Source organism: Amycolatopsis ruanii (assembly GCF_003385175.1).
GTDB classification, from domain to species: domain Bacteria; phylum Actinomycetota; class Actinomycetes; order Mycobacteriales; family Pseudonocardiaceae; genus Amycolatopsis_E; species Amycolatopsis_E thermalba.
On the sequence record NZ_PQHY01000054.1, the window covers coordinates 1 to 48,673 of the forward strand.

At 62.6% G+C, this 48,673-nt stretch carries 53 protein-coding genes, 1 tRNA gene and 2 pseudogenes; 26 read left to right on the forward strand and 30 right to left on the reverse strand.

Annotated elements, in window-relative coordinates; translation table 11 throughout:
- The 4 genes from D0D28_RS24825 to D0D28_RS36995 all read left to right on the forward strand — a co-directional run.
- Positions 1-372: integrase core domain-containing protein (locus D0D28_RS24825; protein ID WP_205413348.1), on the forward strand; the 372-nt coding region annotated here is incomplete at its 5' end.
- Between the two features lie 610 nt (positions 373-982).
- Positions 983-1,068 (forward strand) — tRNA-Ala (locus D0D28_RS35800).
- A gap of 157 nt (positions 1,069-1,225) precedes the next feature.
- A complete protein-coding gene (locus D0D28_RS36990; protein WP_240323334.1) occupies positions 1,226-1,492 on the forward strand; it encodes a hypothetical protein in 267 nt (88 codons plus the stop codon).
- 102 nt (positions 1,493-1,594) lie between these two features.
- The gene (locus tag D0D28_RS36995) at positions 1,595-1,870 is read left to right on the forward strand and encodes a hypothetical protein (RefSeq protein WP_240323335.1); all 276 of its coding nucleotides are present in this window, start codon (positions 1,595-1,597) and stop codon (positions 1,868-1,870) included.
- On the opposite strand, the pseudogene D0D28_RS37000 reads toward D0D28_RS36995, so the two are convergent.
- From D0D28_RS37000 to D0D28_RS24890, 15 genes and pseudogenes are all read right to left on the reverse strand, one after another.
- Positions 1,751-2,854: pseudogene (locus D0D28_RS37000) on the reverse strand (recombinase family protein); the annotation flags it as partial. The gene D0D28_RS36995 and the pseudogene D0D28_RS37000 sit on opposite strands and share 120 nt — an antisense overlap.
- Positions 2,851-4,410: a tyrosine-type recombinase/integrase gene (locus D0D28_RS24835; protein ID WP_116112825.1), complete on the reverse strand. Its 1,560-nt coding sequence runs from the start codon at positions 4,408-4,410 to the stop codon at positions 2,851-2,853. The gene D0D28_RS24835 and the pseudogene D0D28_RS37000, both read right to left, overlap by 4 nt.
- Complete coding sequence (locus D0D28_RS24840) at positions 4,391-4,630, reverse strand: helix-turn-helix domain-containing protein (protein ID WP_116112828.1); 240 nt, start codon at positions 4,628-4,630, stop codon at positions 4,391-4,393. Before D0D28_RS24840 ends, D0D28_RS24835 begins: the two co-directional genes overlap by 20 nt.
- Entirely contained in the window at positions 4,627-5,100 is a 474-nt protein-coding gene (locus tag D0D28_RS35805; protein ID WP_162831175.1) for a hypothetical protein, read from the reverse strand. Before D0D28_RS35805 ends, D0D28_RS24840 begins: the two co-directional genes overlap by 4 nt.
- 26 nt (positions 5,101-5,126) lie before the next feature.
- The gene (locus D0D28_RS24845) at positions 5,127-5,528 is read right to left on the reverse strand and encodes a helix-turn-helix domain-containing protein (protein ID WP_116112830.1); all 402 of its coding nucleotides are present in this window, start codon (positions 5,526-5,528) and stop codon (positions 5,127-5,129) included.
- A gap of 134 nt (positions 5,529-5,662) precedes the next feature.
- Positions 5,663-6,715: a hypothetical protein gene (locus tag D0D28_RS24850; protein ID WP_162831176.1), complete on the reverse strand. Its 1,053-nt coding sequence runs from the start codon at positions 6,713-6,715 to the stop codon at positions 5,663-5,665.
- 23 nt (positions 6,716-6,738) lie between these two features.
- Positions 6,739-7,572: a replication-relaxation family protein gene (locus D0D28_RS24855; protein ID WP_116112836.1), complete on the reverse strand. Its 834-nt coding sequence runs from the start codon at positions 7,570-7,572 to the stop codon at positions 6,739-6,741.
- A 199-nt stretch (positions 7,573-7,771) separates the two neighbouring features.
- The gene (locus D0D28_RS24860; protein ID WP_205413349.1) at positions 7,772-9,967 is read right to left on the reverse strand and encodes a type IV secretory system conjugative DNA transfer family protein; all 2,196 of its coding nucleotides are present in this window, start codon (positions 9,965-9,967) and stop codon (positions 7,772-7,774) included.
- Positions 9,960-10,193 carry a hypothetical protein gene (locus D0D28_RS35810; RefSeq protein WP_162831173.1) on the reverse strand — a complete coding sequence of 78 codons (234 nt, stop codon included), beginning with the start codon at positions 10,191-10,193 and terminating at the stop codon, positions 9,960-9,962. Before D0D28_RS35810 ends, D0D28_RS24860 begins: the two co-directional genes overlap by 8 nt.
- Positions 10,194-10,351: 158 nt before the next feature.
- Entirely contained in the window at positions 10,352-10,564 is a 213-nt protein-coding gene (locus D0D28_RS24865; RefSeq protein ID WP_162831177.1) for a hypothetical protein, read from the reverse strand.
- A gap of 7 nt (positions 10,565-10,571) precedes the next feature.
- The gene (locus D0D28_RS24870) at positions 10,572-11,171 is read right to left on the reverse strand and encodes an MT-A70 family methyltransferase (RefSeq protein ID WP_116112843.1); all 600 of its coding nucleotides are present in this window, start codon (positions 11,169-11,171) and stop codon (positions 10,572-10,574) included.
- 192 nt (positions 11,172-11,363) lie between these two features.
- Positions 11,364-12,071, reverse strand: a complete 708-nt coding sequence (locus D0D28_RS24875; protein ID WP_162831178.1) for a hypothetical protein — start codon at positions 12,069-12,071, stop codon at positions 11,364-11,366.
- On the reverse strand, positions 12,068-13,168 hold the full coding sequence (locus tag D0D28_RS24880; RefSeq protein WP_162831179.1) for a hypothetical protein: 1,101 nt from the start codon (positions 13,166-13,168) through the stop codon (positions 12,068-12,070). The genes D0D28_RS24875 and D0D28_RS24880 overlap by 4 nt, the downstream gene beginning before the upstream one ends.
- A complete protein-coding gene (locus tag D0D28_RS24885; RefSeq protein WP_116112852.1) occupies positions 13,165-13,965 on the reverse strand; it encodes a hypothetical protein in 801 nt (266 codons plus the stop codon). The genes D0D28_RS24880 and D0D28_RS24885 overlap by 4 nt, the downstream gene beginning before the upstream one ends.
- 67 nt (positions 13,966-14,032) lie before the next feature.
- Positions 14,033-14,341 carry a hypothetical protein gene (locus D0D28_RS24890; RefSeq protein WP_116112855.1) on the reverse strand — a complete coding sequence of 103 codons (309 nt, stop codon included), beginning with the start codon at positions 14,339-14,341 and terminating at the stop codon, positions 14,033-14,035.
- 65 nt (positions 14,342-14,406) lie between these two features.
- Between D0D28_RS24890 and D0D28_RS35815 the strand changes: the two genes are divergently transcribed.
- The 3 genes from D0D28_RS35815 to D0D28_RS24905 all read left to right on the forward strand — a co-directional run bounded on the left by D0D28_RS35815 (position 14,407) and on the right by D0D28_RS24905 (position 16,215).
- Positions 14,407-14,700, forward strand: a complete 294-nt coding sequence (locus D0D28_RS35815) for a hypothetical protein (RefSeq protein WP_162831180.1) — start codon at positions 14,407-14,409, stop codon at positions 14,698-14,700.
- Positions 14,701-14,794: 94 nt separating this feature from the next.
- Complete coding sequence (locus tag D0D28_RS24900; protein WP_116112860.1) at positions 14,795-15,577, forward strand: hypothetical protein; 783 nt, start codon at positions 14,795-14,797, stop codon at positions 15,575-15,577.
- Positions 15,578-15,732: 155 nt separating this feature from the next.
- Positions 15,733-16,215: a hypothetical protein gene (locus tag D0D28_RS24905; RefSeq protein ID WP_116112863.1), complete on the forward strand. Its 483-nt coding sequence runs from the start codon at positions 15,733-15,735 to the stop codon at positions 16,213-16,215.
- An 85-nt stretch (positions 16,216-16,300) separates the two neighbouring features.
- Here the strand turns inward: D0D28_RS24905 and D0D28_RS35820 are convergent, their stop codons facing one another.
- Both D0D28_RS35820 and D0D28_RS24910 read right to left on the reverse strand, forming a co-directional pair.
- A complete protein-coding gene (locus D0D28_RS35820; protein ID WP_162831181.1) occupies positions 16,301-16,480 on the reverse strand; it encodes a hypothetical protein in 180 nt (59 codons plus the stop codon).
- 163 nt (positions 16,481-16,643) lie between these two features.
- Positions 16,644-16,973 carry a hypothetical protein gene (locus D0D28_RS24910; RefSeq protein ID WP_116112865.1) on the reverse strand — a complete coding sequence of 110 codons (330 nt, stop codon included), beginning with the start codon at positions 16,971-16,973 and terminating at the stop codon, positions 16,644-16,646.
- A 63-nt stretch (positions 16,974-17,036) separates the two neighbouring features.
- Here D0D28_RS24910 and D0D28_RS37005 point away from each other — a divergent pair, with 63 nt between their 5' ends.
- The 5 genes from D0D28_RS37005 to D0D28_RS24935 all read left to right on the forward strand — a co-directional run bounded on the left by D0D28_RS37005 (position 17,037) and on the right by D0D28_RS24935 (position 20,852).
- Entirely contained in the window at positions 17,037-17,186 is a 150-nt protein-coding gene (locus D0D28_RS37005; RefSeq protein ID WP_275895915.1) for a helix-turn-helix domain-containing protein, read from the forward strand.
- Positions 17,187-17,419: 233 nt separating this feature from the next.
- Positions 17,420-18,091: a dTMP kinase gene (locus D0D28_RS24920; protein ID WP_162831182.1), complete on the forward strand. Its 672-nt coding sequence runs from the start codon at positions 17,420-17,422 to the stop codon at positions 18,089-18,091.
- 64 nt (positions 18,092-18,155) lie between these two features.
- On the forward strand, positions 18,156-19,148 hold the full coding sequence (locus D0D28_RS24925) for a Gfo/Idh/MocA family protein (RefSeq protein ID WP_116112873.1): 993 nt from the start codon (positions 18,156-18,158) through the stop codon (positions 19,146-19,148).
- Positions 19,145-20,398: a DegT/DnrJ/EryC1/StrS family aminotransferase gene (locus tag D0D28_RS24930; protein WP_116112876.1), complete on the forward strand. Its 1,254-nt coding sequence runs from the start codon at positions 19,145-19,147 to the stop codon at positions 20,396-20,398. Before D0D28_RS24925 ends, D0D28_RS24930 begins: the two co-directional genes overlap by 4 nt.
- Positions 20,399-20,402: 4 nt before the next feature.
- Positions 20,403-20,852 (forward strand): NUDIX domain-containing protein, encoded by a 450-nt coding sequence (locus D0D28_RS24935; RefSeq protein WP_116112878.1) that lies wholly within the window; start codon positions 20,403-20,405, stop codon positions 20,850-20,852.
- Positions 20,853-20,893: 41 nt separating this feature from the next.
- On the opposite strand, the gene D0D28_RS35825 is transcribed toward D0D28_RS24935, so the two are convergent.
- From D0D28_RS35825 to D0D28_RS24950, 4 genes are all read right to left on the reverse strand, one after another.
- Positions 20,894-21,415 (reverse strand): hypothetical protein, encoded by a 522-nt coding sequence (locus D0D28_RS35825; protein WP_162831183.1) that lies wholly within the window; start codon positions 21,413-21,415, stop codon positions 20,894-20,896.
- A gap of 291 nt (positions 21,416-21,706) precedes the next feature.
- Positions 21,707-21,961, reverse strand: coding sequence for a hypothetical protein (locus D0D28_RS24940; RefSeq protein ID WP_116112881.1), 255 nt, complete (start codon positions 21,959-21,961; stop codon positions 21,707-21,709).
- Positions 21,958-23,526 (reverse strand): GDSL-type esterase/lipase family protein, encoded by a 1,569-nt coding sequence (locus tag D0D28_RS24945; protein WP_162831184.1) that lies wholly within the window; start codon positions 23,524-23,526, stop codon positions 21,958-21,960. Before D0D28_RS24945 ends, D0D28_RS24940 begins: the two co-directional genes overlap by 4 nt.
- Positions 23,527-24,187: 661 nt before the next feature.
- On the reverse strand, positions 24,188-24,817 hold the full coding sequence (locus D0D28_RS24950; protein WP_116112886.1) for an ATP-binding protein: 630 nt from the start codon (positions 24,815-24,817) through the stop codon (positions 24,188-24,190).
- On the opposite strand from D0D28_RS24950, the gene D0D28_RS35830 reads away from it, so the two are divergent.
- A complete protein-coding gene (locus D0D28_RS35830) occupies positions 24,801-24,983 on the forward strand; it encodes a hypothetical protein (RefSeq protein WP_162831185.1) in 183 nt (60 codons plus the stop codon). The two genes, D0D28_RS24950 and D0D28_RS35830, sit on opposite strands and share 17 nt — an antisense overlap.
- Before the next feature lie 38 nt (positions 24,984-25,021).
- Here D0D28_RS35830 and D0D28_RS24955 read toward each other — a convergent pair whose 3' ends face one another.
- Positions 25,022-25,345 carry a recombinase family protein gene (locus D0D28_RS24955; protein WP_205413350.1) on the reverse strand — a complete coding sequence of 108 codons (324 nt, stop codon included), beginning with the start codon at positions 25,343-25,345 and terminating at the stop codon, positions 25,022-25,024.
- Positions 25,342-25,665 carry a recombinase family protein gene (locus D0D28_RS24960; protein ID WP_116112889.1) on the reverse strand — a complete coding sequence of 108 codons (324 nt, stop codon included), beginning with the start codon at positions 25,663-25,665 and terminating at the stop codon, positions 25,342-25,344. Before D0D28_RS24960 ends, D0D28_RS24955 begins: the two co-directional genes overlap by 4 nt.
- Positions 25,666-25,889: 224 nt before the next feature.
- On the opposite strand from D0D28_RS24960, the gene D0D28_RS24965 reads away from it, so the two are divergent.
- From D0D28_RS24965 to D0D28_RS35835, 3 genes are all read left to right on the forward strand, one after another.
- Positions 25,890-27,056, forward strand: a complete 1,167-nt coding sequence (locus D0D28_RS24965; RefSeq protein WP_116112892.1) for a helix-turn-helix domain-containing protein — start codon at positions 25,890-25,892, stop codon at positions 27,054-27,056.
- Between the two features lie 13 nt (positions 27,057-27,069).
- On the forward strand, positions 27,070-27,804 hold the full coding sequence (locus D0D28_RS24970; protein ID WP_116112895.1) for a 5-formyltetrahydrofolate cyclo-ligase: 735 nt from the start codon (positions 27,070-27,072) through the stop codon (positions 27,802-27,804).
- Positions 27,805-27,966: 162 nt separating this feature from the next.
- Entirely contained in the window at positions 27,967-28,824 is an 858-nt protein-coding gene (locus D0D28_RS35835) for a hypothetical protein (RefSeq protein WP_162831186.1), read from the forward strand.
- 20 nt (positions 28,825-28,844) lie between these two features.
- Here D0D28_RS35835 and D0D28_RS24975 read toward each other — a convergent pair whose 3' ends face one another.
- The 3 genes from D0D28_RS24975 to D0D28_RS24980 all read right to left on the reverse strand — a co-directional run bounded on the left by D0D28_RS24975 (position 28,845) and on the right by D0D28_RS24980 (position 30,696).
- Positions 28,845-29,324 (reverse strand): hypothetical protein, encoded by a 480-nt coding sequence (locus tag D0D28_RS24975; protein ID WP_346009497.1) that lies wholly within the window; start codon positions 29,322-29,324, stop codon positions 28,845-28,847.
- 110 nt (positions 29,325-29,434) lie between these two features.
- The gene (locus D0D28_RS37010) at positions 29,435-29,782 is read right to left on the reverse strand and encodes a hypothetical protein (protein WP_240323337.1); all 348 of its coding nucleotides are present in this window, start codon (positions 29,780-29,782) and stop codon (positions 29,435-29,437) included.
- Complete coding sequence (locus D0D28_RS24980) at positions 29,779-30,696, reverse strand: recombinase family protein (protein ID WP_240323338.1); 918 nt, start codon at positions 30,694-30,696, stop codon at positions 29,779-29,781. Before D0D28_RS24980 ends, D0D28_RS37010 begins: the two co-directional genes overlap by 4 nt.
- Positions 30,697-31,034: 338 nt before the next feature.
- Between D0D28_RS24980 and D0D28_RS24985 the strand changes: the two genes are divergently transcribed.
- The 7 genes from D0D28_RS24985 (at position 31,035) to brxL (ending at position 44,181) form a co-directional block, all read left to right on the forward strand.
- Entirely contained in the window at positions 31,035-31,238 is a 204-nt protein-coding gene (locus D0D28_RS24985; RefSeq protein ID WP_116112899.1) for a helix-turn-helix domain-containing protein, read from the forward strand.
- 66 nt (positions 31,239-31,304) lie between these two features.
- Positions 31,305-31,934, forward strand: a complete 630-nt coding sequence (locus D0D28_RS24990) for a DUF1819 family protein (protein WP_116112902.1) — start codon at positions 31,305-31,307, stop codon at positions 31,932-31,934.
- Positions 31,931-32,530 (forward strand): DUF1788 domain-containing protein, encoded by a 600-nt coding sequence (locus tag D0D28_RS24995; RefSeq protein ID WP_205413352.1) that lies wholly within the window; start codon positions 31,931-31,933, stop codon positions 32,528-32,530. The genes D0D28_RS24990 and D0D28_RS24995 overlap by 4 nt, the downstream gene beginning before the upstream one ends.
- Positions 32,531-32,535: 5 nt before the next feature.
- Positions 32,536-36,015, forward strand: a complete 3,480-nt coding sequence (brxC, locus tag D0D28_RS25000) for a BREX system P-loop protein BrxC (protein WP_116112927.1) — start codon at positions 32,536-32,538, stop codon at positions 36,013-36,015.
- Complete coding sequence (gene pglX, locus D0D28_RS25005; RefSeq protein WP_116112904.1) at positions 36,015-39,569, forward strand: BREX-1 system adenine-specific DNA-methyltransferase PglX; 3,555 nt, start codon at positions 36,015-36,017, stop codon at positions 39,567-39,569. The genes brxC and pglX overlap by 1 nt, the downstream gene beginning before the upstream one ends.
- Positions 39,562-42,060, forward strand: coding sequence for a BREX-1 system phosphatase PglZ type A (pglZ, locus tag D0D28_RS25010; protein WP_116112906.1), 2,499 nt, complete (start codon positions 39,562-39,564; stop codon positions 42,058-42,060). Before pglX ends, pglZ begins: the two co-directional genes overlap by 8 nt.
- A 12-nt stretch (positions 42,061-42,072) precedes the next feature.
- Positions 42,073-44,181 (forward strand): BREX system Lon protease-like protein BrxL, encoded by a 2,109-nt coding sequence (brxL, locus tag D0D28_RS25015; protein WP_116112909.1) that lies wholly within the window; start codon positions 42,073-42,075, stop codon positions 44,179-44,181.
- Positions 44,182-44,215: 34 nt separating this feature from the next.
- On the opposite strand, the gene D0D28_RS25020 is transcribed toward brxL, so the two are convergent.
- The 3 genes from D0D28_RS25020 to D0D28_RS25030 are packed head-to-tail and all read right to left on the reverse strand — an operon-like array spanning position 44,216 to position 46,027.
- Positions 44,216-44,602, reverse strand: coding sequence for a DUF6527 family protein (locus tag D0D28_RS25020; RefSeq protein WP_240323339.1), 387 nt, complete (start codon positions 44,600-44,602; stop codon positions 44,216-44,218).
- Positions 44,599-45,783 carry a ThiF family adenylyltransferase gene (locus D0D28_RS25025; protein ID WP_116112912.1) on the reverse strand — a complete coding sequence of 395 codons (1,185 nt, stop codon included), beginning with the start codon at positions 45,781-45,783 and terminating at the stop codon, positions 44,599-44,601. Before D0D28_RS25025 ends, D0D28_RS25020 begins: the two co-directional genes overlap by 4 nt.
- On the reverse strand, positions 45,758-46,027 hold the full coding sequence (locus D0D28_RS25030) for a multiubiquitin domain-containing protein (RefSeq protein ID WP_116112914.1): 270 nt from the start codon (positions 46,025-46,027) through the stop codon (positions 45,758-45,760). Before D0D28_RS25030 ends, D0D28_RS25025 begins: the two co-directional genes overlap by 26 nt.
- Positions 46,028-46,189: 162 nt before the next feature.
- Here D0D28_RS25030 and D0D28_RS25035 point away from each other — a divergent pair, with 162 nt between their 5' ends.
- Positions 46,190-46,699 (forward strand): helix-turn-helix domain-containing protein, encoded by a 510-nt coding sequence (locus tag D0D28_RS25035; protein ID WP_205413353.1) that lies wholly within the window; start codon positions 46,190-46,192, stop codon positions 46,697-46,699.
- Entirely contained in the window at positions 46,696-47,253 is a 558-nt protein-coding gene (locus tag D0D28_RS25040) for an ImmA/IrrE family metallo-endopeptidase (protein WP_116112916.1), read from the forward strand. Before D0D28_RS25035 ends, D0D28_RS25040 begins: the two co-directional genes overlap by 4 nt.
- Before the next feature lie 46 nt (positions 47,254-47,299).
- Here the strand turns inward: D0D28_RS25040 and D0D28_RS37015 are convergent, their stop codons facing one another.
- Entirely contained in the window at positions 47,300-47,551 is a 252-nt protein-coding gene (locus D0D28_RS37015; RefSeq protein ID WP_232285517.1) for a hypothetical protein, read from the reverse strand.
- Between the two features lie 962 nt (positions 47,552-48,513).
- On the opposite strand from D0D28_RS37015, the pseudogene D0D28_RS37020 reads away from it, so the two are divergent.
- Positions 48,514-48,673 (forward strand): annotated as a pseudogene (locus D0D28_RS37020) (IS256 family transposase); the annotation flags it as partial.

Below are 48,673 nucleotides of genomic sequence, written 5' to 3' on the forward strand. Positions count from 1 at the left end.
GAACTGGTGTGCACGGCGATGACGATGGCAGCGCACCGTATCCGACTGCCCGCTGGATCGATCTTCCACTCCGACCGCGGTAGCCAATATACCTCCTACAGTTTTGGGCGACTACTACGAGAAGAGAATGTTCGGCAATCAATGGGCCGCACCGGGATCTGTTTTGATAACGCTATGGCCGAGTCGTTCTTCGGGAAGTTGAAGACGGAGTGGATGCACCACCGGCATTTCGCGACCAAGAAGGAGGCTCGCCGCGAGATCATCCGCTTCATCGAAGGCTTCTACAACACACGCCGACTACATTCAGCGCTGGGATATCGACCACCGATCGAAGTGCTCGACGAATGGTTCACCAATCAGCAGGTTGCGTGATACGCTCCGCTTGAGCCGCGTCCGAGATTCTCGGAGCACATCAGCGGAGAGGTGTGACGAGGGAGGTTCCTGGTCGAGACAAACCCGAGATGCGTTCCCCAAGCGTGGTTGCTCCGCAGCTGGGCACCGACGGTTCGCCAACCGAACGAGGGGGATGGCCGTGCCCGGTCGGTTCGTATCGAGCAACTGGTCGCTGCGTGCCAGGCGCGCGGCGGACGGCGGCAGCGGAAGACGACCCCTTGCTCGCCCACCTCGTCGTGCCCTCCGACCTCGTCCTCCAGCGTTGTGAGCTGGGCGGGTGGGAGCGCGCTCATGATGCTGCAGTCCTCCGGCTCACCCAGGGCCAGGTGCAGAACGCCCGGATCTCATCCGTAGTCAGGCCCACTTCCTCAGCACGTTTTACAACCGCACCGTCTTCACCGTCGCCGCCAGGTAGATCCCGGTAGCCCGAGGCAGCCCGTGGCGGCTCGGCATCCCCATGGCAACCGGGTGGCCGCCCCGTTTTCACGCGGCTTGCGCCTGGGGCAAAACTGGGGCACGGACACGCCCAGAGCGGCATTCAACGGAGTTGAACGGAACCGAACTGCCCCAAAGTGCCCCAGCCGACCAGGGAATTCTCCAAAAGTCGCAGGTCAAAGCTAGAAGAGCACCACACTGGCAGTGTGGGGGTCAGGGGTTCGAGTCCCCTTAGCTCCACCCTAGGGGTCTTACTAGAACACGGGGCCAAGTCAATGCCCGCTAGTAGGACCTCGACACCGTCCAACGAAACAGGGCCGTCTCCCTTAGTGGAGACGGCCCTGTTGGCGTCCTTGGGCGGCGTGGTGCCGGGGTCGGGCTTGTCAGCCTGGGCGAGTTGTCGGGCGCGCTGAAGGGCGTGGAGGCGAGCGAAGGGCTCGCTGAGTTCGTGGTCGGTGATCCGCTCATCGTCGATGTAGATGCCGTGGAAGATTGCCTGGTTGAGCAGGCGACGCTGCTCCTCGTCGCAGCGTCGGTACAGCTCACGGGGGTTCTCCAGGAGCTTCAGGCACGCTTCGATCAGGCGGGCACTGTCGGAGAGGTCGTCATTCGAGGCGTTGAGGCGCTCGGTGAGCCGGTGCCGCTGGCGTTCGATCTCACGTAGCTTCGCCTTGATCTTGGCCTGTGGGATGGTGCCGTCTGCTGCGAGGTCGATCAGGTTGTCCTCGCGAGCGTCGAGCGCGCGGAGCTCGTTCGTGAGCTGTTGATGCAGGAGCCGGGCGGCGGCCTCCTCCTCGCCAATCACCTCGCCGATGTGAGCACGGACGTCCGCGACGAAGGTCCGGCTGAAGCGGATGGTGGCGTAGTGCGCTTCGACGGCATCCTCGACCAGGAGGACGTTGATGTGCGGTGCGTCGCAGGCACCGCTCTGCTTGTTGCGGCAGAAGAAGTAGGTGTAGGTGGTGCCCTTGGAGTTCACGACGTTCTGGAGGATCATGCGTCCGGTTCGGCCGGCGCGCTTGCAGCGTCCGCAGAACAGTGAGCCTTTGAGGTAGTGGTGATGCACGCGGCGGCGCTCCTTCGCGATGGATCGAGATTCGATGATGTCCTGGACGCGCTCAAAGAGGTCTTCGTCGATCAAGGGCTCGTGGCGGCCTTTGATCTCTTCGTCCTGGTACGTCACGTAGCCGAGGTAGTAGCGATCCCGCAGCATCTGCGAGAGCTTGTTGATCGACACCTGCTTGGCAGGGTGCAGCCTGGTGGGGCGCGTGCGCAGTCCGCGGTCGTACAGCTCGTCTGAGAGGTCAGCCAACGTGTACTCGCCCGTGGCATACAGCTCGAAGGCGAGGCGCACGAGTGGCGCACGCTCGGGGTCAAGGTCGATCGTGCGGATCTCCTTGCCGTCGATCTCACGCCGGACATTGAGGTAGCCCAGCGGTGCCCGGCCGAGCGTGCCGCCGTTCCGGGCTTTGTTGCCCATCTTGTTCTTGATGTCGAGCCCGTTGAGCCTGACCTGGACTTCGTTGAAGATGTCGGTGATGGCCTCCATCGCGTCGGCCATGATGCCTTCGCCGAAGTCCTCTTGGGCGGAGACGAGCCTGACCCCGAGCTTGAGGAGCTGCTGCTTGGTGACGGCTGCGTCTATGTGGTTTCGGAAGGCGCGAGAACGCATGTCGACCACGACGTAGTCGACGTCGCGCTGTTTAATGATTCGGCTGAGTAGCTGTTGGAAGAACGGCCGCTCGGCGATGGTTTGCCCCGAGTTTCCTGGCTCGATGTACTCGCCCACGTTCGTTAGTCCGAGCGCCCGCTCTTTGGCTGTGGTGGCCTTGCGTTGCGAGTCGATGGAGTTGCCGTCAGCGACGAAATGGGAGTCTGTGTCCATCTGACCTCGCGATGAGACCCGCAGGTAACGGACGGAGCGCATACCCGGCTCCGCTGATGATGAGCTGGCCAGCGTGGAGTAGGACGTGGACTCCTCTTCGTAGGATTCGAAATCATCTAGATCGAGGTAGGCGCTGGTCATGTCATCGCCTCCTTCCTTGTCTCGCTTTCCTTCATTTCGTTATGGGTGTGGACAGAGCTGGGCGGCAGCAGATTAAAGGGGAAGCTCTTCATTGTCATCAGCCGCACTTCAACCGTTCTTAGAAGGCGCAGAAGATATATCCACTCGGCAACGAGTGAAGTGCCCAGGCGAGGGCCTGCGGGGACGGTTTTGCAGCAGTTTTTGACTGCAACCGACGCTAAAATGTGCGCGTACGCCAGCGTCCGTACGTGGCCAAGATTAGGGGTAGAAGTCAGGACCACCTCTGTAAAGACGTGGCTCTTAAGCAGGGTGTCGAGGGTTCGAGCCCCTCCTGGCCCTCCAGGGGTGAGCGCACGAAGAATCGTGCTTTCACCTGTGGAAAACTCGGGATTTGCAGCACTTTTTGCAGCAACGCCCTCTGTTATTATCTGGCCCACACGTTCAAGCGCCTTGGCCTGCCCTTCGATATCGCCATGCTGGTAAATCTGCTGGGTGGTGGTGATGTGTGAGTGGCCGAGAATCAGCTGCGCGTCTCGTGCTGGTACGCCGAGCTTCTTAAGGAGCGTGGCTGCGGTATGACGAGTGTGGTGAACGGTAATACGTGGCAGCCCGGCCTGCTCGCGGATCTCGTGGAAGGTTCGAACAAAATTCTTTGGATCGATCGGCGTGCCCATACTCGACAGGAAGATGAGGTCATTAGTGCCGTCGTCATTCGGGTCGTAGGGACGGCTCAGTTCGCTGGCGTACCGTTGAACGGCAAGATCTAGCAGAATGTCGCGAACCGGCGCGATTATGGGGAGGATCCGGCGTCCGGCCTCAGTCTTGACGTCGCCGACCATGAGCTTGGAACCAATACGCTGGAGCTGTTGCTGCACATGGATGATGCCCTGATCCAGGTCTACATCGCGCCAGCGCAACCCGAGAACCTCGCCTCGGCGCATCCCATAGGCGAGCAGCATGAGGTAGGCGCCGTACCACCGGTGGTCGCGTGCAGCGTCCAGGAAGGCGAGGGTCTGCTCGGCCGTCCACGGTGTGATTGGCTTGCGCCGGTAGGCCGGTATGTCGACCAGCTTGGCGACGTTGCGGACGACCAGCTCTTCTCGTTCGGCCCGTGAAAGTGCGGCGCGTAGCGTGCTCCGCATCTGGTGAATGGACCGCGTTGAGCTGCCAGCAGCCAGCTGTTCGTTGAGAAAGGTCTGGACGTATTGAACGGTGAGCTTGGTTAGTCGGATCGATCCCAGCGCCGGCTTGAGGTGACGGCGGATGCACGCCTCGTAGAGCTCGACGGTTCGAGGGCGGTTCTTCGAAGTGACGACGTTGGTCAGCCAGTAATCCAGGTACGCCCCGACGGTCCACTCCTTGTCGGGCGTCCGAATTCCCTTGCGGGCTTGGGCAAGCTTCTCGGTAAGGCGGTCGTGGACTTCCTGTCTCGTCTTGCCGTAGACGTGGATACGCTTACGTTTGCCGCTTGTCGTTTCGACGAACGCCGAAGCTCCCCATCTACCGTCTGCGCGACGGTAGATGGAGCCTTCACCATTAGCTCGCTTGCCGGACATTACCACCCCCTTCCCGCAACTCGTCGATCAATCCGGTGAGGTCGGCCGGGACGATGAAACGTCTGCGGCCAATGCGAACGGTCTTTAAGCGCCCAGCATTGATGAACTCGTAGATTTGCCAGCGGCTGACGCGCAGCGCTTCACACGCCTCCTGAATGGTGAGAAGAAGCTTGTTGTTGCCTTCCCGTGAAGATGGGTTTGCTATAAGTGGTTCGGTCATAGGCATACCTCCTTTCTTTGTTGACTCGTCATGGACAACGCCTCTCCCGCTAGTGCTTGCTCGGCGAAATGATGCGCGAGTCTCTCCCAACCGGCCTTACTTAGACCATTGATCCTCCGGCGAAGCGGGTGATCAATGATGTGTTTAAGCTGATGAAGTAGCGCGTACACCCGCACTGCGACTGGATCGGACTCACGAATATGAACGTGCCAGCGCTTGTCTTTCCCCCAGAAGGAGACGGCTGGTATAGGGAGATCAGCCGCGTAGTGGATAACAAGGCTGGGAAATAGCTGCGCGAGCCGAATAGGGATCTGCGCGGTCGGTACGTCGAGGCAGGAGAGCAAGAGCTGTGCCTGCTCCCCTGCGACTTGAAGCATTTGAGTCATGGACACTTGTTCCTTCGTCGCGAACGACCGAAGGATCGTGAGAAGTTCAGACGGGCGGGCGGAGATATTTTTGTGAATGGTCATGTGTTCCTCCTTTCCCCACCCAATTGTCAAGTTAGTTGTGCTTTGGTGGTCTCATCTTCAGCATCCCGTGGGCCATTGAGGTCAGCCCCGTACTCGTCGAGAATTCGGCCAAGATATTCGCCGATCTCGTCGATCTTGTTTTCCGGGAGACATGACCCGTACATGGTGCGAAGATATGTCGGCAGGTCTGGTAGGTCGTACGGGACCGTGTAGCCTGCCATCGCGAAAAGATCCATAGGGGATACTTTGAGAACAGGAGCGAGCGCTACGAGCGTCTTTGGCGTCGGCCGATTTTCGCCCTTTTCAAGTCTGGTAATACCACCAGAGTCGATGCCGCTTAGGCGGGCGAGTTCCCGATTGCTGAGTCCTTGCTTCAGGCGCAAGTGTCGGAGGTAGTTGCCGAATTGTTGTGCTGTCTGATCGCTCATTGCGCTTTTTCTCCCTTTGTGTGTCCATTTTACCTCGGCTGCTGTTAATTTTCAGCGCTTTGTGGACAATTCCACAACGTTATACCCGATTACCCTCAGCGATTTCTTGGGATTCTCGCTAAAGCGCCGATGTTCTATTTCGAGAAGACGTATAGCTTTCCGTGGTGTTCGACGATGTCGAAGACTTCACGAACCACGGCCTCTGCGGATACACCGTCGCGCGCCCACCGGTCGCGTTCTTCCTGGCTGATTACACCCTCGGTGAGGTCGCGGACAAGCGCTGCCCAGGTGTCAAACGTACCGACGTAGGTGTCGCGAAATGAGGAGGCGAGGTCTTCGCGGTTAGGGTCGACGTCCGGCAAGCTCAGGTAGGCGCGGAACGCGTCGCCGTGCACGCGGGTTCCTTCTGCGACCTGCGCGTTGTCCTCACGTTCGGTTGCGCTGGCTCGTCTGCCCAAGTCGGTTTGCGCGGCCAGGTATTGCTCGAAGCGGGTCAGCCACGTCCCGATATCCGGTGTCTGCCATCTGTGCGCCTTGAGGCGGTGGCATTCCTCATGGAGCAGCGCTGGGTGAGCGTCGCCGATATCCGCGAAGCGATGCATCTCGGAGTCTTGCGGGAGCAGCGATGCGAGCAAGGTGGCGATGGCTTGGGCAGCATCGCGGGAGATCACTTCGCCGCGGGCGTCGGCTTCAGCGAAGGCGATGCGAAGATACGCGCTGACTTTCTCAAGCGGTGTGCCGTTGATGGGTACTTCGAGGGTGGAGGGCTGTTGCTCCTGGTTCCCGGCAGCCGATGAAGTGGTGTCTTCGTCCGGCAGGTTGACGACGTACGTGCCGAGCCAGTTCACCCAGTCCTTGATCTCATCGTCCGCGCTTCCCTCATAGATCGCGGCGAGCTCCACGCCGATCGATTCCTTGTCGGCGCGGCCTGTGACAGCGAAGTGGTGCAGCGCGCCGCTCTGCGGATCGTCGAGTTGGTTGGCGAGCGCGCGAGCAAGCGTCCGTGCACCCCAGTCTGGGACTTCGCTGCCTGACTCCTCGGCCTCGCCGATAGCATCCCCGATGACGTCGCGGAGCGACTCCTCCTGCTCAACAACGCCAGTCAGGTCGATCTCGCCAGGCCAGAGGCGCTCGTCTTCGGGGATGCTGCGGTCGCGGTCCTCGGGGTGATGTGGTTGATGTTCCATAGGCATTCCTCCTTCCGTGATCATTAGTTGGTTTCCTGTGTCGGTCCGCCCGCCGGCGGGTCCGGCTGGTCACCCGAGATGAGCTGGCGGAAGGCGTCGACTGTGACTACCCGGAACAACTCCGGCTGGATCGCTGTGTCGCCAGCCAGGGCAGCCTCAAGCGCCTTCTGGCGGCCGATGTCCGGCACAACCCAGGGAACAGCCGGGAACAGGCCGTGGCGGGCCTGATGGGCACCTGTGGCCGCGTACCGCTGGTAGACCTTCGCTTTGCTGACAACGTCGGGTGGATGCTCGGTGGCGCGGTCGGCTTCGAAGAACCAGTGGTCCTCGTAATCGCCGCTGGCCGTGACCGCGTAGAGGTCCGGTTTGAGCCACTCGATGGTGCCCTGTGGGCTAACGAACGATCGCCAGCACGTCGGCTCGGTTTCCAAGCTGACCAGCTCGATAACCCCGGTGCCCGCCAGCTCGTGGAGCTGGATGGCGAGTTCCGCCTTGAGCAGGGTGTGCTGGACGAACGCCCCGGACGGCTCGACGTAACGGCGGCGCTTGGATTCGCCGTGCAAGCGGCGCAGCAGCCGCTCGCCGGTTGACGCGAGCTGCCAGGTGATTCCGGACGAGCCCGCCCTGACGCCACCGATCCGCCGACCGAGACGAGCGATCAGGCCGTGGCCTTCGAGGCGAGTGAGCACACGCATGGTGGCCCCGGACGCCGCGCCGAGCGTGGCGTGACCGTGAGTGAAGTGCAGCCGCCGGATGTGCGCGGTCGTGAGCAGCCGATGTGTCCGCAGCGACTCCAGCACCGACAGGTCGCGTTCCGACAGCCGTTCCAGCAAGGCCGCGAGGTTCTTCGGGCTCATCGGCCGCCTCCTGCCCGGAGCCGCTGCACGACCTGGCGGACGCCGTGACGGCCCCTGAGACCCCCGGAACGGGGGTCAGTCCCATCCCAGACGGACCGGGGCAGCGCCGGTGAGCTGGGGAAATGAGGAGAAGCGAAGGTCGCGAAGAGGTGGGCGAAGCGACGGGCGAACTGATGGGTTCGCTGCATTCTCAACATCGTCATCGCTGCCTCCGTTTCCGGCCGATCTGCGCCGGATCGATGAGCCCCGCCGGGGCGGTGGAGGCCGCAGGCGGTGGTGGAGTGGCCGCCTCGCCTGAGTCGTCCGCCGCGTCGATGAGCTCAGCGGCGTAGGTCTCGCGGCTGGCAGCGCGGACGCGTTCGGGATCGGTGGTGGCGGGCCTCGGCGGCAGGGTCTTCACCAGCGCCCAGGCGGAGGGGATGCCGTCGGCCACGAGGTTGGCGTAGGCGTGGAAGCGCGGCAAGGCCATGAAGTCCTCGGGCGTGAGGTCGCGCGAGAGCTTCGCGATGTCGCGGGCGTCCTCATACTCGGTGGCGAACACGATTTTGCTTCGGGCGTTCATGTCCACCGCGGAGCGCAGGTCCTTCGGGAACTGGCCACGAAACTGCGCGGCGAGGAACCAGCCCACCGACAGCGAGCGGGACACGGCGAGCGCGTCGGCCAAGGAGACCGGCAGGTTCAGGAAGCGTGGTGCCTCGTCGACATAGACCACGCCCTGCCGCTTGTCGGCGTCGGGTTCGTCGGCGCGTTCCTGGGCGGCCTGCCAGAGATCCGCGATGATCAGGCTGCCAAGCAGGCTCGCGGTACCTGGGCCGATCAGCCCCTCATTCAGCGGCACCAGCACGATCTTGTTCTCGCGGAAGATGTCGCGGAGCCGGAACCGCCCAGAACGTTGGTCGAGCAGGCGGATCAGGGCGGGGCGGAGCAGGAACTGGCGCAGCTTGTTCAGCGGCGGCGCGATGGCAGCGGCTTGTGCCTGTGGCGACTGTGCCTCGTACCACGACCAGAATCCAGCGAGCGCCATGTCGCTCTGGACTCGGCCGACCTGCTGGCGGCGGAAGCGGGGGTCGGTGAGCAGGCGCGGCAGATCAACGAGGGTGGCGGGACGCTTCGGTGTACTGGCCCGAGCTAGCGTGCGCAGTGCGGCCGAGAAGATGTCCGCCGAGCGCGGTCCCCAGCCGTCCGCGAAGACCGCTTCGAAGACCGCCAGGATGCCATCGACCACCACGTCCGGGTCGCGGCCGGCCACGTCGAGCGGGTTGAAGCCTACGGGACGGGTGTCGCTGGCATTGAGTTCGACGACGTCGGGAATGCGTTCCTCCGGGATGCGCGCCAAGATGTCGTCGATGAGCTGGCGCTTGGGATCGAGCACCGCGACCGGACGCCCCTCCTCGATGTCGGCAAGGATCAGGTGGAGCAGCGCGTTGGTCTTGCCCGAGCCGCTCGGCCCGTAGGCCACGGCGTGGAAGGTCTGGTCTTTCGGGGAAATACCGACCAGGCGCTCGTCGCCAGGGACGGCGCTCTGGGCAAACACGCGAGGGCCGGTGTGGACGTTCGTGGCCGGACGAAGCGGCTTGGGGTGTGCTGGTGGCAGTCCGGGCAGGTCGTCCTCGCCGATCGGCCAGCCGAGCAGGCCCACCAGCTCCGCGACACTGAGGTGTAGCGGCCAGCGCCACGGCATCCGTACGTCGTTGAGGTGCTTCGCTGGTTGGCGTGCGAGGTCGAGCTGCACCCCTGGGCTTTGGGCTGTGGAGAGCGCGCCGAGCAGGTTCATGACGAACCGACGACGCCGGCCGCGGTCGGGGCTGGCCGCACCGATGCGGATGGTCGCGGCGAACCCTGCCTGCGAGAAGCGTTCGCGTAGCCGTGCCCGCGTTTCGCTGCCCGCTGGACGGTCGCCTCGGGTGAGAGCGTCGACCAGGGTGGTGCCGGGGTCCGGCGTGTTCGCCGGGACGACGCGAGGTGACCTGCGCGGGCCAAGCACCACTTGGAGCACGGCCACTTCACCCACCTTGAGGGGGACGGCCATTGCCGAGAGCAGCGCTCTGGTCGTGGCCTCCGGTGCGTCGCTGCGAAGCGGCAGGCTCCTCGGTTGCATGCGCAGGCGTCCCGTAACGTCAACGTCGGGCCGAGCAGGAGCTTCGCCGTGTGCGGATTTGGTGAGCAGGCTGCCGGGAATCAGGTCACGCAGCAGGCGACGGAGCGCCTGGACGTCGGTGGCCGGACACCCGAGGAGGTGCCGTACGCCTCCGTCCTGGTCCGCGCGCAGTTCCAGCGCTACGCGCGGCGCGTCCTTGTCAGATGCGAGGCGAGTGAGGAATGCGGCGACCGCTGATGTATCGAGCGGACGCGGCAAGTAGAGCCGGGAAAACACCAGGGAACTGGTGCTAGGCATTCGGTGCACCTCCTTTCGCTGGTTTGTTAGATGGGTTGTTTGCCGATCCTGCCTCGCGACTTTCCTGGTCGGCCTGTGCTTCGCGTTCGGCTTCGGCCTGCGCAAGGGCAATCAGCGCTTTGGAGAGCTTGCGAATATCTGGTGGATCACGACGGACACCACGCACCGTGATCCGGCGTTCCTCGCGTCCTGCGCGCCTGTATTTCTTTGATCGCTTTGATGTCATGAATCACCTCCTTCCTTTTTCGTGTGCGGGGAGTGCTGAATGAAATCAGCAAAATCAGCACTTCGGAAACCACTTATTGCTGATTTCAAGCAGCACGTCAACCCCCGTTGTGAATTCCACTACGCCCTACCTCTAAATACGCATAACAGGGGTAGGCGCTAGAACTTCGACCGCCGCCACTTGATAATGGCGACCGCAATCCAGATCGTTGAGGCGATGGCGATGCCGCCCATGAGCCAGGGCAGGAGGGGACGTAGCCATGCGACGGCGAGGTTGAGTGCGACCACCGCGCCCAGCAGCAACACGCTGGCGCGGAAGACCCAAGCGATGGGGTTGCTCATAGGAGAGTCGGATTTCTTGTCGTCGCCCATGACCGCTTCACCCCACCTGCGGATCCCGTGCAACATCGCTTGGAACCGGATAGCCCGCCAGGCTGATGTCGGAGTCGATCTGGTTGCCCCCTACGAACCACGGTTTATTGCTCGGCGGTCGCCGCCGGGCGAACAGCTCCAGGTATGGACCGTCTGAGATCCGTTCGATGATGGCGAACTGCTCTTCGGGCTTGTGGCTGTGATCCTGGACTGGCGCGTTGATCCACGTAGGCTGGGAGCGAAAGTTCACCGGTGCCTTGCCGCGCGTGGCGAAGAGTAGATGCTCGGTGGCGTTACGCAGGTACGCGCCGAGGCCGAGCTTGAACATGATCCAGGTGAGCGGTGAGCGAACGGTGAAGCCCCAGGCTTCGGCGACGTCGTAGCCGTGGCGCAGCGTCGCATTGGTGACCCACAGCCAGAGGTGGGCGTTGTCCTCGGCCAAGTCTCGGACCGGCATGGCCTTGATGCGCTCCAGGCTCATGAGGGAATAGTGCCGCTGCGCGCCTCGGCCGCCTTTTTGCTGGATGTCCCAGGGCGGGTCGGCCAGGATGGTGCGGAACTTCGACGGCACGGTAGTCCGCGGGGATGTGTTGGTGTTGGTCTCCATGCAATAGTGCCTCCTTTCCGTCCCGGCGTTCCCGGGATCTGTGCCTAGTTATGAAGTGAAGGGTGTGGTTTGAAAATCGTCGGCTCGGTCGAACTGTCGGGCGATCATTTGACCGAGCCGACGATTTTCTTATCTGGATGCGGTATCGCTGCGCCATGAAAGCGGACAGCGGATTATCCGTTGTGGAATGCGCTACGGGTCGTCGGCCACCTGGCTGCCGGGTCGGTGCGCGACCAAGCTGGAGAACAGCGCCCGCGCCACCGAGCCGGGGTAGGCGTTCTGCTTGATCGTCGTGACGGTGATGCGCTCGTCTAGCACGCCTGCGGGAAGGTACGCGCCAAGGACCACGGCGTGGACCTGCCCAGGGAACGCCGCCAAGTCCGAGAGCACCTGCGCGGGATTGGCGTCGAGCAACTGGAAGTCGGAGAACACCACCAGCGTGACCTCGTGACCCGGATGCAACTCGGCCAGCTCGATCGCCCGGTTCAAACTTGGTCCGAGTTCGCTCGTTCCGGCCCCGTCCAGCGGTGGTCGCAGACCGCGACGCAGCCGAACGAGTCCGCTTCGGGTGATCGGTGTGGGTGGGATCTCGCCGCTCGACGGGGTGTCGAAGTGGATGACCGCGCCCAGCTCACGGGACGAACCCTTGCGAGCGACCACGGAGAACGCCCGTTCGACTTCGGCAAATCGGTTCGACAGCGGGTCGGTGCCGCCGGGGCTGGTGACCGAGCCGGAGTTGTCGAAGCTGGTAATGAGGAGCGTCGGCACCTCGGCCGGCCTTCCCGGTTTGCCGAGTGCGTACTCCACGTTCCCCGGTCGAGGTTGCTTACTCGGCGTCGGCGTGCCGAGTACACGGCTGGACAGGAGCGCGCTGGCATGCAGCGTCGTGTACCGGCTCATGCCGCACCGTTTCGACGCGAGCGTCGCCCGATCACCCCGCTCTGCTCACTGGCCGGGAAGCCGTGCCCGAATACTTGCGGGTTGCGCCGCTGCACCCGCCAGGCCAGCGACTCCATCACCTTGGCTGCCGCTTGGCCACGCAGCTTGTGTTCGGCCTGGATGGATCGTGCGGTTTCCTCGGCCTGGGCACGACGACGCGGCGGTGCGGAACCGGCCAGCTTGAGGTACTGCTTCTCTGCACGGGCGACCCGCGTCTTGAGCGTGCTGAGCAGGTCTGCCACCTCGTCAGCAGCTGCGTACCCCAGTAGTCCCGAGGCAATGGCAGTGGCGGCGGCCAGGAGCCCGAAGGTGAGGCCCGCGGCGCTGCCCTCGATGCTGCTCCGCAGGGCGAAGACGCCTACCGCGACCAGCGCCGTGACGACCAGCGACAGCAAGCCGATCAGCTTGGTGATGCCGAACCCGCCACCGCTCGGCACGAAGAACCGCCGGTAGCGCTGCTCCTCCTTGGTGAGGCTGTCCGGATCGCGCTGCCGGGCTTTCGCCATGCGCAAGTCCTTGAGCTCCGAGCCGACCAGGCCCGCGCAGGCTGCCGCCAGTCCAGCCGACAGGGCTTGCCCGAAGGCGACATACGGCACGTCGCCGTTGACGATGGCAGCCGACCAGACGCCGGCGGTGTCTCCGAACCAGAGCACTGGCCAGCAGATCCAGTACCGCAGCTTCCCGGCTGATTCACGCCGCATGTGCGGCCCAAGCACCTGGCTTGCGCGCTGATACTCGGCATGCGCTTCGCGGACCTCGGTCTCAGCTTGGGTCAGCAGAAACTCGGTCGCCGCGGCCGTCCGCTCAAGCCCTCGAGCCTCGACATGGAACGGCCGTGCGGCCACCTCGCCTTGGGCGGGCCAGCTCAGCTCCTGCTCGTCGGCGCGGGCGTGGAACTCCTGCTCGGCATAGCTGGTGCCGACGCTGGACGGACGAGCGTGCCCACCCACCTCGTCGAGCCTGGGCAGGGAGATCGCATCTGCCTCCCGCGTCCAAGCGTCAGTGGCGTTGCCTGCCGAGGTTGCACCGTGTCCTCGAAGGTGATTCACGATGCTCACTGGCCAGCCGCCGTGTAGTCGGTGACGGAGAGGCACTTGGCGGCACCGCTCTCACGACACAGAGCGTCGTAGTACGCGACCAGCCCTTCCACGACATCGGAGCGGGGTGCTACACCAGCCACTCGGCCCAGGCCGGCGATCACCACGGTGGCCCCGGTCAGCTTCGGCACGTTCACCTGGTTGGCGAGCGCCTCGGCTTCCTGCTTGCTCAGTGCCCGCGCACCGAGGTTTACCCCGACGTTCTGGAAGCCATCCGTGAACACGTACAGGTGGAGACGGAGCTTGCCGCCGAGCTGCGTGATCCACTCGTTCGCCAGCCGGTACTGCGCGGTGATGTCACTGCCGTTTTGGTCGAGGCGAGTCACCGCCGGGGTGTACGCCGCGCGGATCTTCGCCATGACGTCGCTGACCACCTCCGGCACCCGCTTGAGTCGGGCGTTGTCGGTGGCACCTTCCAGCTGCAGCGGTTCGTCAAACAGCATGGTCGTTGCCGCGCTGGAGCTGGAGAACACAAGGACGCCGAGCTGCCCCGAGCAGATCGCGGTCCGCCGCACGACCGACTCGATCGCCTCCATGCGCTCGGCGGTGATCTGGTCCGAAGCACTCGACCCGGTCCCGTCGATCTCCACCAGGGAAGCGGGCGGCGCGGACGGGTCGCACGAGGCGAGAATCCGCTGGTCGTCGGCCAGCTCGCCGTGTTGCGGAGCGGCCGAGCTGCAAGCCGTCACGATGACCAAGACGGCCAGCAAGACGACGGCACCGGCGAGGCGGTGACGGATGCGCGGGAACAGGGACATGAAGCACCTCCAATCTGTGGATGGGGACGAGGGTGAGGAGAGGTGGGGCGGCCACCCCTCCGTCCGATTACGAGGGGGCAACGTCGTCACCGGCTACAGCTCCAGGTCGGACGCCGCGCTCCTTGTGTGTGGCCTCCCAGGCGGCACGCGTGCACATCTGGTCGAGGTTGTTCGTCAGGGCGAAGTACCGCCTGGCCCCGACCAGCTCGCGCAGCATCGCGCGGTACTCATGCGGCGTGTTGGTCGAGTTCAGCAGCTCCGCGAGTGGCTCCACCTCGATGAGCAGGTCAGCGAGCTGGTCGACGGCACGGGCGAGCCGACGCTTCTTGCTGTCGCTGGCGGAGCGGGTACGTGCTCGGTGGCTAGTGGTGTCCATCTCGATCTCCCTTCGGTGTGGCGTGGTCAGGCGCTGGTAGCAACCACGACGGGGGCGGGCTTGTGGTGGCGCTTCTGTTCGAGGCGAGCGCGGCGGCGGCGCTTCAGGTCGATCAGGACCGGCAGCTCGATGACCTCCGTGGGCTGGTGCCGAAGCTCGTGAGCGAGCTGGCGGAGCGCGCGGATCTGCAAGGACAGGCGGGCCTCGTCGCGGTCGTGAACGAGGCGGGTGTAACGGGTGCGGGGCATGACGGCTCCTCCTTCTACTTCACGGGGGTGCGCGGACAACTGGCTGGTCGCGCACGCCAACCGTGCGGGGAGGGCATGGGGGCAGAACATGTCGCTGAGCTGCAACTTTGAACTTGCAGCCCGGTTGCAGGTCCTTACAGGCCCGTGGCACCAACAACCCGCCTGGAATACTGGCTGCTAAGTGGCCATTGGGCAGGGAGAACAAGTGGAGGATCCGCGCGTCGACTGGCTGGTCGAGGTCTTCAAAGGCATGCGAAGCGACGACGGGTTGACCACCGACAAGCTGCGCAAGCAGCTAGACTTGATCAAGCTGCTCGTGGACGATGGCACGGTTGAGGAGGCCAAGGCCGAGCTCGAACGGATCGTCCTAGCCATGGGCGACGGCAAGGTCGCCCGCGCCATACGCAACAGCTTGGCTATCAGCAACGGTTGCGACGGCATCGAAGCTCGGAGCCGCCCCGAGGAGCGGCGACGGTGGGCGACTGGAGCGGACGACCTCACGAGGCCACGCAACGAGCTGCTGATCCCTAAGTCAGTCAGTTCGCACGTCAACTACGAGAAGGACGGCTTCAAGGAGTTGGCACGGCTCATCCTCGACCGTGCGGCAGTACGGGCAGAGACGAAGGCGGATGGTGATGCCTTTCAGGAAGCGGTCAACCAGCCACTCGAAACTGGCAGCGACCGGTCAAAGCCAGCCTCCATCACCCTGACAGCCCGCGACGACCTTGAACTGCTTGACCATCTGAGTGCGCCGGCCGTCCGAGATACCCCGCCCAAGGAGCATGAGGGCACCGGGCCTGACGAGCAGGTCACCTTTCCGCAGGCGTTCAATGTCTTCCGTCGCGCGCTCAGCCGTAAGCCCCTCTTCCCACGGTTTGCGCACACCATCGACTCGCCGAAGGAAGAATGGTGGACCGGAATTGTCGTCGGCGTGCTAATTGCCTTCTTGATTGGCGCACTCATCTTGGGCCTGACCGGCGTACTCTGAGTCAAATATTGACGATTTAACTATTTCATGTTTAAATAGAGGCAATTACCCTTGCGGTAATGTACCTCTGTGCCCGTGGTCTTCGGGTACGGCACCCTGCCTACTCCTTGGAGCTGGCGGTGTGCCCTACCCGAATTGACCAAGGAGTACACCACATGTCGGAACTCAGCCCTGCTGACGCCGAGGAACTGCACCGGAACAACGATCTACGGAAACTGGGCTTTGAGCCCGAAACCCTCGTCGCGAATCAGACGCCTCACTTCACCATCGAGGACATCAAGGCCGCTCTGTTCAGCTCGACATTCAGCAACCCCAAGACGCTCACGGTCAAGCTGCACAAAGGCCGCACGGTGCAGGTCGCCATCACGAAGGTGGAGCCGCGTTACGCCGTCAACAGCCTCAAGCTGGAGGCTGACGAGAACAGCCCGGCCACGTGCTACGAGCACCCGGACTGGTACATGGAAGGCTGGGTCGTGGATGGCATCGCCACTGCCACCGCCCAGGGCCTGCGCGTCCGCATGTTCGTCTATGCCGGTGGCGATGACTCGCCGGAACCGGACGACATGTACGCGCAGGTCATTCCCACGTACTCGTACTCGGAAGGCGAGGTCTTCTACGTAAGCATCCCGGACGACTGAGCATCCCGATAATTCCACCCCGCACCACAGCGAAGAACACCCCCGTGTCCGCTGTCGGTCGCGGGGTGTTCTTCATTATGAGGACCTATCGACTTGCCTCGATTGCTTCCCCGGCTTCCTTTACGGTGTTGGCCGTCTGTTGATGCATGAACATGAACCATGCGCCAAACGCGACTCCGAGGATGATGAGTCCCGCAATCACCAAGGTGAGTTTGTCGCGCGGAATCTCCTTGTTCAATTTGTCCGTTACCTTGTTTGGCTTCATGAGTCTAACTTGCCTTTTAGTGTCTTGCTGGACATTATGAATTTTCAACACGGATATGTCAATTGAAATAGGCGGGAGCCGCGCCCGAACTGCAACGAGATGTCGCGTCCGGGCGTGCTCCCGCCTTTGCCGTACCCCGAGCTTGTGCTCGAAGACGCGGCGCTTACTCGCCAGCAGGCTTGCTGCGGCGAGTCGAGGATCGAGACGAGCTGGGCTCAGCTTCGTCCTTCGCCCCCTCGCCGCCGAAGATGGCAGCGATGGCGTTACGCCGGGTCTGAGCTTCACGCTCGATCTCGGCACGGATCTGCTCAGCCTTCTGGAGCGTCGTCGGGTCGGATTTGGTTTTCTCGATCCAGTGCTCCAGGGCCAGGCGGATCTCCTCGGTGGTGCTGCGGCCCGTGATCTGGGCGACGACGTCCAGTTGGGCTCGCAGATCCTCCGTGATTCGGACAGCCAGCGTGCGGAGCTGGCCGGCACCCGTAGGCTCGCTCATAGCGAGACACCTCCTCGATGAATTGCGGCCGACGAACTCTCGGTAAGTTCATCGCGGGTCCAGGTGGCGGAAAGACTTGGTGTGCCGCAGTCGTTCGTGAGCAAGTACGAGTCGGGCGAGCGTCGGCTCGACGTGGTCGAGCTCCGGCATGTGGGCGAAGCGATGGGTGTCACGCTGAGTGACATCCTGGCGCGGCTCGGGCCAGAGTGGTGAGTTCTGTGAGTTAGCGGCCGGGCCGCTTCGGGCCGGGACTGCGTCATCCTCTGCGTTTCGGAATTCGTGCCGGATCAGTGCTCGAAGTGCATCGGTGAGCAGAAGCACTGGTCAGCGGGCGCGATGCCTCAAGGATGCATCACTTACGCCCCGTCGCCGCTGTGGTTCTGATCAGTCACCCACGGTTCCCTGGAGAGGTCGATTCGACCAGCTGCGAGCCAGGGGGTGCCAAGGTGTTGATCACCTTCGAGGGTCAGGACGGCGCGGGGAAGAGCGCGCTGCTGGCTGCGGTCCATGAGGGTCTCCGTTGCATGGGCGTCGACGCGCTGGTCGTGAAGGAATTCTCGGAGAGTCCGTACGGGCAGCGCCTGGTCGAAGCGGTGGCACGGGACAAGTTCCTGCGGCCGGCGGAAGGCGAGCCAGCCACGCTGCTCACACGCGCTCTCGACGAAGTGGCGGACCTCTACTACCAGGACGAGCGTGTGATCGGTCCGGCCCTTGCCCGCGGCCAGGTGGTGCTGAAGGACCGGCACCAGGACACGATCTTCTACACCCTCGTTCCGACCCTGGTCGACGGCGGCGCAGTCCTGAGCGACGAGCATGCGATGACCTGGCTGCGCGGCCTGCTGAGTCAGCTCCGGTACCCGCCGGATCTGACCGTCTATGTCGAGGCACCGCTCCCGGTCCGGCTGGAGCGGATTGCGCGCCGGAACCGACATCTCCGCGAACACCGCGCCAACGAGGTGAGCGACGACGACCTGGCGATCTTTGCCGCGCGGGATCGAGTGATCCGGCAGCTCCTTACCAAGCCAGACGGTCAGCGTGTGGTGGTGGACAACGGCGATCGGGTGATTGAGGAAGGAGCGGAAGACGTCCTTGACCTGGTTCGGGAGCGGCTCACCTGATGCGGGGGCGAGTCACGAGATCAGACCGTTACGGCACAACGTCACTACTCGACAGGAGCATCCGATGAAGCTTCGAGCGGGCGTCGTGGGCTTGGGCAAGCAGGCATTGGAGGACCACATCCCCGGGCTGCACGCCTCCGACAGCGCCGAGCTGGTCGCCGTGTGCGATGAGGACCGCGAGATCGTCCGCGAGCAGCAGTACCAGCACCGCGTGCAGGGCTACACCGACTTTCGCGAGATGTTCAAGACCGAAGCGCTAGACCTCGTCGTGGTCTGCGTGCCGCACCACGTCGGCCGCGAGGTGATCGAGACGGCTGCCGAGCACAAGGTGCACGTCCTCAAGGAGAAGCCGTTCGCCACCACCATGCAGGAGGCGCGCGATTTGGCAGAGATCTGCGAGCGCGCCGACGTGCAGCTCATGGTGACGTTGCAGCGTCGGTTCAACCCCATCTATACCAGCTTTACCCAGCTCGCCGACCAGATCGGCACGCCGTTTGTGGTGGACGCGCAGTACACGCTGCACATCTCGGACCCGTCCGACGGCTGGCGCGGCCGGAACGCCGAGGCCGGAGGCGGCTGCATCATCGACATGGGCTACCACCTCATCGACATGGTCCTGTGGTACTTCGGCTTGCCAGACCGGGTGCTCGCAGACGTCTCGGCCAGCGCACGGCCGGACCGGGAGTACGACGCCGAAGACACCGCGCTCGTTCACTTCGCCTACGACAGTGGCCTCTACGGCTCGCTGTTGCTGTCCCGCTTCATCGGGCCGAAGACCGAGCAGATCCGGCTGGTCGGCTCCAAGGGCATGGTGCACCTGGAACGCGGCCGAATTCGGCGGCTCGGTAACGACGGGGAGGTTATCGAGTCGCTCTCGCGGGAGCAGGCGTGGCCCTCGGCCGCGGCCTGCCAGATCGACTACTTCCGCCGGGTCATCGATGGCCAGCGCCCCAACGTCAGCGGTCCCAGGGAAAACCTGGCGCACATGAGCTTCATCGCGGCCTGCTACGAGTCCGCGCGTTCGCACGCCCACATCAACCCGAAGGAGCTGCTGTGAGTTCGCCCCTGGCGTTGCTCGGTGGCACACCGAGCGTCACGACACCTGGTCCGCACTTCGCCTGGCCTCCGATCAGCGAGCAGACCGCCAAGGTCGTAACCGACCAGCTCGCCGCGGGCATCTCCGTCTACGACCGCTCGGGGGTGATCGAGGAACTCGAGGACGCCCTCGCCGACTACCACGGCGTGCGCTACGCACTGCTCACCAGCTCCGGCACCGCCGCGCTCTACTCGATGTATGCCGGTTGCGAACTCGGGCCGGGCATGGAGGCCATCGTCCCCGCGTACACCTTCTTCGCCACGGTCACGCCGCTCCTGCACCTGGGCGTGGTCCCGGTGCTGGCTGACTGCGACGAGAACGGCAACCTCGACCCTCGGGACGTGGTCCGGCGGATCACCGCACGGACGTCCGCCATCGTGGTAACCCACATGTGGGGCACGCCGGCCGACGTGGCGACGCTGCGGGCCATTGCCGACGAGCATGGGCTGATGCTGCTCGAAGACGGGTCGCACGCCCACGGCGCGAGCGTGGGCGGCAGGAAGGTAGGCACTTTCGGCAGGGCGTCGGCCTTCAGTATGAACGGCCCGAAGCCGCTGTCCGCAGGCGAGGGCGGCTTCCTGCTCACCGATGACGAGGAGGTGTACTACCGCGCGCTGCTGCACGGCCAGTACAACAAGCGCTGCCGGAACGAGATCCCGTCTGAGTACCCGCTCTACCGCTACGCCGTGACCGGCATGGGGCTCAAACACCGCATCCACCCGCTTGCAGCCCGGATCGGTCTCGATCAGCTTGCGCACCTGGACGAGTATCTCGATGGGCGAGCGCGGGTCGCGGCCATGATGAACGAGCAGCTCGCGGAGCTGCCGGGTATCGTCACACCGAAGTTGGAGCCGGGAGACCGCTCGTCTTGGTACGGCCTGATGCTGCAGTACCGGGGTGAGGAGTTGGGCGGCCTGCCTGTCGAGCGGCTCTATGAGGCGCTCCAGGCTGAGGGCTGCTGGGAGCTGGACCGGCCTGGTTCGACGTGTCCCCTGAACTTGCTGCCGCTCTTCCAGGAGCCGGGTCCGCTGTTTCCGGAGCTGGCGGGGTCATTCGCGTATGGTCCTGACGACTTTCCGCAGGCCGAGGCGTTCCATCGGAGTGTCCTCAAGCTCCCGGTCTGGCACCGGGAGGAGGACATGCCGCTGGTGAATGGCTACATCGAGGCATTCCGTAAGGTGATCAACAACTACGAAGGGTTGCTAGGGTAAAGCAATGGTCGACGTCTCTTTGATCGAACGGCTCACCGCTGAGGCCGAGGCTGACGGCGTGCAGCAGCTCGTCGTCGGAGCAGTGGTTCAGCACGACGAGAAGGTCCTACTGCTCCAGCGTCCCGAGGACGATTTCATGGGCGGCATCTTCGAGCTGCCCAGCGGCAAGGTCGAGGCTGGTGAGCAGCTCGATGCCGCGCTCATCCGCGAGGTCAAGGAAGAGACGGGCCTCGACGTCTCCCGCATCGCCGACTACCTCGGCTCCTTCGATTACACGAGCGGTAGTGGCAAGAAGAGTCGCCAGTTCAACTTCGCGGTCGACGTGACCGCGCCGGAACCTATCTTGCTCCAGGAGCACGACGCCTACCAATGGACGTCGCTGGCCGAGGAGCCACCGGTGACCGATGCCGTGAAGGAAGTGCTCGCGAAGTACCGCGAGGGTACGCGTCTGTAGTGCTTGATGGGCAGCGGTCGGAAGTAAAGAGCGTTGCCTTGCTATCTGTTTGGGGGGTGCGGCGGTAAGATGCATGCGCCTATGCCCCAGATATCTATGCCTCCGCTAGAGCAGTAAAAGTATCCCTCTTGAGCAATTACGCCTACCACCGCTGTTGGTTTATCGGGATTTGAAATCCAGTGAGATGAAAGCCCTCGCGATATAACCGCCGAAGCGGGGCCATTCACTCCTGCTGGTAGTGTTGACCAGCCTAGCTGAACGGAGGTGCGGTCTCGTATGTAGCTCACCTCATTTTCTCTAACGCCATCAAGCGCGTCGTTGACGTAGACATTATTGTCCTGCTGTTTCTTAAAGCCGAGGGACTTTAGCTTTGCGTCGATCTCTCGCAGCACCGTTTTCTTGTCTGCTGTAAGCTCAAAATAGCGATACCCTGCCAGCGAGCAGGAGATACGTGTTTGCAGACCAACCGACGATCTGCTGTCGCATCCCTGATCTACGATATTCGATGCAAGTGGCTTATCTGGGCTGGTGACATCAAGAGCCGATTGGATACGCTGCTTCACCTCGTTGGTATTAGCGCTATACCTCGAAGCCCCATTCCATAGTAGTAACCACGCCAAAAGAAGAATCACTATCACAACGACAGCGAGCCGCCCGTAGAACAGGCCGCGAGAAGTGGATTTGGCTGTGGTCTTGTTGGTGGTTGGTTGTGTGTTTCTTGGCATATATTTATAGTCTAACAGCTCATTGCGTGGAAACAATCCACAAATTGAAGAACCCCCAGCCTCACGCGCGCCTTTTGAGCAGCGTGAAACTAGGGGCGTGGCTCTTCAATTCACATCAATCTCGGCGTGTTACTCGCCGATTGCTTGGCGGACCAGTTGCGCGTAGGCTGCCTGGCCCTGCTCGTTCGGGTGGAACACGTAGGCCGAATTGTTCCCGGCCTGATCCAGATTCTGGAAATACGAGTCACCCGACGCACAGACCTCGTGTCCGATGAACGGTGAGCCGGACGCCGTGGCCGATACGAAGGTCAGCCGCTGGTTGTCCGTGTTGAGTGCCCTGACCTTGGTGACCGTGTTGCTGATCGTGGTGTTCAGCTTGGTCACGATGTCCCGCGCGGCCCATGCATCTGCCCATGGGTATCCCTGAGCGCCGACTTCACTCGCATCGTTGTTGTACATGTAGCCACACCGTGGATCACTGAGTGCGCTTCCCGACTTATCGGCAATGACCTGTGGGTAGCCCAAAACGTAGATCTTTGTCCCTGAAGTCTTGGTGACCTCCAGGAGCTTCTTATACGTCGCTTCCAGGTTCCCTGGAGCACGTTCCTGATCTTGCCGTCCGCCTCGGTGTATGCGGCGCTGCTGGAGTTGCAGTTGCCGAGGACGCACGCTTTCGCGAAGTTCGCGAATCCGATGTCGTTCCCACCGATGGTGATGGTCACGACCTTCGGGCTGCCCGAAGACAGAACGCTGGCCTGTGATGGTTCACTATGGTCAGCGTCGTTCCACCCGTTGAGGACGTGTGTCGTCTGCGCGCCGGAGCATGCTACGAACTTGTCCAGTTGTAGTGTGAGCGATGGATTCAACGCGTTTACACGCGAGTAGGCCAGCGCACTGCGGTGGCAGGCGGTGTCGTCCACGAAGGGCGGTACCCCTTCGCCGGAGGAGAAGGAATCACCGAGCGCCATGTAGCTCCGCGGAGCAGGCTGTGCCGATACCGTGGCACTCAGGATGGCACCTCGGGGGTAATCCATCCCGATCCCGGTCATCTTGACGGCATACAGCTTCGGGTTGTAGTCGCTGCAATTGCCGTCGCACTGGGCAACGAACGCCAAGATGTTGTTGGTGAGTACAGGAGGGGGGCCACTCAGGTAGTACCCGTTCGGCCCCCCAGCCTTGCTCATGTCACCGCTCATGATCTTCTGGTAGAACCAGGTGCCACTCACGGCGTCGTACACGCCCACGAAAATGCCGGAAGCAGTCGGGTTCGCGCTGTCGCCGGTAGAAAGGTTCATGTTGCGCAGAAAGGCAACCTTGCCACTCGCGTCGGCAACGCTCGCCAGGCTTGCTGCCTGGTATGTACCCTGTGCGTCCTGGTTGGGGAGTGTGACGCGCCGGACCTCGTGACCGTTGTTGTCCAACGTCACTACGGTGAAGACCCACTCCGTAGGTGTCACTGGTATGTAGTCAGAGACCATCTTCCATTCGTAGATGATGGCCACAACACCGTTGTTGATGGTGTGGAGCTGGAGACTCCCCTGGACATTCGCTCCTGGCGTCGATACTGGAGTAGTCCACGTCGTTGTCCCCTTGCGGGGGTCGTACATGGACACCGCCGCACTCTTCACGTTGCTTCCCGACCAGGTGTAAGCCGGGCTGAAGAAGCGTCCCTCGGCACCGAAAGCGTCCGAGCCCCAGTCGCCTATGGATGCCTGTCCCAGGTACTTACCGCTGTAGCTGTAGTACTTGGGTCGGTCATCCACATGGGGGTAGCTCAGTGCGATGCCATCCTTGTAAGGACGCAGCACATAGTCACAGTCGGCTGAGACTTTGAAGTCTCGAACCTTCGTGGGTTGCGTCTGACCAGAGGCCAAGTTGGGCGCAAGACCGATGAGGTGGGTACCGTCGGCAGCCTGCGTAAGGGCGTAGATGTTGCCATCAGCGCCCACGGCCGGCTCCAGGTTACATATCGGATACTTCCACTTCAGGGTGTTGCCGTTGTAGGCCAGCAGGTTGGGGCCGTACGCTTAGGCCCCGCTGCTGTTCCTGCCGATCGGACGCCCGTAGACCGCCCCCGTCTTGTCGACAACGGGATTCGTGATGCAGTTTCGCACACCGTCGATGGTCTGGGTGCGCGAAATACTCTGCACGAGTTGCCCGGTCGAGCTGTACGTGCGCAGGTCGCTGTCACTGCTCGTATCCCCTGTGCACGGCAGTGTGATATTGCCGTTGGGTGCAGTGATGGGGGCAATGGCTGCGCCCGCAGTACTTACATTTGCCGGAGGGGACCACTGAAGGGTCGGAATGGACTCAGCGGCGTACGCCGTCCCCGGGGTTACCACCCCGAGCAGTGACGCCACCATGGCCAGTAGTACGAGTACGACTGGCCTGCGCATTGGTTTGCGCATAGTGATTACACCTCTTCCTTTAGATGAGTTGCTTGTTAATGAACCGAGACACACAAAGAGGGCGATTCCAGCCATGTTTCGGCGAACCACCCTCAGAGCCTCTATTAGCTTGAAGAGCCAAACTATTTATGACATCATTTTGCAATTTTGACTAGACGTAGAAAATACAACAGAGTTCAATGTGGAAAGTGCGAGTCATCGGTTACTTCTCGGCATTGTCATCGAGGTTCTGAAGACCTTCAAGCACACGTCGCAGAATTTCCGGATCTTGCTGGCGAGCGATCGGTGGATGAGCGTCGGGCGTGAAGCGTCGTTGCCGCCGCGGCAAGGGAGGCGGTGGGGGTGTCTGCGTCGCGCGTGCAGTGACAATCAGCTCGGCCCACACCACCTTGCCGGTGCCCTTCGGGTATGAGCCGTACCTATGGGCGACCTGCGGGATTAGGTGGAGCCCGTAGCTGGACTCGGCGTCAACGTCCTCACTCTTCATGGCGGGTGGGTAGGGGTCCGAATCCCACACCTCAATGACTACCGAGTTCTCGAGACCGACCAGCTGGACGCTGATGAGATTCAGCTTGTCAAGCTCGCTCCAGCGGGGATGCGCATCCGTGATGCCAGTGGTCGCCACGGCGCTTGTCACGAGCTCAGACGCGACGACGAGCGCGTCGTCGATGATGGTCGACACGCCCCATCTGGCGAGGGTGAGGTGAATGAACGTCTGCGCGCAGCTCACTGCGGTGGGCACGGCCGCCAGGTTCAGACGATCCGTGAAGCGCGGCTGAGGCATCGGCTCAACCCTCGCCTGTAGGCTGTTCTCGATGAGCGTCGTTGTCATCGACGACAACCCCTTCCACTACGATGGGTGGGGCAGCGGTGCGCCGGCGGATCAGCTCGGCCGAATCCGCGAGCCGTTGGGCGAATGCGATTTGCTCGTCGTGACTCAGGTCGTCCGACAGAAGGCCAGCGATGAATCCACCTGTGCAGTCGTTGAGCTCCTTTAGTTGGGTAAGAATCGCCATCGTGAGGTCGTGGGAGTCCACTACTCATCACTCAGCTCATGAACTTCGACCTTGGCGTCTTGCTGAGCTCGTTCAAGCAGGCCGAGTCTGAGGATCGGGTGGGTGGTGAGGTGATCGAGCGACGGCACGATGACGTGATGGGCGTCTGCCCGCTGGACTTCGGTCAGTAGTTCATTCCAGGCGCTGAAGCGTCCAGATCCGTCCTCGTAGAAGTAGGTCGCAAACTCGCAGCCCAGCGCTTCGGCGTGCTCTTTGAGCTTCAGCTCGACCAGGCGGACCGTCTCATCGTCGATGTCCGGCGAGAGGCGCAGATAGCCGTACGCCAGCGGCTTCAGGGTGTTCATCGGCGCTGTCCCTGAACGACCCAGATGCGAGCACCGGTCTCGTGTTCGATGTGCTGTCGCATGGCGTCTTGCAGCCCCGGCAGGCGCGCGAAGTGCCAAAGGGAAGGGACGATGATGTCCTTCACCTCGTGGCGTTTGAGAGCTTCGAGCATGGCATAAAACGCGGGCTCCGCACACCTGGCGCTCTCGGTGAATACCTGGTCGAGGGTGAAGCCCTCGCGTTCGGCGTATTCGGCAAGTTCCCGCTTGATGCGTTGAACGTCGTCCTCGTGTTCGTCGCTGATCACGACTCGCATATAGCCGTAAATCGCAGGCCGCATTAGATTCCTTCCCAGCTTGTGGCGGCCGGTCTGACGGCGGGTGTCGGGGACCAGCACCGCCAGACCGGCATACGGCCAGAAAAGCCGGTTGACCTGCGGAAACCCAGAGCAAGGTAGGGGCGGGAACGACGCAAAATAGAGGCGACGGAGGCCCTGACCTGGGCAAATATGGCCTGGGTGGCTATGGTGAGTACGCCCCTGAGAGGCCCTGGGAGGAAGAGCGGATGGCGGCCAAGCGCGTACGTCTCGCTCAGCGTCGCAAATCGGCGGGCTACAGCCAAGAGAAGCTTGCCGAACGTCTGGGCGTCGAGCGGTCAACCATCGTGCGGTGGGAGACAGCCGAGAGCGAACCACAGCCCTGGGTCCGGCCAAAGCTTGCTGCGGCGCTCAGCGTGACGCTCGACGAACTGCAGAGCCTGCTTGATGACGTGACGATCATTCAGACGAAGCCGAGCGACCGCATGAGCTACGTGCTCGAACACCCGTCGTCGGTCGACTTGGTGGCGGTCGCCTACCTACACGAGCGCATCCGGCAGCTCGATGAGCAGTACGACCGGGCACCCTCGACGGCGCTGCTCGGACCCGCCGGCCAGGCCCACGGCCAGGTGAAGTTCCTTCGCGAGAACGCTGCCAACCCGCGCGTGCGCAAGGCGTTGTTCGAGGTCGAAGCCGAGTCGGCCACCTTCATGGGGCAGCTCGTGTGGGACGTGAGCCAACGGCGTGACCACGACGCGCCGATCACCTACCTGGACGAGGCGGTCGCCGCGGCCCGCCAGGTACACGATCCCTGTACCGAGGCGTACGCCACGTTGCGCAAGGGCTTCGTGGCCCTCTACGGCGAGAAGAACCCCTTGAAGGGCCTGACGCTCGCTCAGGAGGCGGCCGAGGTGGCAAAGCTCGCTAGCCCCTCGCTGACCGGCCTGAGCCTGCTTCACGTGGCCGAGGGGTACGCCATGACCGGCGACCTTAAGGCGTGCGAGGAGGCGCTGAAGCTCGCCGAGGTGCAGTTCGACCGCGTGGACGGTGACGACGTCGCTGCGCAGTACTACACGATCAACGAGTTCAACCGCTTGGCTGGCTCGTGCTACCTGTTCCTCGACTTGCCCGACCGCGCCGAGCCCATCCTGCGCACGACGGTGCGTGCGCTTGCAGCGAAGAAGAAGAGCCAGGCCATCGCCCTCGGCAACCTGACCCTGTCGCTGATCCGCCAGCGCAAGCTCGACGAGGCGGCGGCCACCATGCATCGGACGATCGACGCCGTAGAGCTGACGCGCGGCGGCGGCGGTCTTAACCTGGCGTTCGCCGCTGGTCGGGAGCTTCGGCGGTGGCGGCAGGAGCCGTGGGTGCAGGACATCAACGACCGTCTGCTTGCCCTCATGGCTGCCATTTAGGTACAGGTAGGGCGTGACGAGTATCGACCAGGCGAAGCAAGCCGTCCGCGATCAGGTATGGCGTCTGCTGGAGCGCGAGGGCGCTGTGCCGAGAGGTTCGTACGGCAAGATCCCCGGCTTCGATGGCGCGGAAGCGACGGCCGAGCGCCTGGCCGGGCTCGACCTGTGGAAGCGGGCTGGCACGGTCAAGGCGAACCCGGACTGGGCGCAGCTCCCGGTGCGTATCCAGGCGCTGAAGGACGGCAAGCTGCTGTACATGGCGGTCCCCAAGATGGCCACTCTCCAGCCGTTCTTCCTACTCGACCCCGCCTCCCTCGATGTCCCGCCCGAGCAGGCTGCCGAGAAGAAGGGGGCCGCTCAGGTCGCCCGCCGTGTCGGTGTCGAGGACATGCGTCCCATCGACCTGGTGATCTGCGGCAGCGTGGCCGTGAACCGCTCTGGCGCTCGCATCGGCAAGGGCGCGGGGTACTCCGACCTGGAGGTGGCACTGCTCATCGAGGCGGGCCTGGTAACCGACCAGACCGCGATCGTCGCACCGGTCCACCAGCTCCAGGTAGTCGACGAGAACATCCCCGAGACCGAGCACGACTTCAGCGTGGATCTCATCGTCACACCGGACGAGGTGATTGAGTGCCCCAACCGGCGTCGACCACAGGGGCTCGTGTGGGAGGACCTCAGTCCAGAGAAGATAGGGGCGATTCCGGTGCTGGCCGCGTTGGCAGATGCGGGTAAGGATGCCCAAGAATGACGGCTGGGTGAAGCTATGAGTGCCCACGCCTCAAATATTCTCACTTGGTCGCAGTTTGTTTATAATGATAACCAGGCAATGAGAATTACTGTTGTGAATCGTGGACTCGTCGGATCACTGCCCGCAGGCCCCTACTTGCGAAACAGGGATTGCGAGTAGTCCATGCGTCCAGACGATCTTCTAATCGCTGATACTTCTGGCGACCCCTGGAGTGCTACAAGCACCGAGCTTCGCCGGGATCTGCTGGAATCGGCCATCAAGGGCGAGGCGGCGGATGAGGACGATCTTGAGTTGGCGGATGCCCTGGTGCGACTTGCTCATCGTGAATTGGAAGGATTCGCGACACAGGGTAATGTAATCACGGAAGATGCGGACAGCGAACTTTTGCTGCGCGCATGCAGTGTGGCGTGTAAGCGAGTGGGTGTCGACTTCCCGGATCTTCCGTTTCGGGATTTCAGTGGCTTCTATAAGTACTGGCGCCGGGAAGGGATGGCTGGGAGCGGGTCTTGGGCAGCAAGGCGTGAGTATCTTGACGGTGTCTTTGAGCCGGTGGAAGATGCGCTGCTCAACCTGTCGGTGCGGTCATTCGATGATGGTATAGCAGTACCGATCTCCCCACGTACCGCTACGGGGTGGGCGGTAGTTGACCGCGAGATCAGGGAGTTGCGTCGCCGGTTCGAGGTCGCGCGGAGCGAACAAGACCACAGCGCGGTCGGTACGGCTTGTGTGCGTATCCTCGAGCACCTGGGTGACGTGTGCTTTGATTCAGCGCGACACCTGCCCGCAGGGGTCGAGGCGCCACCGCGTGATAAGACCAAGGCTCGCTTTGACATGGTAATTTCGGCGGAGCTGACAGGCACAGACAACGAGACATTGCGACGCCTTGCGCGGACTACGGTTGAGCTCGCCCATCAGGTTAAGCATCGAACTACGCCATCAAGACGCGATGCTGGCATAGCTGCGGACAGCGTCGTTTTGCTGGCGAATATGATGCGTCGCATCGTTCCGCTGTCGAATTGACTCGACTTCCGCGTGGAAAATTATCGCTCCCGGCCGTGTGTGTCTCGCATCCGCACACCTCGTTCCCGGAGGCGGTTAAGTACGGTGGTGGGGTCCACGTCCATCCGTTCTGCGATTCGAGCCAGCGGCCACCCAACCTCATACAGCTGCACCGCCTCGTCGACCTGTTCCGATGACAGCCCCCGACGGCGCATCGTCACACCGTGCCGCTTCAGAACCACGCTGACCGTCCGCCGGTTGATGCCGAAGCGTTCGCCCAGCTCGTAGACCGTCGCTCCTGCCAGGTAGCCTTCGATGAGCAGCTTCGTCTGCTCGTCGTCGAGCTGCCGCGCCCGGCCGGGCTTCGGCCGTTCGGGTGACGGCTTGACGGGCGCATCCAGCCTGGGAAGCTTTCGCAGAAGAGATTCTAGGGTTGTGACCTGGGCCTTTGTGTTGTAGTAGCCTCCCCCAAGGTCCACCGAGAATTCGATTTTCGCGCCCTGACCTGCAGTTTTATACACAGAGTAACCCTCTCGCTTGCAACACGAGCGAGAGGGTTTTCGCTGTTCAGGGCCTGTTTTCGTGTTTTAGTTCCGCACGGTATGAGCCTGTTGGGTTGGTGTTGTTTAGGTCAGTGCGTCGGCGGCCACAGTTCATGGTTGGTGATGCGGTCGTCGGCGAGGTAGAGCCTGCGGAAGAGCGCGTGGTTGAGTAGTCGGCGCTGGTCGTCGGTGCAGCTTTGGTAGATCTGGACGGGGTCACAGGTTCGACCAGGGACGTGGTCGGCGGCGTCTGCGGTCAGTGTTGCCAGCGCGTCGGTGATCCGCCGTTGGCTGACGGTGGCGTAGTAGCGCTCGACGGCGTGTTCGGCGACGGAGACGTTCACGTACGGGGCCGTGCAGTTGCCCTGCTGGCGGTTGCGGCAGAAGAAGTAGGTGTATTCGTCGCGGCGGCGGGTTACGGTGTGCTGGATGATCATCCGTCCGGTGTTGCCTGATTGGTGGCAGTGCCCGCAGTACAGGGCGCCCTTGAGGTAGTGGTGGTGTACCCGTCGTCGTTCTCCGGAGGTGGTGCGGGCGTCGAGGACGGCTTGGACACGATCGAACAGAATCGGGTTGACGAGAGGTCGTGTCGGCCAGGAAGTTTTTCGCCGCGGTAGGTGATGTAGCCGAGGTAGTAACGGTCGCGCAGCATCCGGGCCAGCTTGCTGATCGACACCCGCTGTGCTGGGTACCGGGCTGTAGGACGGGTGCGCAGACCTCGTTGGTAGAGCCGCTCGGACAGCTGGTCGATGGTGAGATTGCCGGCGACGAACAGTTCGAAACCGAGCTGAACTAGAGGCGCGCGTTCCGGATCGACGATGATGGTGCGGATGTCACGGCCATCGGTGCGGTCGATGTGGTTGAGGTAGCCGAGCCGAGCGCGGCCGATCGTGCCGCCATTACGGGCCTTCTGCCCCATCTTGTAAGCAATGTCGGCGCCGGACTCGCGGGATTGGTACTCGTTAAAAGTGGCGAGGATGCCGTGCATCAGCTGTCCGACCGGGGTCTCGTCGACGGACTCGGTGGCAGAGATCAGGGTGACGCCCCGCTGACGCAGATCCGCCATGACGAGCGCGTCATCGACCCGGTTGCGGGCCATCCGGGACAGTTTGTACACGATCACGTGATCGATGTCGTCGGTGTCGCGGATGCGAGCCAGCATCCGCTTGAACGCGGCGCGCCTGGCGATCTCCACGGCTGACCGGCCCGGTTCGACGTACTCCTCCACGATCGTCAAGCCGAGCTGTTCGGCTCTGCGGCAGCACGCCTCGCGCTGGGCCGGGATCGAGATCCCCTCCGGGGCATAGTCCCGCCTGACCTGACTTGCCGAGGACGCCCGCAAGTAGATCACCGCCCGACTGGACGGCGGTGTGGTCGCAAGGTTGCTGACTTGGCGTCCGTGATGTCCTGGCTGCGTATCCGACTCGAGCATGACACGAGTAGAGAGCCACGTCGCGGAACCCGCGACCGCGCCGACAGCGGACGGTTCGCAAAACCGACTTGGCGGTGGCGGTGCCAGGTCAGATGGCCGAACAGGTGGGTGCTTGCAGCCGGGCGTCCACGAGACGGAGCCGCCTGAGACAGGGCTGTTGCCTGTTACACCGGGCTAGACCGGGTCAAGCTGGGCCTTCTCCGGTAAGGTGAGATCCTTCGCGTGCTCGTGACTGCTGGATGGCTGGAGGTTGCCTCGTGTCTGACCCCTGGCTCTCTGCTGACAACATCGCGACTCACCTTGGTGTTACGAAGGACACGGTCTACGCCTGGATCGCAGAGAAGGGCATGCCGGCCCACAAGGTGGGTCGGCTGTGGAAGTTCCAGGCGAGCGAGGTCGATGAGTGGGTTCGAAGCGGCAATGCGGCCTCGTCGGGTGAGGGGGATCTTGGCGATGAGTGAGCAGACAGGAGAGGCGGTCAGTGGAGCTGGCCTGTTCGGCTTGCCCTGTACCGGGAGGACGGATCGATGAACGGCCCGCTGGCGGCAGAGCGGCGGTACGCGCTCTCGTTCACCACGGGCGCCCTCTTGGCGCGAGAGGGCGCGCTGCTAGCGCCCGCCTACATCGAGCGGCGCGACTGGGAGCAGGTCCGCGACCAGGCAGTGGAGAGCAACCTGCTTCAGGCGCGGACCCATCGCACGGGAGTCCGTCTGGTCCGCGAGACCGTGAAGCGGCTCTCGGCGCTCGCCGACGACGAGGTCGAGCTCCTGACCGAGGCGACAGCCTCCGAGCGTGGATACCTCATGTGGGCCGCTGCTTGCCGCCGCTACGAGCTCGTCGGTGAGTTTGCCGAGGAGGTCTTGCGGGAGCGCTTTCTGCTCCTGGCCTCCTCGCTGGAATACCAGGACTTCGACAGCTTTTTCCGGACCAAGGCGGTGTGGCATGACGAGCTGGCCGAGATCAAGGACTCGACGCTGCAGAAGCTGAGGTCGAACGTGTTCAAGATGCTCCATGAAGCCGAGCTGTTGTCGGAGGCAGGGTTGATCAGGCCGGCCGTGCTGTCCGAGCGAGTTGTTGCCACCCTCAGCGCCCACACGCCGAGTGACCTGCGATTCTTCCCGACTCGGCAAACTGCAGCGCAGGGGGCTGCGCTGTGATCCCCAAGACTCTGCCTCAGCAGGAAGACCACCTGTTCGCGGTCCTCAGCGGCAAGCGGTTCCTTCAGATGGAGGGCCTGAGCAACGAAGTCCCGTTCTTTATTTATCCGTACCCTCCGGAGGAGGCGCTTGCTGTCGCGGCGGCCAAGAAGCGCATCAAGAACCGGCTGTCCAGTGCCGGAATCACCGTGTTGGAGATCAACCTCTACGACCTGTCTGTCGAACTCCTGAGGGAGCGAGGTGTCTGGGACCGGGTACTTGCCATCGAGCCGGACCAGGACAAGGCCGACTTCCGCGAGATGCTCCAGGGGATGCTCGACCCGCAGCTGCACATCGCCCCTGCGATCCGGGACCGGCTCGCACAGGAAGACTTCGACATCTTCTTTCTCACCGGGATCGGCGAGGTCTTCCCGCATATCCGCTCGCACAACGTGCTCAACAACCTACAGTCTGTAGTCAAGGGCAAGTCGATGCTCATGTTCTTCCCAGGCCGCTACGAGCAGTCCGACACGTTGGGCTCCTCGCTCGTGCTGTTCGGTCGGCTCAAGGACGACCAGTATTACCGAGCCAAGAACATCCTGGAACAGGAGGCGTGAGCTCGATGCAGCTCAGCGAGATCTTCGCCAAGGACATCCAGCGCCCGATCGAAGGCGTCATCAAGGCCGACGACGTCGCACACCTGGGCACTGAGGTCGAGGAGTACGTCCTGACCAACGAGGCCGCGAAGGGCCTGGAGATCCTGCTCGAGGAGTACACGGACTACACCAACGCCAACGGTGTGTGGATCTCCGGCTTCTTCGGTTCCGGTAAGTCACACATGCTCAAAATGCTCGCCCACCTCCTCGGCGACGTCGACGGTCAGGACTACCCGCGCCAGAACGTTTCCGACAGCTTCCGGGCGAAGAGCCCTGATGCCTTCCTCCCAGGTCTGCTCAACAAGGCCGACCGTATCCCCGCCAAGAGCCTGCTGTTCAACATCGACCAGAAGGCCACCCTGATCAGCAAGGACCAAACCGACGCTTTGCTCAAGGTGTTCGTCAAGGTGTTCGACGAGAGCCGCGGCTACTACGGCAACCAGGGCCACGTGGCGCGGTTCGAGCGCGATCTGGACAACCGCGGCCAGTACGCGGCCTTCCAAGCAGCGTTCGAACGCATCGCGGGCATCCCCTGGTCGCAGGGACGCGAGCAGAGCGCACTGGAAGGCCCGAGCATCGACCGGGCCTTCGCCGAGGTCAACGGCGGCACTGCAGACGGCATCATCCGGCAGTACAGCGCCTCCTATTCCGTCTCGATCGAGGACTTCGCGGACGAGGTCAAGGCGTGGCTGGACAAGCAGGGCGACCCGGCCTTCCGGCTGAACTTCTTCGTCGACGAGGTCGGTCAGTTCATCGGCTCGGACACCAAACTGATGCTCAACCTGCAGACCATCGCCGAGTCGCTCAACACCAAGTGCTCTGGCCTGGCGTGGGTGTTCGTGACCTCGCAGGAGGACATGGAAAAGGTCATCGGCGACCGCACCCGCCAGCAGGGCAACGACTTCTCCAAGATCCAGGCCCGCTTCAAGACCCGCCTCAAGCTCACCAGCGCCGATGTCGAGGAGGTCATCCGCAAGCGTCTGCTCCAGAAGAACGACGCCGGCGTGGCCGCGCTGAGTACGATCCACGCCGAGCAGCACGCCAACTTCAAGACGCTGTTCGACTTCGTCGACGGGGCCAAGACCTACCGCAACTACGCTGACGAGGCCCACTTCGTCGGGACCTACCCGTTCGTCAGCTACCAGTTCCCGCTGTTCCAGGCCGCGATCGAGGGCATCTCCGACCACAACGTCTTCGAGGGGCGCAACAGTTCGGTGGGCGAGCGCTCGATGCTCGGCGTCGTCCAGCAGGTCGCCAAGGACATCGGTAACGTCGAGGTCGGCCAGCTCGCCACGTTCGACAGCATGTTCGCCGGTATCCGCGCCTCCCTGAAGTCTGCCGCCCAGCGTTCGATCGACGTCGCCGAGCGCAACCTCGACAACGCGCTGGCCATCCGCCTGCTCAAGGCACTGTTCCTGGTCAAGTACGTCGAGAGCTTCCAAGCGACCCCGCGCAACCTCACAGTGCTGGTCTACGACCGTTTCGGCCTCGACCTTCCCGCGCTCTCGGAGCAGGTCAAGGAAGCGCTGACCATGCTGGAGACGCAGACCTACATCCAACGCAACGGCAACACCTACGAGTACCTGACCAACGAAGAACAGGTCATCGAGGAAGAGATCAAGAACGTCGACATCGACGCCTCCGAGATCAGCGGGAGACTGTTCAAGATCCTCTCGGGCGACGTCATCAAGACGAACAAGATCCGCTACGCCAAGAACGGCCAGGACTTCCCGTTCGGCTTCAAGCTCGACGACCAGGCCCACGGCCAGCAGCGCGAACTGGCGGTCCACTTCATCTCGCCGGAGTACCCGTACTCGCCCGACGAAATCCGCATGCACAGCGCGGGCAAGGACGAGCTGCGCGTCATCCTCGAACCGGACGCCCGGCTGCTGGCGGATCTGCGGCTGTTGATCAGAACCGAGAAGTACATCAAGCGCAAGCAGAGCACCTCGATCTCGGCCATCGAGGGCCAGATCCTGCAGACCAAGGGTGCGCAGAACACCGACCGCGAGAAGGAACTCATCGAGCGGGCGAAGGTCTCGGTGGGCAAGTCCACGCTGGTCATCAACGCCGCCGACATCACCTCAAACTCTCAAGACGCGCTCGTGCGGGTGACCGATGGCTTCCAAGACCTCATCAGCCGCACCTACACCCAGCTCAAGCTGCTTGGCGGTACGACCTACAGCGAGCAGCAGGTCGCCTCGGCTGTCAAGCCCGACAGCGGGCTATTCGATGCCGAAACCGCCAGCAAGCTCTACGCGCCGGCGGAGGAGGTGCTGTCGTTCGTTCTCCGCAAGGAGACACTCGGCGAGCAGGTCACGATGAAGACAATTGTCGACAGCTTTACGACCAAGCCCTACGGCTGGGACCTGGCCTCGATCGAGGTCCTGGTCGCCTACCTGATCGGCACATCCAAGGTCACGCTCACGGTCGACGGCAACGTCCTCAAGCGTTCCGAGGTCGCTACGGTACTGCGCAACACCCAGAAGCACGCCCACGCCGTGGTGTCTCCCCAAAAGACTTTCGACGAGCGCAAGGTCGCCGCTTTCCGCAAGTTCTGCACCGACTTCTTTGACGAGGGCAACACTCCCAAGGACCCGCTGGAACTCGCCCGCCACGGGGCCGACAAGCTGCAGGCCAAGCGCGACGAGCTCAACGCGACCATCACAGGTTCGAAATACCCGTTCGTGGCTCAGCTCTCGACTCCAATCGCGCTGCTTGACGAGGTGGTCGGCAAACCCGACGACTGGTACTTGACCGAATTCAACCTTGGCGACGACTTGCTCGACGCCAAGGAAAGCACGATCGACCCGATCCAGGCATTCCTCAGCGGTGGCCAGAAGGCCATCTATGACCAGGCGGCCGACCTGCTGGCAACCCACAGCAGCAACCTCGGTTATCTGCCTTCTGGGAGTGACGCGACGGTGCGCGCCGCCCTGGACGACCCGAACGCCTTCCGCGGCAACAAGATGGCCCAGCTCAAGCAGGCCACCGACCAGTTGCGTGCTCAGATCGACGGAGTCGTCACCAGCAACCGCGCGGATGTCGTCGAGGCGATCGAGGGGCGCAAGGCCGAGATCGAAGGCAGCTCCTCCTACGCCAAAGCGACCCCGGACGCCCAGGAGAGCGTGCTGCGTCGAGTCGACCAGACGCTCTCCCGCATCCGTACTCAGAACCAGGTCGCCCTTATCCGCGAGACTGGCTCGAGTTTCGAGGAGACGGTCTACCCGAGTCTGCTCGACCAGCTGGCCGCCGCTCAGCAGGGAGACGGCGACGGTGATGGTGGTACGCCACCGTCGCCAAAGCAGACCGTGTCGGTCAAGACCATCGCGGCCACCGGCGTCTCGGGTGTGCTGGAAACAGAAGAGGACGTCGACCGCTACCTCGACGCCCTGCGCGCGGCACTCGTCCAGACCCTGAACGACGGAAAGCGAATCTCTCTCTGATGGAAACCGCGCCGCTGAAGTCATTCGCCACCTGGGCACGTACGACGCTCATCCGAGAGGTGACCGCCCGGATTGCCGTTGTGCTGGCCCCAGCCTCACCCGATCGGGTCGAACGGCCCAAGGCCGTCGAAGCCCTGGAGAAGGCCGTCACGGCGGCTGGCGGCGGCGACAAGGGCAAGGCAGCAATCGCCGACCGGGTCGCCTACACGTGGTTCAACCGGATCATCGCCCTGCGGTTCATGGACGCCAACGGTTACACCGGCATCGGCGTTGTCTCACCACAGCCCGGCGTTGAGACCGGTCAACCCGAGATCCTGGCCGAAGCCAAGCGCGGCAACATCGACGCTGCGGTGGTCGGCACCAAGACCCGCGACACGGTCACGGCTCTGCTCAACGGCACCCGCCGAAGCGACGACGCCCAGGGCGAGGCCTACGCCATGCTGCTCGCGGACTACTGCCGCTACTGGAACCGCGCCATGCCGTTCATGTTCGAGCGCGAGGGCGACTTCACCGAGTTGCTCATCCCGGCCAACCTGCTGGCCGACGACTCAGTGTCGAGCCGTGCGGTCAAGGTGCTCACAAAGGACGTGTGCCAGGACGTCGAGGTGATCGGCTGGCTGTACCAGTTCTACATTTCGGAGCGTAAGGACGAGGTCTTCGCTGGCTTCAAGAAGAACAAGAAGGCCGGCGCCGACGAGATCCCCGCAGCCACCCAGCTCTTCACACCGCACTGGATCGTCCGCTACTTGGTCGAGAATTCGCTCGGCCGGCTCTGGATGCTCAACCGACCGTCCTCGCACCTGGTCCGCCAGATGCAGTACTACATCGCCCCGGTCGACGAGGAGACCGACTTCCTCAAGATCGGCAACCCCGAGGAGCTCAAGGTCATCGACCCGGCCTGCGGCTCCGGGCACATGCTGACTTACGCCTTCGACCTGCTGTACGCAATCTATGAGGAAGAGGGCTACGCCCCGGCCGAGATCCCCGGCCTGATCCTGACCAACAACCTCTACGGCGTGGAGATCGATCCGCGAGCTGGGGCGTTGGCAGCCTTCGCCCTGACCATGAAGGCACGAGCTAAGCAGCGCACGTTCTTCAGCAAGAAGATCGAACCGAACGTGTGCGTACTTGAGCCAATCTCCTTTACTGCTCAGGAACTTGACTTCCTGGTGACGAAGTCGGGTGACCGACACAAAGAGCAGGAGTTCTGGAAAAAATTCGAGCACGCCGACATACTTGGATCCCTAATTCGCCCAGGGCTATTGTCCGTAGAGCAGGCCAGATTGTATCTAACTGCGCACACCTCTGGCGTCGAAGATGACCTGGTCGGAAACGAACTCGGCAATCGTATTGGGCGATTCATTGAGCAGAGTCGTTACCTTGCTGACAAATATCATGTTGTAATCGCAAATCCGCCGTATATGGGCTCGAGGAACATGGCGCCCATGCTTGCCGACTATGCGAAGCGTGAGTTTGCTGATTCCAGGTCGGACCTCTTCGCAATGTTTATCGAGCGTTGTATAGATCTCTCCATCGATTCTGGAATCATTGCCATGATTACCATGCAGTCATGGATGTTCCTGTCTTCTTATGAGGATCTTAGGCTGAGGATTCTCAACACGTCACCTCCTGTTGCGATGGCACATCTCGGCGATCGAGCATTCGATTCCATCGGGGGTTCGGTCGTGGCAACCACCGCCTTTGTATTGATGCGCCAGATTGGTAGGTCGACGCCCGCTGCATATTTCCGTCTCGTTGACGGCGACTCGGAGGCAGAAAAGGAGCGCATTGCGAATACATGCGTTTCGAGTTCAAATAGTGATAACGTTTTCCATGTTACAGCTGGAGCATTTGCCGCACTTCCCGGCTCTCCGATAGCCTATTGGGTGCCAATCAGAGTTCTCGATATAATCGGACGATCTCAGTCAATATCTGAGGTCTTGCAGCCTCGGCGAGGGCTTTTTACTACAGACAATAATCTTTATTTGCGTTACTTCTGGGAAGTTTCCTGGAGCCGCGCGTGCGTGGACGCGATGTCCGATGAAGAGGCGCTGGCGAGTGGCGCACGATGGTTTGCGCACAACAAGGGTGGAGCTAACCGGAAGTGGTTCGGCAACTACGAATACGTTGTCGATTGGGAGGACCTCGGCTATCGTATAAAGGCATCTGCTGCTGAGAAGTACCCCTATCTAAACGGCAATATCAATTATGTAGTTCACGATGAAGGCTTTTATTTTAGGTCCTCCATCTCCTGGTCGGAGATCAGCGATGCTGCACCTGCATTTCGAGCCTACGATCACGGCTTTACTTTCAATGTAAAAGGAATGAGCGCGTTTCCGATCAGTGAAACGGGCGGTCTCCCTCTTTATGTACTCGGCTTCTTGAATAGCCCATTCGTTCGTGAACTAACTTTCGCGATAAACCCGACAATGAGTTTTGGGACAAAGAATTTCCGCTCGCTTCCCCTTCCTCAATTTGCCAATCCCACAATTGATTCGCAGGTTGCAGAGCTCATTGGCATATCGAGAGCTGACTGGGACTCTTTTGAGACATCCTGGAACTTCACCGCTAATCCGCTGGTACTAAGCGAAGCCAGCTCATTGGAGCTCGCGAGCAAGTCCGTCATCGACGCCTGGAATGATTGCACCGCCAGGGCCAGAGATCTTGAAGAGCAAGTAAATACGAGCATACTTGAAGAACTCGGGATCAACGGCGAACTGGATCCGATGGTTTCGCCTGAGAATGTCACACTCCTTCGTAATCCACATTACCGTTATAGTAGAGATTTGAGCACAGAAGACGCGTCCGCTGAACTGAACAAAGAAGCTATCAAAGAATTGCTGTCTTATGCAGTTGGTTGCATGTTTGGCCGATATAGCCTCGATCACCCGGGGCTGATCTTGGCTAGTCAAGGTGATACCCTTCAGGATTATTTTACAAGAATCCCAGCGCCGAAGTTCCGACCTGATAGGGACAATGTAATTCCGATCGTGGATGGCGATTGGTTCGAAGATGACATTGTCGTGCGGCTCAAAGAATTCCTCCGAGTCGCATTTGGCGAGGAATACCTTCAAGAGAACCTGCGGTTTGCCGCCGAGGCTGTCGGTGTGAAGGATCTACGGGAATACTTCGTGAAGTCGTTCTACAAGGATCACGTACAGCGGTACAAGAAGCGTCCGATCTACTGGCTGTTCTCCAGCCCTAAGGGCTCGTTCAACGCGCTGATCTACATGCACCGCTACACGCCGTCCACGGTGTCGACGGTGCTCAACGAGTACCTACGCGAGTTCCGTGCCAAGCTCACCGCCAGCCTGCAGCAACAGGAGCTCTTGGCTGCAGGTGGCGGTACACCACATCAGCAGGCGGCCGCCCAGAAGGAGGCTGACCGGCTGCGCAAGGTGCTGCTGGAGCTTGCGGAGTACGAGCACGACGTGCTGTACCCACTGGCGTCCCGCCAGCTGGCAATCGATCTGGACGATGGTGTGAAGGCCAACTACCCGAAGTTCGGCGCCGCCCTGAAGAAGATCCCCGGCCTTGAGGCCAGCGATGAGTGACGCCGCCACGGTCCGACCGCACCTGCTGCGCCGGTTCGATCGCCACCGGGTCGTCTTCTGGCACGACGCAGAGGGCCAGTACGCGGCGGAGATCGACAGCCTCGACCTGCCTGGCATCCAGACCATCCGCGTCGTCAACAACGAGTTCGCCATCAAGAACCGGTTGCTGCGCGGCGAGCCGGAGGGCAGGTTCCTGGTCTACCGCTCGGGTCGAGTACCTGATGGCATCGGGAACTGGCTGCTCGATCTGGAGCTGGCATACGGGGTCTTCACGGCCGACCGCACCGCGCTGGTCGCCCACGATCTCGGCCTCACGGGCAAGGGCATAGTAGAAGTCGTCCAGGCGTATGAGAAGTTCTTCAACGCCACGAAGCGCGTACACAGCCTCAAGGCACTCCTCAACCCCGAGGACGACGCGACCGATCTGCGCGCCAAGATGACCGCCGTAGTGCTGGGCCTTAAGGACTCGCACAGCCTGCTGGAGATCACGCGCACCCTCCTGACCGAGAACGCGAAGGGCCAGCACGCCAAGTACGACGCTCTCGTCGACTTCGGCCTGGATGATTTCTACTGGCAGGGCGTGGCCCGGATCTACGGCTACCAGTCGGCGTCGCCGAGCATCGATGACCTGGTGCTGTGGATCTTCGGCAGAGCCATTGAGGGTTTTAAGTCGGAGCGCCCAAGCGGTCTGCAGAACATCCAGCTCGACTTCGCCAGCCTGCGCAACGACCGACGCAGTCAGGCCGCCATGACCACGCTCGCCAAGCGGGCGGCCGGAGACCTGGACTACAAGTCGAAGATCGAGGACACCAGCTTCCGCGACCTGGTCGGCGTCGACCTGTTTGAGGAGACCGATCAGAAGATCATTAGCGACCTGGCGCGGGCGGTAGCCGAGCAGACCGTCACTCCGCGCGAGGTGGCCGAGGTTGTGCGCCAGCGGCAGAGCAGCGTCTGGGCCGACGGTTACAAGCAGCTCTACACGGCCGTCGCCAGTGCGTCGGAGCTGCTGGGCGAGCTGGCGTCGCTGAATCTCGGGATGCAGTCGTTCGACGACGGGCTGGAGCGATACCGGGACGGGTGGTTCCGTATTGATCAGCTGTATCGCCAGTTCGTCTACGCTGCGCGCACGGCGGAGTACCCGAAGCCGCTGGAGGCGCTTCGCGGGCTGGTCGAGAAGCGTTACACCAACAAGTACGTCTATGAGCTGGGCAACGCCTGGCAGCAGCAGGTGGACCACGTTGAGAAGTGGCGTTCGATTGCCCTGTATTCGCAGACGGCCTTCTACGCCCGCTATGTCGAGCCGCTCGTGCGCGACGGCGACAAGAAGGCCGTAGTTATCATCTCCGACGCGCTGCGCTACGAGGTGGCCGACGAGCTTGGCTCGCTCATCCGGCGGGAGGACCGCTTCGAGGCCAACTTGGAGGCCGTGCTCGGAGTGCTGCCCAGCTACACTCAGCTCGGCATGGCGGCGCTGCTGCCGCATGCGACGCTCAAGCATTCGGCGGACGCCAAGACGGTGCTTGTGGACGACCAACCGACAAACAACACCGCCTTCCGCAGCAAGATCCTCGAGGGCGTTGGCGGATCGGCGATCCAGGCCGAGGACTTCAAGGCCCTGAACGCTGAGGAGCGGCGCGAGCTGTATAAGTCCAACCGGGTCTTGTACGTCTACCACAACCGAATCGACGCCACGGGGGATAAGCCAGGTACCGAACGGCAGGTCTTCGAGGCAGTCGATGACACCCTGCGTGACATTGTTGACCTGGTGAAAAAGCTAGCGAGCGCCAACGCCACCAACATCTTCATCACCGCCGACCATGGCTTCCTGTTCCAGGACGAGGCACTACCCGACACGTTCTTCCTGTCGACCCAGCCGCAGGGCGATGGCATCAAGGTCGTCAACCGGCGCTTCGTGCTGGGCAACGGGCTCAAGCTCGATAACGCCTTTGCTACCTTCGAGGCCACCCAGCTGGGGCTCGAGAGCGACCTGGAAATCCAGATCCCCAAGTCGCTCCACCGTCTGCGGCTGCCCGGCGGCGGTTCACGATTCGTGCACGGCGGGGCGACGCTGCAGGAGATCGTCGTGCCAGTGCTGGCGGTCAACAAGAAGCGCAAGAGCGACACCAGGCTGGTCAACGTCGAGGTCTGGCCCGAGTCAGACAAGATCACCACCGGACAGGTCGTCGTCCGGCTCTTCCAGACCGAGCCGGTCAGCGACAAGGTCCAAGCCCGCACGCTCCGTGCTGGGCTCTATGTCGGCGAGACCCTCATCTCGAACCTTGTCGACCTGACCTTCGACCAGACCTCCGCCGATAAGCGTAACCGCTACCAGAGCGCACGGATGCTGCTCAGCCAAGACGCCAACGATTACAACAACCGGGCCGTCGAGTTCCGGCTGGAGGAGCGCATCCCCAACACCAACCAGTGGCGAGTCTTCGCCAAGGCGGTTTATACGTTGAAGCGTTCGTTCGCGTCGGACTTCGACTTCTAGGAGCGAGCTGAGATGAGCGAGACGGAGAACGAGACGCCCGAGCCGACTGTGCCACAGCAGAGTGATCTCGACTTCAAGATCAACCTGCTGTTCCCCGGGGTGGTCGTCCGCAAGGACCTGGTCAAGGCTGTCAAGGGCAATGCCATCGTGCCGTCGTACGTCTTGGAGTACCTGCTCGGGCAGTACGCCGCCTCAGACGACGAAGCCACCATCCAGGCCGGTATCGACACCGTCCGCAAGATCCTGGCCGAGCACTACGTGCACCGCAGCGAGTCCGAGTTGGTCAAGTCGACGATCAAGGAGCGTGGCCGGCACCGGATCATCGATAAGGTCACCGTCACCCTCAACGACAAGGCCGACGTCTACGAGGCCGAGTTCGCCAACCTCGGCATCAAAGGCGTGATCGTCGACTCGCCGGTCGTCAAAGCCCACCCCAAGCTGCTGGTCGGCGGCGTGTGGTGCATCTGCGACATCGAGTACTTCCATAGCGATGAGCACTGGGACGTTCCCTGGAACCTTGGCTCGATCAAGCCCATCCAGCTGTCCAAGTTCGACGTCGACCAGTACCTCGAAGCCCGCCGCGGATTCAACACCGAAGAGTGGATCGACTTGCTGATGCAGTCCATCGGCTTCAACCCTGAGGTCTTCAGCAGACGAGGGAAGTTCTTCCAGCTCGTGCGCCTCATCCCGTTCGTCGAGCGCAACTACAACCTCGTCGAGTTAGGCCCCAAGGGCACCGGAAAGTCCCACATCTTCTCGGAGTTCTCACCCCACGGGATGCTGATCTCCGGTGGCGAGGTTACCGTTCCCAAGCTCTTCGTCAACAACTCTAACGGGCGCATCGGCCTGGTCGGCTACTGGGACGTCGTCGCCTTCGACGAGTTCGCCGGCAAGAAGAAGCGCACCGACAAGTCGCTCGTCGACATCATGAAGAACTACATGGCTAACAAGTCATTCTCTCGCGGCGTCGAGACCCTGGGCGCTGAGGCCTCGATGGTCTTCGTCGGGAACACTTCGCACACCGTGCCGTACATGCTCAAGAACTCCGACCTGTTCGACGAGCTCCCTGACGCCTACCACGACCCGGCCTACCTTGACCGCTTGCACCACTACATTCCCGGTTGGGAAGTGGACATCATCCGTGGCGAGATGTTCTCTGACGGCTACGGGTTCGTCGTCGACTACATCGCCGAAGTCCTCAAGTCGATGCGCTCGCAAGACTACTCCGACCGCTACCAGCAGCACTACACGCTGTCGCCCGACATCTCGACGCGCGATCGCGACGGCATCCACAAGACTTTCTCCGGCTTGATGAAGATCCTCTATCCGGGCGGCGAGGCCACCCGCAAGGAAATCGAGGAGATCCTTCGGTTCGCCATAGAGGGACGTAAGCGCGTCAAGGACCAGATCCTGCGCATCGACTCGACCATGGCCGAGGTGAAGTTCGGTTACTTCGACAAGGAAGGCACCTGGTACGCCGTCGGCACGCTCGAGGAGGACCAGTACCCCACGTACTACCGCCGGGTCCGCACGGGCACTGAGCCAGATGAGGCACCGGCAAACGCAGATCCGCTGGGAGCCGGTGCGGCGTCCGCTGAACTGTTCCAGGGACATCGGGAGTACCAAGAAGGTCAGCGTGGCGTCTCGTATGACGAGCTGCTCGTCCCGTACTTGCAGGGCGCCTCGCAGATCACGATCGTCGACCCCTACGTGCGCATGTTCCACCAGGCCAGGAACCTGATGGAGCTCACCGAGGCGATCGCTCGCGGCAAGGATCCTGCGGACGAGGTTGCGCTCAAGCTCATCACGGTCGAGAACCAGGACGGTTCGGAGAAGCTGCAAAAGCAGTACGAGTACCTCGTGCAGATCAAGCAGAGCGCGGCCGTGCTCGGCATCGTCTTCGACGTCGAGTTCGCTGAGCCCCAGTCGATCCACGACCGCTCGATCAGCACCGACACCGGCTGGAGGATCCTGCTCGGACGCGGCCTCGACATCTTCCAGCGCATGAGTGACAGCCCGTTCGACCTCGCCACGAGGTACCAGAAGTACCGCGGGCTCAAGGCCTTCGGCATCACGTATCTTCGAGAACCTTGCGGAACGGAACAGGGCAACGGCAGCTGATCAGTGTCTGCGGCGAGACGATGTAGGGCCCCAGTCAGCGACCAGTCAGACGCCGAAGGAGGCGATCCCACCAAGGGCTCTGGGATGCAGGGACGGCTTCGAGGATGCGGTGGTCTGACTCGCGGTTGAGCTGGATCTCATCATGTGTGAAGTTGCGTGCCCACTTGATCGTGCCGTGATCGATGACGTAGTGAGACTGGCACGGCAACGCCCAGTTCCCGATCGATGGCCATATCGTGACCGTGCCGTCGAACGTGAGCACCCACTGACCGGGTGAGAGGGGTGTGATGACCTCGCGACCACAACCGCAGGCACACAGGTGCGCGGTGGTGGAGAACCGGGCTGACACGTAGAGGTGGCCTGGCTCCAGTTCTGTGGGAAACGACGTCACGAACTCGGGAACGATCCGCGTCTCCCTCACGCTGCATCCTCCCCTGCATCCCCATTTCCGTTGCGGATGGTTCCCGTGAAGATCCGGTAGACGGTCTCATCGACCGGCTTGAGCTCGGCGTAATACGTGAGGTACTTCTTCCAGTTGATGACCGCGAGCATTGCGTTGAGGCAGTTGAGGTCGGCGGTCTGGATGTTGCGGTCGTACTCGTCGGGCCTGCCGGTCGCGGTGGAAATCGCGCCGTGTGACATGCCGGGGAAGTGGTTCACGACGGCCAAGAGTCCGGAGAGGCGCCCGCCTTCGTCTCGGATGCCCATGCCGACTTCGATCGTGGGGATGCCTCGTTCGTGGAGCCAAGCGAGGATCGCGGTTTTGTCGTTCGCATCGGCGGCGGCCATGAAGACGAAGGTGCAGTTGCCGAGGAGTTCAAGGTTGTCGGCGGTGATGAAGTCCGGGTGCGCGGTGATACCAGTGTGCATGTGGGAGTAGACGCGGGCGAAGTGCTCGGCCTTGTTCGGACGCAACTTGAGGTCCTCGATGTCGGCAGCGCCTGGAGCGCGGTAGGCGTTATGGTTGTCGAACACATCACCGTCGAACAACTCGATGGTGTCGACCCAGGTCTTGGACACCTGGTCGAGGATGAAACTGCCGGTGCCGCCCAGGCCGATGATACCGATGCGGTGGCCTCGGAACTTCGCGTTCATCTCAGCGAGACCCGCGCGAGCGGTGCCGGTGTCGGGGTACACGAACGGCAGGTCGTCTGGAACCTCAGTCCAGCCAGCACCCGGCGTCGCCGTCACAGTCGGGTCGAGTGCCTTCGCGGGATGGCTCAGGATCCGCACGTACGAGGTGATCTTGTCGTAGGTGTTGGCGTAGGCGCCGGCGTTCTTCGGCTTGCTGGAGATCATGAAGTTCGCGCTGAGTTCCGGGGTTATGGCGTGACCGTCGGGTGACGGACCTGGGATCGGCTGCCCGTGCTGATCGCAGGGCTGCTCGCCGATGAACCAGATCCTGTGGTCGCCGGAGCCGTCCTGGACGATGTCGCCGCTGAACACGACCGGCAATGCGAGCCGCCCGTACGTCACCGCCTTGGCGGCGGTGACGTACGGGACACGCTCGACGATCAGGTGGTTGGCCTCGAACGAGAGGCAGTAGTCCTCGTCGAGCAGTCGACGAGTCGACGGATCACGATCGAACGGTGACGTAGACATCGAAGACCATGTTTTCCTTGACCTTGACGGTGCCGCCGGGCTGGAGCGAGCCAGCCCCACCGCCGTTGTGCCCGCGCGAGTACTCGATACGCGCGACGTCTCCGTCGTTGAGCGGCTCGTTCGGGAACGCCAGGTTGTAGACCTCCTCGTAGGAGATCTCCTTCTTGTCCCACTGGAACTCGCGGGTGTTGACGAAGATCGTCACGGCGTGCTCGCCGTGACCAGGATTGTTGCCGGGACTCATAGCCCCTCCCTGTGTCAGAGCCCTTGCTGGAGCTTTGCTCTGACTGTATCAGCAAAGCGTCATCACGCTTGTCAAGACACGCTATGTCGTGTCATCAGGACGGCAGTTCCGCGCTAAGCTCACCTTCATGGAGCGGAACTGCGCAGCGTCGGCGTACCCGGCATGGACAACGTGACAGGCGCCTCCGACACTTCCGCGAGCGTGGAGGGGCTCGATCTCGCCCGGCTGGGCGAGATGCTCCGCGAGCGCCGCGGGAAGTTGTCCCTGCGCCAAGCCGCAGCCGAGGCGGGTGTCAGCTTCAGTACGTTCACCCGCGTCGAAGCTGGCGCTCAGCCCGACCTCACCTCGTTCACCCTCCTGTGCGCATGGCTCGGCGTCTCCCCGGGGCAGTTCTTTGCGCCCGTTACCGAACGCCAGATCGCCCCGATCGACGAGGCGATCGCGCATCTCGCCGCCGACCCGCGGTTGGCGCCGGACGCCGCCTCGAAGATCGCGGATGTCCTCCGCAACATGTACGACGTACTTGCCAAGGCGCCGGCGCAGCGGCAGGTAGTGGCGTGCCACCTCCGCGCCGCATCTGTGCTTCGTCCCGGCGTTCCCCATCGCCTCAACTCGCTCCTCGGTGAGATGCACGACAAGTTGGCAGCTCGCGTGGCCGGCGGGGAGCTGTGACGCTACGCCGCGGGTTCAAGGCTGAAGCCGAACGAGAGGCGGCAAGGGTCCGGAAGGAGCTGGGTCTCGCCTCGCACGATCGCCTTGACCCGCGAGACCTCGCTAAGCACCTAGGTGTCTCGATCGTTGACGCGGGTGAGCTTGTAGACGTTGCAGAGCTTGAAGACCTGGAGCGCCTCCAGGCGTTTGCCTTTTCCGCAGCCACCTTCGAGATCGAGCAGCGCAAGATCATCGTGGTCAGCCCGTTGCGCAACACTGGCCGCCAGAACAGCGACATCGCGCACGAACTCGCGCACGTCATGCTCAAGCACGATCTGTCTGAGATCCGCGAAGTCGACGGGATGCCGTTCCGGACCTGCAAGCCGGACGAAGAGGAAGAGGCCACCGCCTTCGGAGGAACACTCCTGCTGCCTCGACCTCTACTTCTGAGTGCTGCGCGGCGCCAAGCCTCGATCGAGCAGATCGCCAATCAGTACGACGTGACCGTCGAGATGGCGCGCTTCCGGTACAACACCACTGGCGTCGCCAAGCAAGCCATGTCCCGCAACAGCTAGTCGCTGGCCGCCGCATTGGGAGCATCCGAAATATGAACTGATCGGTTCACGATCGTGGTCGTCCGTGGGTGTCGCGGGTGGGGATGCCGCGTTCGCGGAGTTTGGTCAGCACGGTGGTGTGGTCGACGCCCAGGTGTTCGCCGACTCGCGCTAGTGACCAGCCGAGGTTGTAGAGGTGGATCGCGTCGTCGACCTGCTCGGGGGAGAGTCCACGGCGGCGCATCGGCACGTCGTGTCGTTTGAGGATGTTGCTGACCGTGCGCCGTTCGATGCCGAACCGGGTACCCAGCTCGTACACGGTTGCTCCGGCTTGGTACCCAGAGATGAGGTCCTTGACTTGGACAGCGTCGAGTTGCCGGGCACGACCTGGTTTCGGCCGGTCAGCGGGCGGCGGAGTGGGCTTGGACGGGTCGGGGAGCTTCCGGAGCAGCGCCTCCAGGGCTTCTACCTGGGGTTTTGTGTTGTAGTAAGTTCCCCCAAGGTCCACAGTCGTCAAGATCGTCCGGCCTGCACGTTAGCGCAGGTCGGGCGATCGGTTCGCCGCGCGAGCCGGGCCAGGCACTGCGCCCCTTGAGCCCACGTGTCGTCCAACCGGTGAGCCAGCGGATGGCGCCGGAGTCGGGCTGCGCGCCTCGGCTTCCGGAGGCTGACCAGCTACGCCCGGCCGATGCCACGTGGCCACGTCTCCGCGCCGCCGCCGCGATCGCGATTCGACGGAGACCTCCCACCTGCACGCCGTGCGGATGCTCCGAACCCGCGGCGGGGGGTGTCGAGCGGCGCCGTCGTGCGAGGCGCGACCAAAGCCGGGAAATCGCTGAAATACGGACGGGCCGCAGGGGCGGCCCTCTCCGCCGGGGGCCGCGCCGGATCCGCCGCTGCGGCCGCAGCAGCGCGCGCTGCGGCCGAGGCCGCCCGCCAAGCCGCCCGCCGGGCGATGGTGCGAGCCCGAGCACTGACTCCCGCGGCGCGGCCACCTCTCTCGCCGTCCCTCTCACCCAGCATGAGAAGCCAGCCTCGAGGCCGCCAACAACCAACCCGTCATCAACCTCAAGGTCCTCGACCCCGCCAACGGCGCACAAGGCCGAGCGGCAGCCGACGCCGGCCCATTCACCCCTGCCACCGACCCGACAACCGCCACCACAGCAAACCTGTCAACGGGCGGCGCAGTCCCGGGGACTGTTTCAAGATCGGTGTTTCTGGCCCGACACGCCGGGCTGAGGTCCGGCGGGATGGGCACTGTGAGTGATGACATCTGGGGCTGTGACTCCACGTAAGAGTGAGAAGCGGTTGTCGCCGGAGCAGGCCGCTGCGGTGGCGATGGTGGCCGAGGCCCGGCAGCGGGGGCTGGAGCTGACCGGCCCGAACGGGCTGTTGAAGCTGTTCACCAAGAACGTGTTGGAAACCGCGCTGAATGAGGAGA

Excerpts from the sequence above, each read along its gene's own strand:
- D0D28_RS24925 (WP_116112873.1), top strand. The coding sequence starts at position 18,156 with ATGAAGCTTCGAGCGGGCGTCGTGGGCTTGGGCAAGCAGGCATTGGAG.
- D0D28_RS25030 (WP_116112914.1), bottom strand. The coding sequence starts at position 46,027 with ATGAGTCCCGGCAACAATCCTGGTCACGGCGAGCACGCCGTGACGATC.
- D0D28_RS24890 (WP_116112855.1), bottom strand. The coding sequence starts at position 14,341 with ATGGACACCACTAGCCACCGAGCACGTACCCGCTCCGCCAGCGACAGC.
- D0D28_RS24865 (WP_162831177.1), bottom strand. The coding sequence starts at position 10,564 with ATGGGCGACGACAAGAAATCCGACTCTCCTATGAGCAACCCCATCGCT.
- D0D28_RS35820 (WP_162831181.1), bottom strand. The coding sequence starts at position 16,480 with ATGAAGCCAAACAAGGTAACGGACAAATTGAACAAGGAGATTCCGCGC.
- D0D28_RS24875 (WP_162831178.1), bottom strand. The coding sequence starts at position 12,071 with ATGAGCCGGTACACGACGCTGCATGCCAGCGCGCTCCTGTCCAGCCGT.
- D0D28_RS24960 (WP_116112889.1), bottom strand. The coding sequence starts at position 25,665 with ATGCGGCCTGCGATTTACGGCTATATGCGAGTCGTGATCAGCGACGAA.
- D0D28_RS24910 (WP_116112865.1), bottom strand. The coding sequence starts at position 16,973 with ATGAGCGAGCCTACGGGTGCCGGCCAGCTCCGCACGCTGGCTGTCCGA.
- D0D28_RS37010 (WP_240323337.1), bottom strand. The coding sequence starts at position 29,782 with ATGATCATCCAGCACACCGTAACCCGCCGCCGCGACGAATACACCTAC.
- D0D28_RS25025 (WP_116112912.1), bottom strand. The coding sequence starts at position 45,783 with ATGTCTACGTCACCGTTCGATCGTGATCCGTCGACTCGTCGACTGCTC.
- D0D28_RS35810 (WP_162831173.1), bottom strand. The coding sequence starts at position 10,193 with ATGACATCAAAGCGATCAAAGAAATACAGGCGCGCAGGACGCGAGGAA.
- D0D28_RS24860 (WP_205413349.1), bottom strand. The coding sequence starts at position 9,967 with ATGCCTAGCACCAGTTCCCTGGTGTTTTCCCGGCTCTACTTGCCGCGT.
- D0D28_RS24840 (WP_116112828.1), bottom strand. The coding sequence starts at position 4,630 with ATGACCGAACCACTTATAGCAAACCCATCTTCACGGGAAGGCAACAAC.
- D0D28_RS24950 (WP_116112886.1), bottom strand. The coding sequence starts at position 24,817 with ATGACAACGACGCTCATCGAGAACAGCCTACAGGCGAGGGTTGAGCCG.
- D0D28_RS35805 (WP_162831175.1), bottom strand. The coding sequence starts at position 5,100 with ATGACCATTCACAAAAATATCTCCGCCCGCCCGTCTGAACTTCTCACG.
- D0D28_RS24955 (WP_205413350.1), bottom strand. The coding sequence starts at position 25,345 with ATGAACACCCTGAAGCCGCTGGCGTACGGCTATCTGCGCCTCTCGCCG.
- D0D28_RS24855 (WP_116112836.1), bottom strand. The coding sequence starts at position 7,572 with ATGAGCCCGAAGAACCTCGCGGCCTTGCTGGAACGGCTGTCGGAACGC.
- D0D28_RS36995 (WP_240323335.1), top strand. The coding sequence starts at position 1,595 with ATGCAGGAGCCGGGCGGCGGCCTCCTCCTCGCCAATCACCTCGCCGAT.
- D0D28_RS24905 (WP_116112863.1), top strand. The coding sequence starts at position 15,733 with ATGTCGGAACTCAGCCCTGCTGACGCCGAGGAACTGCACCGGAACAAC.
- D0D28_RS24850 (WP_162831176.1), bottom strand. The coding sequence starts at position 6,715 with ATGGAACATCAACCACATCACCCCGAGGACCGCGACCGCAGCATCCCC.
- D0D28_RS35830 (WP_162831185.1), top strand. The coding sequence starts at position 24,801 with ATGAGCGTCGTTGTCATCGACGACAACCCCTTCCACTACGATGGGTGG.
- D0D28_RS24990 (WP_116112902.1), top strand. The coding sequence starts at position 31,305 with ATGAACGGCCCGCTGGCGGCAGAGCGGCGGTACGCGCTCTCGTTCACC.
- D0D28_RS35835 (WP_162831186.1), top strand. The coding sequence starts at position 27,967 with ATGCGTCCAGACGATCTTCTAATCGCTGATACTTCTGGCGACCCCTGG.
- pglZ (WP_116112906.1), top strand. The coding sequence starts at position 39,562 with ATGAGTGACGCCGCCACGGTCCGACCGCACCTGCTGCGCCGGTTCGAT.
- D0D28_RS25035 (WP_205413353.1), top strand. The coding sequence starts at position 46,190 with ATGGACAACGTGACAGGCGCCTCCGACACTTCCGCGAGCGTGGAGGGG.
- brxL (WP_116112909.1), top strand. The coding sequence starts at position 42,073 with ATGAGCGAGACGGAGAACGAGACGCCCGAGCCGACTGTGCCACAGCAG.
- D0D28_RS24935 (WP_116112878.1), top strand. The coding sequence starts at position 20,403 with ATGGTCGACGTCTCTTTGATCGAACGGCTCACCGCTGAGGCCGAGGCT.
- D0D28_RS24845 (WP_116112830.1), bottom strand. The coding sequence starts at position 5,528 with ATGAGCGATCAGACAGCACAACAATTCGGCAACTACCTCCGACACTTG.
- pglX (WP_116112904.1), top strand. The coding sequence starts at position 36,015 with ATGGAAACCGCGCCGCTGAAGTCATTCGCCACCTGGGCACGTACGACG.
- D0D28_RS24870 (WP_116112843.1), bottom strand. The coding sequence starts at position 11,171 with ATGGAGACCAACACCAACACATCCCCGCGGACTACCGTGCCGTCGAAG.
- D0D28_RS24835 (WP_116112825.1), bottom strand. The coding sequence starts at position 4,410 with ATGTCCGGCAAGCGAGCTAATGGTGAAGGCTCCATCTACCGTCGCGCA.
- brxC (WP_116112927.1), top strand. The coding sequence starts at position 32,536 with ATGCAGCTCAGCGAGATCTTCGCCAAGGACATCCAGCGCCCGATCGAA.
- D0D28_RS24885 (WP_116112852.1), bottom strand. The coding sequence starts at position 13,965 with ATGTCCCTGTTCCCGCGCATCCGTCACCGCCTCGCCGGTGCCGTCGTC.
- D0D28_RS24965 (WP_116112892.1), top strand. The coding sequence starts at position 25,890 with ATGGCGGCCAAGCGCGTACGTCTCGCTCAGCGTCGCAAATCGGCGGGC.